This is a genomic window from Dietzia sp. UCD-THP, assembly GCF_000349585.1.
Lineage (GTDB): Bacteria > Actinomycetota > Actinomycetes > Mycobacteriales > Mycobacteriaceae > Dietzia > Dietzia natronolimnaea_A.
In genome coordinates this window covers 214,523-272,193 of the sequence record NZ_KB714650.1, presented here as the reverse complement: position 1 = coordinate 272,193, position 57,671 = coordinate 214,523, and the positions used below count along the sequence as shown (strand labels likewise).

55 protein-coding genes (2 of these 55 running past the window's edge) are annotated in these 57,671 nt (G+C 70.0%); 45 read left to right on the top strand and 10 right to left on the bottom strand.

All coding sequences use genetic code 11. The features are described 5' to 3' along the window. Window positions 1–201: the start of a lipopolysaccharide assembly LapA domain-containing protein gene (locus tag H483_RS38200; RefSeq protein ID WP_017836965.1), read on the bottom strand. 228 nt of this gene lie to the left of the window's left edge; only the first 201 of its 429 coding nucleotides appear in the window; the start codon lies at window positions 199–201; its stop codon lies beyond the left edge, outside the window. 86 nt (window positions 202–287) lie between these two features. Between H483_RS38200 and rlmN the strand changes: the two genes are divergently transcribed. Beyond that, window positions 288–1,397, top strand: coding sequence for a 23S rRNA (adenine(2503)-C(2))-methyltransferase RlmN (gene rlmN / locus H483_RS29785; RefSeq protein ID WP_031264888.1), 1,110 nt, complete (start codon window positions 288–290; stop codon window positions 1,395–1,397). A 117-nt stretch (window positions 1,398–1,514) separates the two neighbouring features. On the opposite strand, the gene H483_RS29780 is transcribed toward rlmN, so the two are convergent. Further along, a complete protein-coding gene (locus H483_RS29780; protein WP_017836963.1) occupies window positions 1,515–1,874 on the bottom strand; it encodes a DUF2631 domain-containing protein in 360 nt (119 codons plus the stop codon). 164 nt (window positions 1,875–2,038) lie between these two features. Between H483_RS29780 and dxr the strand changes: the two genes are divergently transcribed. The 5 genes from dxr (at window position 2,039) to map (ending at window position 7,491) form a co-directional block, all read left to right on the top strand. Continuing rightward, window positions 2,039–3,202 carry a 1-deoxy-D-xylulose-5-phosphate reductoisomerase gene (gene dxr / locus H483_RS29775; protein ID WP_042329858.1) on the top strand — a complete coding sequence of 388 codons (1,164 nt, stop codon included), beginning with the start codon at window positions 2,039–2,041 and terminating at the stop codon, window positions 3,200–3,202. A gap of 6 nt (window positions 3,203–3,208) precedes the next feature. Continuing rightward, the gene (locus tag H483_RS29770) at window positions 3,209–4,426 is read left to right on the top strand and encodes an RIP metalloprotease (RefSeq protein ID WP_017836961.1); all 1,218 of its coding nucleotides are present in this window, start codon (window positions 3,209–3,211) and stop codon (window positions 4,424–4,426) included. A 136-nt stretch (window positions 4,427–4,562) separates the two neighbouring features. Next, the gene (gene ispG / locus H483_RS29765) at window positions 4,563–5,711 is read left to right on the top strand and encodes a flavodoxin-dependent (E)-4-hydroxy-3-methylbut-2-enyl-diphosphate synthase (protein ID WP_193746879.1); all 1,149 of its coding nucleotides are present in this window, start codon (window positions 4,563–4,565) and stop codon (window positions 5,709–5,711) included. Window positions 5,712–5,714: 3 nt separating this feature from the next. Continuing rightward, window positions 5,715–6,569, top strand: coding sequence for a GNAT family N-acetyltransferase (locus H483_RS29760; protein WP_017836959.1), 855 nt, complete (start codon window positions 5,715–5,717; stop codon window positions 6,567–6,569). A 46-nt stretch (window positions 6,570–6,615) separates the two neighbouring features. Then, a complete protein-coding gene (map, locus tag H483_RS29755; RefSeq protein WP_017836958.1) occupies window positions 6,616–7,491 on the top strand; it encodes a type I methionyl aminopeptidase in 876 nt (291 codons plus the stop codon). Between the two features lie 31 nt (window positions 7,492–7,522). Here the strand turns inward: map and mtr are convergent, their stop codons facing one another. After that, entirely contained in the window at window positions 7,523–8,923 is a 1,401-nt protein-coding gene (gene mtr / locus H483_RS29750; protein WP_017836957.1) for a mycothione reductase, read from the bottom strand. A 5-nt stretch (window positions 8,924–8,928) separates the two neighbouring features. After that, window positions 8,929–9,966 carry an alpha/beta hydrolase gene (locus H483_RS29745; protein WP_238556294.1) on the bottom strand — a complete coding sequence of 346 codons (1,038 nt, stop codon included), beginning with the start codon at window positions 9,964–9,966 and terminating at the stop codon, window positions 8,929–8,931. A 132-nt stretch (window positions 9,967–10,098) separates the two neighbouring features. Between H483_RS29745 and mqo the strand changes: the two genes are divergently transcribed. Beyond that, window positions 10,099–11,595, top strand: a complete 1,497-nt coding sequence (mqo, locus tag H483_RS29740; protein ID WP_031264887.1) for a malate dehydrogenase (quinone) — start codon at window positions 10,099–10,101, stop codon at window positions 11,593–11,595. Between the two features lie 131 nt (window positions 11,596–11,726). Further along, a complete protein-coding gene (cobA, locus tag H483_RS29735) occupies window positions 11,727–12,953 on the top strand; it encodes a uroporphyrinogen-III C-methyltransferase (protein WP_017836954.1) in 1,227 nt (408 codons plus the stop codon). Between the two features lie 9 nt (window positions 12,954–12,962). On the opposite strand, the gene H483_RS29730 is transcribed toward cobA, so the two are convergent. Next, entirely contained in the window at window positions 12,963–13,712 is a 750-nt protein-coding gene (locus H483_RS29730) for a YaaA family protein (protein WP_017836953.1), read from the bottom strand. Between the two features lie 58 nt (window positions 13,713–13,770). Here H483_RS29730 and H483_RS29725 point away from each other — a divergent pair, with 58 nt between their 5' ends. Continuing rightward, window positions 13,771–15,522 (top strand): proline--tRNA ligase, encoded by a 1,752-nt coding sequence (locus tag H483_RS29725; protein ID WP_017836952.1) that lies wholly within the window; start codon window positions 13,771–13,773, stop codon window positions 15,520–15,522. A 46-nt stretch (window positions 15,523–15,568) separates the two neighbouring features. On the opposite strand, the gene H483_RS29720 is transcribed toward H483_RS29725, so the two are convergent. Next, window positions 15,569–15,973 carry a DUF4439 domain-containing protein gene (locus H483_RS29720; protein WP_017836951.1) on the bottom strand — a complete coding sequence of 135 codons (405 nt, stop codon included), beginning with the start codon at window positions 15,971–15,973 and terminating at the stop codon, window positions 15,569–15,571. Beyond that, window positions 15,970–16,479, bottom strand: coding sequence for a hypothetical protein (locus tag H483_RS0119665; protein ID WP_017836950.1), 510 nt, complete (start codon window positions 16,477–16,479; stop codon window positions 15,970–15,972). Before H483_RS0119665 ends, H483_RS29720 begins: the two co-directional genes overlap by 4 nt. Window positions 16,480–16,587: 108 nt before the next feature. Between H483_RS0119665 and rimP the strand changes: the two genes are divergently transcribed. The 22 genes from rimP to H483_RS29610 all read left to right on the top strand — a co-directional run bounded on the left by rimP (window position 16,588) and on the right by H483_RS29610 (window position 41,673). Next, on the top strand, window positions 16,588–17,133 hold the full coding sequence (rimP, locus tag H483_RS29715; RefSeq protein ID WP_017836949.1) for a ribosome maturation factor RimP: 546 nt from the start codon (window positions 16,588–16,590) through the stop codon (window positions 17,131–17,133). Beyond that, complete coding sequence (gene nusA, locus H483_RS29710) at window positions 17,130–18,116, top strand: transcription termination factor NusA (protein WP_017836948.1); 987 nt, start codon at window positions 17,130–17,132, stop codon at window positions 18,114–18,116. Before rimP ends, nusA begins: the two co-directional genes overlap by 4 nt. 118 nt (window positions 18,117–18,234) lie before the next feature. Continuing rightward, complete coding sequence (locus H483_RS29705) at window positions 18,235–18,558, top strand: YlxR family protein (protein ID WP_238556293.1); 324 nt, start codon at window positions 18,235–18,237, stop codon at window positions 18,556–18,558. A 166-nt stretch (window positions 18,559–18,724) separates the two neighbouring features. Beyond that, window positions 18,725–21,511 carry a translation initiation factor IF-2 gene (infB, locus tag H483_RS29700; RefSeq protein WP_031264885.1) on the top strand — a complete coding sequence of 929 codons (2,787 nt, stop codon included), beginning with the start codon at window positions 18,725–18,727 and terminating at the stop codon, window positions 21,509–21,511. Between the two features lie 112 nt (window positions 21,512–21,623). Then, entirely contained in the window at window positions 21,624–22,085 is a 462-nt protein-coding gene (gene rbfA, locus H483_RS29695; protein ID WP_017836945.1) for a 30S ribosome-binding factor RbfA, read from the top strand. Beyond that, the gene (locus tag H483_RS29690; RefSeq protein WP_017836944.1) at window positions 22,082–23,059 is read left to right on the top strand and encodes a bifunctional oligoribonuclease/PAP phosphatase NrnA; all 978 of its coding nucleotides are present in this window, start codon (window positions 22,082–22,084) and stop codon (window positions 23,057–23,059) included. Before rbfA ends, H483_RS29690 begins: the two co-directional genes overlap by 4 nt. After that, a complete protein-coding gene (locus H483_RS29685; protein ID WP_238556292.1) occupies window positions 23,043–24,473 on the top strand; it encodes an MATE family efflux transporter in 1,431 nt (476 codons plus the stop codon). Before H483_RS29690 ends, H483_RS29685 begins: the two co-directional genes overlap by 17 nt. Beyond that, complete coding sequence (locus H483_RS29680; RefSeq protein ID WP_017836942.1) at window positions 24,470–25,396, top strand: metallophosphoesterase; 927 nt, start codon at window positions 24,470–24,472, stop codon at window positions 25,394–25,396. Before H483_RS29685 ends, H483_RS29680 begins: the two co-directional genes overlap by 4 nt. Next, complete coding sequence (locus tag H483_RS29675; protein WP_017836941.1) at window positions 25,393–26,100, top strand: 4'-phosphopantetheinyl transferase; 708 nt, start codon at window positions 25,393–25,395, stop codon at window positions 26,098–26,100. Before H483_RS29680 ends, H483_RS29675 begins: the two co-directional genes overlap by 4 nt. Before the next feature lie 10 nt (window positions 26,101–26,110). Further along, window positions 26,111–27,022, top strand: a complete 912-nt coding sequence (truB, locus tag H483_RS29670; RefSeq protein WP_031264884.1) for a tRNA pseudouridine(55) synthase TruB — start codon at window positions 26,111–26,113, stop codon at window positions 27,020–27,022. Between the two features lie 23 nt (window positions 27,023–27,045). Further along, window positions 27,046–28,023, top strand: a complete 978-nt coding sequence (locus H483_RS29665) for a bifunctional riboflavin kinase/FAD synthetase (RefSeq protein WP_017836939.1) — start codon at window positions 27,046–27,048, stop codon at window positions 28,021–28,023. A 112-nt stretch (window positions 28,024–28,135) separates the two neighbouring features. Then, window positions 28,136–28,405, top strand: coding sequence for a 30S ribosomal protein S15 (rpsO, locus tag H483_RS29660; RefSeq protein WP_017836938.1), 270 nt, complete (start codon window positions 28,136–28,138; stop codon window positions 28,403–28,405). Between the two features lie 337 nt (window positions 28,406–28,742). Beyond that, window positions 28,743–31,010: a polyribonucleotide nucleotidyltransferase gene (locus H483_RS29655; RefSeq protein ID WP_017836937.1), complete on the top strand. Its 2,268-nt coding sequence runs from the start codon at window positions 28,743–28,745 to the stop codon at window positions 31,008–31,010. 98 nt (window positions 31,011–31,108) lie between these two features. Continuing rightward, a complete protein-coding gene (locus H483_RS29650; protein ID WP_017836936.1) occupies window positions 31,109–32,425 on the top strand; it encodes a pitrilysin family protein in 1,317 nt (438 codons plus the stop codon). Between the two features lie 75 nt (window positions 32,426–32,500). Next, a complete protein-coding gene (gene dapB / locus H483_RS29645) occupies window positions 32,501–33,250 on the top strand; it encodes a 4-hydroxy-tetrahydrodipicolinate reductase (protein WP_017836935.1) in 750 nt (249 codons plus the stop codon). A 7-nt stretch (window positions 33,251–33,257) separates the two neighbouring features. Beyond that, window positions 33,258–33,737, top strand: coding sequence for a hypothetical protein (locus H483_RS29640; RefSeq protein ID WP_017836934.1), 480 nt, complete (start codon window positions 33,258–33,260; stop codon window positions 33,735–33,737). Further along, the gene (locus tag H483_RS29635; RefSeq protein WP_017836933.1) at window positions 33,734–34,186 is read left to right on the top strand and encodes a flavodoxin family protein; all 453 of its coding nucleotides are present in this window, start codon (window positions 33,734–33,736) and stop codon (window positions 34,184–34,186) included. Before H483_RS29640 ends, H483_RS29635 begins: the two co-directional genes overlap by 4 nt. Window positions 34,187–34,221: 35 nt before the next feature. Further along, window positions 34,222–34,974 (top strand): FAD-dependent thymidylate synthase, encoded by a 753-nt coding sequence (gene thyX, locus H483_RS29630; RefSeq protein ID WP_017836932.1) that lies wholly within the window; start codon window positions 34,222–34,224, stop codon window positions 34,972–34,974. 58 nt (window positions 34,975–35,032) lie between these two features. Then, window positions 35,033–35,980: a 4-hydroxy-tetrahydrodipicolinate synthase gene (gene dapA, locus H483_RS29625; RefSeq protein WP_017836931.1), complete on the top strand. Its 948-nt coding sequence runs from the start codon at window positions 35,033–35,035 to the stop codon at window positions 35,978–35,980. Further along, window positions 35,977–38,160: a ribonuclease J gene (locus tag H483_RS29620; protein WP_017836930.1), complete on the top strand. Its 2,184-nt coding sequence runs from the start codon at window positions 35,977–35,979 to the stop codon at window positions 38,158–38,160. Before dapA ends, H483_RS29620 begins: the two co-directional genes overlap by 4 nt. A 5-nt stretch (window positions 38,161–38,165) precedes the next feature. Next, on the top strand, window positions 38,166–38,822 hold the full coding sequence (locus H483_RS29615) for a TIGR03085 family metal-binding protein (protein ID WP_017836929.1): 657 nt from the start codon (window positions 38,166–38,168) through the stop codon (window positions 38,820–38,822). Between the two features lie 313 nt (window positions 38,823–39,135). Continuing rightward, window positions 39,136–41,673 carry a DNA translocase FtsK gene (locus H483_RS29610; protein WP_017836928.1) on the top strand — a complete coding sequence of 846 codons (2,538 nt, stop codon included), beginning with the start codon at window positions 39,136–39,138 and terminating at the stop codon, window positions 41,671–41,673. A gap of 11 nt (window positions 41,674–41,684) precedes the next feature. Here the strand turns inward: H483_RS29610 and H483_RS29605 are convergent, their stop codons facing one another. After that, window positions 41,685–41,966, bottom strand: a complete 282-nt coding sequence (locus H483_RS29605) for a YciI family protein (protein ID WP_017836927.1) — start codon at window positions 41,964–41,966, stop codon at window positions 41,685–41,687. A 77-nt stretch (window positions 41,967–42,043) separates the two neighbouring features. Here H483_RS29605 and pgsA point away from each other — a divergent pair, with 77 nt between their 5' ends. From pgsA to H483_RS29560, 9 genes are all read left to right on the top strand, one after another. Continuing rightward, complete coding sequence (gene pgsA / locus H483_RS29600) at window positions 42,044–42,631, top strand: CDP-diacylglycerol--glycerol-3-phosphate 3-phosphatidyltransferase (protein WP_017836926.1); 588 nt, start codon at window positions 42,044–42,046, stop codon at window positions 42,629–42,631. Between the two features lie 12 nt (window positions 42,632–42,643). After that, window positions 42,644–43,399, top strand: coding sequence for a CinA family protein (locus tag H483_RS40585; RefSeq protein WP_371204358.1), 756 nt, complete (start codon window positions 42,644–42,646; stop codon window positions 43,397–43,399). Continuing rightward, window positions 43,281–43,574, top strand: a complete 294-nt coding sequence (locus H483_RS29590) for a helix-turn-helix domain-containing protein (RefSeq protein WP_371204355.1) — start codon at window positions 43,281–43,283, stop codon at window positions 43,572–43,574. Before H483_RS40585 ends, H483_RS29590 begins: the two co-directional genes overlap by 119 nt. A 97-nt stretch (window positions 43,575–43,671) precedes the next feature. After that, on the top strand, window positions 43,672–44,499 hold the full coding sequence (locus tag H483_RS29585) for a PspA/IM30 family protein (protein WP_017836923.1): 828 nt from the start codon (window positions 43,672–43,674) through the stop codon (window positions 44,497–44,499). Between the two features lie 70 nt (window positions 44,500–44,569). Further along, a complete protein-coding gene (locus H483_RS29580) occupies window positions 44,570–44,764 on the top strand; it encodes a DUF3046 domain-containing protein (protein ID WP_017836922.1) in 195 nt (64 codons plus the stop codon). Window positions 44,765–44,986: 222 nt separating this feature from the next. After that, entirely contained in the window at window positions 44,987–46,093 is a 1,107-nt protein-coding gene (gene recA / locus H483_RS29575) for a recombinase RecA (RefSeq protein WP_017836921.1), read from the top strand. Then, window positions 46,093–46,701: a regulatory protein RecX gene (locus tag H483_RS29570; RefSeq protein ID WP_017836920.1), complete on the top strand. Its 609-nt coding sequence runs from the start codon at window positions 46,093–46,095 to the stop codon at window positions 46,699–46,701. Before recA ends, H483_RS29570 begins: the two co-directional genes overlap by 1 nt. Before the next feature lie 14 nt (window positions 46,702–46,715). Then, the gene (gene miaB, locus H483_RS29565) at window positions 46,716–48,305 is read left to right on the top strand and encodes a tRNA (N6-isopentenyl adenosine(37)-C2)-methylthiotransferase MiaB (protein ID WP_371204353.1); all 1,590 of its coding nucleotides are present in this window, start codon (window positions 46,716–46,718) and stop codon (window positions 48,303–48,305) included. Continuing rightward, window positions 48,293–48,865: a hypothetical protein gene (locus tag H483_RS29560; RefSeq protein ID WP_017836918.1), complete on the top strand. Its 573-nt coding sequence runs from the start codon at window positions 48,293–48,295 to the stop codon at window positions 48,863–48,865. The genes miaB and H483_RS29560 overlap by 13 nt, the downstream gene beginning before the upstream one ends. Window positions 48,866–48,954: 89 nt before the next feature. On the opposite strand, the gene H483_RS29555 is transcribed toward H483_RS29560, so the two are convergent. After that, window positions 48,955–50,364, bottom strand: a complete 1,410-nt coding sequence (locus tag H483_RS29555) for a DUF349 domain-containing protein (protein WP_031264881.1) — start codon at window positions 50,362–50,364, stop codon at window positions 48,955–48,957. A 194-nt stretch (window positions 50,365–50,558) separates the two neighbouring features. Here H483_RS29555 and H483_RS29550 point away from each other — a divergent pair, with 194 nt between their 5' ends. The 3 genes from H483_RS29550 to H483_RS29540 are packed head-to-tail and all read left to right on the top strand — an operon-like array spanning window position 50,559 to window position 52,929. Continuing rightward, complete coding sequence (locus tag H483_RS29550) at window positions 50,559–51,227, top strand: hypothetical protein (protein ID WP_031264880.1); 669 nt, start codon at window positions 50,559–50,561, stop codon at window positions 51,225–51,227. Continuing rightward, a complete protein-coding gene (miaA, locus tag H483_RS29545) occupies window positions 51,224–52,186 on the top strand; it encodes a tRNA (adenosine(37)-N6)-dimethylallyltransferase MiaA (protein ID WP_238556291.1) in 963 nt (320 codons plus the stop codon). Before H483_RS29550 ends, miaA begins: the two co-directional genes overlap by 4 nt. Further along, window positions 52,183–52,929, top strand: coding sequence for an IclR family transcriptional regulator (locus H483_RS29540; protein ID WP_017836914.1), 747 nt, complete (start codon window positions 52,183–52,185; stop codon window positions 52,927–52,929). Before miaA ends, H483_RS29540 begins: the two co-directional genes overlap by 4 nt. A 105-nt stretch (window positions 52,930–53,034) precedes the next feature. On the opposite strand, the gene H483_RS29535 is transcribed toward H483_RS29540, so the two are convergent. Then, window positions 53,035–55,215, bottom strand: coding sequence for a malate synthase G (locus H483_RS29535; RefSeq protein WP_017836913.1), 2,181 nt, complete (start codon window positions 55,213–55,215; stop codon window positions 53,035–53,037). A gap of 120 nt (window positions 55,216–55,335) precedes the next feature. Between H483_RS29535 and dapF the strand changes: the two genes are divergently transcribed. Next, window positions 55,336–56,220 carry a diaminopimelate epimerase gene (dapF, locus tag H483_RS29530; RefSeq protein ID WP_031264878.1) on the top strand — a complete coding sequence of 295 codons (885 nt, stop codon included), beginning with the start codon at window positions 55,336–55,338 and terminating at the stop codon, window positions 56,218–56,220. A gap of 56 nt (window positions 56,221–56,276) precedes the next feature. After that, window positions 56,277–57,671, top strand: the 5' portion of a protein-coding gene (gene hflX / locus H483_RS29525; protein WP_017836911.1) for a GTPase HflX. Its footprint extends 54 nt past the window's final position; only the first 1,395 of its 1,449 coding nucleotides appear in the window; its start codon is at window positions 56,277–56,279; the stop codon falls past the right edge of the window.

Sequence of the window (57,671 nt, the reverse complement as noted above, 5' to 3'; positions counted from 1 at the left end):
CAGTCCCACCCAGGCTGACCCCAGCTTGCCGCCGTGGGTGTCCATGACGTCGTCATGGGTCCCGCGACCGCCGCGTGGTTCCTCTGCGGGGACCGTCGCAGGAGCCGAGGTGTGGGTGTCCTCGACCGGTGCGATCTCCCCCGCTCCGGCGGTGTGCTCGGTGTGCTGGGGATCAATTGGTTCGTGCGAACGCGTGGGCATGCCAGGACTCTATGCCCTCACCGGCGCCGACGGCATCCGCTGGCGGTGTGTCGTGCAGACCGGTTTCTGACACAATGGCACCCATCATGGTTGAGCCACTACCCCTCGTCTTCGACGCCCCCCGGCGGGGTCTTCCCCCTCGTCACTTCGCAGATCTCGACGCCGCGGGCCGGGCCGAGGCGATGGGCGAACTCGGGGTCCCCGCGTTCCGGGGCAAGCAGCTCGCCAACCAGTACTTCGGTCGCCTCGAGGCAGATCCGGGCGCGATGACGGATCTGCCGGCCGGTCTGCGCGAGCAGATCGGTTCGGAGCTGTTCCCGCGCCTGGCCTCCTCCGTCCGGCACATCGAGGCGGACGGGGGCACCACGCGCAAGACGCTGTGGAAACTCCACGACGGCTCACTGGTCGAGAGCGTCCTCATGCGTTACCCCGATCGCGCCACGCTGTGTATCTCGAGCCAGGCCGGGTGTGGAATGGCGTGCCCGTTCTGTGCAACTGGGCAGGCCGGCCTCCAGCGCAATCTCTCGGCCGCCGAGATCCTCGAACAGGTCAGGGAAGCGGCCCGGGCCATGCGGGACGGTGAGGTCCCCGGGGGGCCGGGCCGATTGTCCAACGTGGTGTTCATGGGGATGGGGGAGCCGCTGGCCAACTACAAGCGGGTTCTCACCGCGGTCCGGGGGATCGTCTCCCCGCCGCCATCCGGGTTCGGACTGTCCCAGCGGTCGGTCACGGTGTCGACCGTGGGAGTGGTGCCCGCCATCCACCGGCTCGCGGAGGAGGGGCTGCACGTCACCCTGGCGGTGTCCCTGCACACTCCCGACGACGACCTGCGCGACACCCTGGTCCCGGTCAACAACAGGTGGCCCGTCACCGAGGTCATGGACGCCGCGCGGCACTACGCCGACGCCACGGGTCGTCGCGTGTCGATCGAATACGCGCTCATCCGCGACGTCAACGACCAGACCTGGCGCGGGGAGATGTTGGGTCGGCTGCTCACCCAGCGGCTCGGGCCCATGGCTCATGTGAACCTGATCCCGCTCAACCCGACACCGGGCAGTGAGTGGGACGCCAGCCCGAAGCAGCAGCAGGACGCGTTCGTGGCGGCGGTTCGGCAGTCCGGGGTGTCCTGCACCGTCAGGGACACCCGGGGCCAGGAGATCGCGGCCGCCTGCGGCCAACTCGCCGCTGAGGAATGAACGCTGAGCAGTGCGAGCCCGGGGTGAGGGCCCGGGGGTGAGGCCAGCCGGCCCAGACCACAGACGAGGCCGCCGCCCGCGGACATCGCGGGCGGCGGCCTCGTCGTGCAGGTGCTCTCAGCGCTTGGCGGGAGCGGTCCCGACCGCGCCGGACGCCGCGGCGCCGACGACCGAGTAGTGATCGACGGGCACCTCGTACACCTTGGACTTCTTCAGGCTGTCGTCCTTCTTCGGGCGCAGCGAGTGGAACATCCAGGCGGCGAGGAAGAGGGCGATGGCGACCACCCAGATGTCCTCGACCCGGCCGATGTGGTTGCCGAAGAGCATGGCCAGGAGGAACAGCACGAAGAAGCCGCCCACGGCGAGGCCGACCTTCCTGCTGTGCTGGTGCCAGCCCCATTCAACGGAGGGCTCGTCCAGCGAGCTGATGCCCCCCACGACGATTTCCTTGCTGGTGTGGTGCCCGTCCGCGCTCATGCTCCCCGGTTCTCCTCACGGCTCGCTGGCAGCCCCGCGGGCCGCCGACATCGCGTCCAGTCTGGCACACGCCCGGTGCGGGACTGTGAGTAACCCGCCCGCATCTGGGCAGGACCGGACCACGCGATGCGGCGCCGGGGGCTCCGGACGTGGACAATGACGAGGTGACCACGCGCGTTCTCATCCTCGGAAGCACCGGTTCGATCGGTACCCAGGCACTGGAGGTGACCTCCGGGGCCGGTCCCGGCCGGTTCGACGTGGTGGGCCTGGCCGCGGGCGGCGGTCGGGTGGGGCTGCTCGGCGACCAGATCGCCGCCACGGGCGTCGGACACGTCGCCGTCTCCGATCCCGCCGGAGCCGCGCGTATCCGGGCGGAGTTCCCGGAGCTGACAGTCTTCGAGGGACCGGGGGCCGCGACCGAGCTGGTCGGGGCGGTGGAGGCGGACGTCGTGCTCAACGGCATCGACGGCTCGATCGGCCTCGGCCCCACCCTCGCGGCGCTGGGGACCGGCGCCCGTCTGGCGTTGGCCAACAAGGAGTCCCTCGTCGCCGGCGGTGCGCTGGTCACCGGCGCCGCTGCTCCGGGGCAGCTGGTGCCCGTTGACTCCGAGCACTCGGCCATGGCGCAGTGCCTGCGCTCGGGCACGGCGGACGAGGTCGCGGGACTGGTGCTCACCGCGTCGGGAGGTCCGTTCCGCGGCAGGACGCGCGCTCAGCTCGCGGACGTCACCGCTGCGCAGGCACTACAGCACCCCACCTGGGCGATGGGGCGGATGATCACGCTCAACTCGGCCACCCTGGTCAACAAGGCGCTCGAGCTCATCGAGGCGCATCTGCTGTTCGGGGTGCCCTACGACAGGATCGAGGTGACCGTCCACCCGCAGTCGGTGGTGCATTCGGCCGTGACCTTCGTCGACGGTGCCACGATCGCCAAGGCCTCTCCTCCTTCGATGAAGTTGCCCATCGCGCTGGCCCTCGGGTGGCCGGACCGGATCGCCGGTGCCACGACCCCCCTGGACTTCTCCGCCTCCCACACCTGGACGTTCGAGCCCGTGGACGATCAGACGTTCCCGGCGATCTCCGTGGCCCGCGGGGCGGGATCGGCGGGGGGGCTGCGGACGGCGGTGTTCAACGCCGCCAACGAGGAGGCCGCGCCGGCCTTCCTCGACGGCAGGATCGGCTTCACCGAGATCGTCGACGTGGTGGCGGAGACGGTCGGGGCGGCGGACGAGTGGTCGTCCGATCCGCGCGACCTCGACGACGTGACGGCGGCGGAATCCTGGGCGCGACGGCACGCCGCCGCCCTCGTCGCGGGTCGGGAGGGCTGAGCCGTGATGGTGCTCGGGATCGTGCTCTTCGCACTCGGGATCATGGTGTCGATCGTGCTCCACGAGTACGGGCACATGAGAGTGGCGCAGTGGTCGGGCATGAAGGTCCGTCGATTCTTCGTCGGTTTCGGGCCGACGCTGTGGTCGGTGCGGCGCGGCGGGATCGAGTACGGCCTCAAGGCGGTCCCGCTGGGCGGGTTCTGCGACATCGCCGGGATGACCGCGTATGACGAACTGGCCCCGGAGGACGAACCGAAGGCCATGTGGCGTCAGGCGTGGTGGAAGCGCGTGGCGGTCCTGCTGGCCGGCCCCTTCATGAACATCGTCCTGGCGATCGCGCTCTTCTACACGGTGGCCCTGGGGTGGGGTCTGGTCAACAGGGATGTCCAGCCGATCCCGACCGATCAGGTCGCGGCGGTGGTGGGTGACACCTGCGCGTCGGCGGACCGGTGTGGGGTCGGGCTCGGCCCCGCGGGCGAGGCGGGGATCCTGCCCGGCGACCGGATCACGTCAGTGGACGGACAGCCCGTGAACAGTTGGTCCGACCTGTCCGAGGTGGTCTCCGCGCGTCCCGGCCAGACCGTGCCGGTGACGGTGGACAGGGCGGGGGACACCCTGACGACGACGGCGAGCCTGACCACGTCCTCCGAGGCAGGCCAGGCGAGGGGTGCGCTGGGGGTGCGACTGTCCGAGGACGGCATCCCCGCGGAGATCCTCGACGATCCCGCCTATCAGTCGGTCCACACCTACGATGCGCTCGGAGCCGTCCCGGCGACCTTCGTCTTCACCGGGGAGATGATCGAGGCCACGATCGAGGGGCTCATCTCGTTCCCGTCCAAGATCCCGGCGGTGGCGGCGTCGATCTTCGGTGCCGAGCGGGCCGAGGACTCGCCCGTCTCGGTCGTGGGCGCGAGCCACATCGGCGGCCAGGCGGCAGAACAGGGAGCATGGTGGCTCTTCCTGCTCTTCCTCGCCGGGCTGAACCTGTTCCTCGGGGCGTTCAACCTGGTCCCGCTCACCCCGTTCGACGGTGGACACATCGCGGTGGTGTTCTACGAGAAGATCCGGGACGCACTGAGACGGCTCCGCGGCCTGGCGCCGGGCGGGCCGGCCGACTACGAGAAGCTCGCGCCGCTCACGATCGGCGTGTTCGTGCTGTTGATCGGCGTGTCCGCCATCGTCATCACCGCGGACTTCGTCAACCCCATACTGCTGACGGGATGAGCACGCGGACTCCGGTTCTCGCCCCCGCGCCCCGGAACGCGGATAATGGCGGACGCCGATCAGCGTGCACCCGGCTGTGACTCCTACGGAAGGCCCTGTTGTGAACGACTCCTCCTCCATCCCCGTCGGTCTGGGTATGCCAGACGGTCCGCCGCCGGTGCTCGCGCCGCGTCGCAGGACGCGTCAACTGGCCGTGGGCCCGGTCGGTGTGGGCAGCGATCATCCGGTGTCGGTCCAGTCCATGACCACCACCAAGACCCACGACGTCAACGCCACGCTTCAACAGATCGCCGAACTCACGGCGTCGGGCTGTGACATCGTCCGCGTGGCATGCCCCCGCCAGGAGGACGCCGACGCCCTGTCGACGATCGCCCGCAAGTCGCCGATCCCCGTCATCGCGGACATCCACTTCCAGCCCAAGTACATCTTCGCCGCGATCGACGCCGGATGTGCGGCGGTGCGGGTCAACCCGGGGAACATCAAGGAGTTCGACGGGCGGGTCGCGGAGGTCGCGAAAGCGGCCGGTGCGGCCGGCATACCCATCCGGATCGGGGTGAACGCGGGGTCCCTCGACCCACGACTGCTCGCCAAGTACGGCAAGGCCACCCCGGAGGCCCTCGTGGAATCCGCGCTGTGGGAGGCCTCTCTCTTCGAGGAGCACGGGTTCGGGGACATCAAGATCTCGGTCAAGCACAACGATCCCGTGATCATGGTGGAGGCCTACCGTCAGCTCGCGTCGAAGAGCGACTACCCACTCCACCTCGGGGTCACCGAGGCCGGGCCCGCGTTCCAGGGCACCATCAAGTCCGCTGTCGCGTTCGGGGCACTGCTGTCGGAGGGGATCGGCGACACCATCCGGGTCTCCCTCTCCGCGCCGCCGGTGGAGGAGATCAAGGTCGGTTCGCAGATCCTGCAGTCCCTGAACCTGCGTCCCCGCAAGCTCGAGATCGTCTCCTGTCCGTCGTGTGGGCGCGCCCAGGTGGACGTCTACAAGCTCGCCGACGAGGTCACCGCCGGACTCGAGGGGATGAGCGTCCCGCTGCGGGTCGCGGTCATGGGGTGCGTGGTCAACGGGCCCGGTGAGGCGCGTGAGGCGGATCTGGGTGTGGCCTCGGGTAACGGGAAGGGCCAGATCTTCGTCAAGGGCGAGGTCATCAAGACCGTCCCGGAGGCGATGATCGTCGAGACCCTCATCGAGGAGGCCATGCGGATCGCGGAGGAGATGGGCGAGCCCGTCGGGGAGGCCGCCGCCGGACAGGGCCCCCAGGTCAAGGTCACGCGATAGGCCATGACCGATACGGCCGCGCCCGCGGCAGCGACCGGCGGATGCCGCGGGGTGGGCCCAGGAGAGGCCCGCGCACTCCTCGCTGTCCTCGAGTCCGATCCGCTGGTGTCGTGTCCCGCGGCGGAGAAGTTCGCCACCTCCGGTGCGGTCCCCGGGCCGGAGGGCAGGTTCCTCACCCTGGGCGGCCCCGAGAGGTCGTTGGTGTTCGTGGGGAGCTCGGTCCTGCCCCTGCGCGGTGACGCACACGATCACCGCGCGCTCGGAGTCGCCGTGGCGGGCCTGGGTGTCGGTCCGATGTCCGTCCACGGGCGACGGGAGCAGGTCTCCGCACTGTGGGACGCCCTCGGCGTCTGCTGGGGTCCGCACAGGGACTACCGGGATGCGCAGCACCTGATGTCCCTGCGCCGCCCGGTGGACCGGGCCCTCGTGCTCGGCGGCGTCCGGGCCGCGACCCTGGTCGAGTTCGAGCCGGTCCTCGCCGCCGCGGCGGCGATGTACCGCGAGGAGCTGGGTTCCGATCCGTTCGCGGTGGGTTCGGGGATCCCGTTCCGGCGCCGGGTAGCGCGTTCCCTGGCCAGGGGTAGGACGTGGATCGGGGTCGACCGCGGCGAGGTGTTCTTCAAGGCCGACGTCGCGGCGGTCTCGTCGTGGTCGGCGCAGATCCAGGGGGTCTGGGTCCGACCCGAGCGCAGGGGAGCAGGGCTCGGAACCGGGGGTATCGCCGCGGTGTGTTCCGCCCTCCAGGCCCGCCGGCTGACCCCGTCGCTCGTCGTCAACGGATCAAACACCGCCGCCCGAGCGACCTACCGCCGGGTCGGGATGACCGACGCCGTCGACTACGCGACGGTCCTGCTGTGACCTCCCGGACCACTCCGGTCGCGCGAGCGGCCCTATCCTGGAGACCATGACCACCCCGACCCGCCAGCCCCTCGTCCCCGGTGAACCCACCCCGATCCGGACGGTGCCCGAGTCGATCCCACGGCCGGAGTACGTCTGGCGCGACCGCGTCGACGAGGCGAACGGTGAGCCGTGGGTGCAGACCCCTGAGGTGATCGAGTCGATGCGCACCGCGTGCACCATAGCGGCCGACGCCCTCGCCGTGGCGGGACGAGCGGTGGCGCCCGGCGTCACCACCGACGAGATCGACCGGATCGCCCACGAGTACATGTGCGATCACGGCGCCTACCCGTCGACCCTGGGGTACAAGGCCTTCCCCAAGTCCAGCTGCGTCTCCCTCAACGAGGTGATCTGCCACGGCATCCCGGACACCACGGTGATCATGGACGGTGACATCGTCAACATCGACGTCACCGCCTTCATCGACGGGGTGCACGGTGACACCAACGCCACGTTCCTGGCCGGCGACGTCTCGGAGGAGAACAGGCTGCTGGTCGAGCGGACCCGGGAGGCCATGGACCGGGGGATCAGGGCCATCCGGCCCGGCCGGGAGGTCAACGTGATCGGGCGCGTCATCGAGTCCTACGCACGTCGGTTCGACTACACGGTCGTCCGGGAGTTCACCGGGCACGGCGTGGGGCCCACGTTCCACAACGGCCTGGTGGTGCTCCACTACGACGACCCGTCGCGGACCGAGGTCCTCGAGCCCGGTATGACCCTGACCGTGGAGCCGATGATCTCCCTGGGTGGCCCCGGGTTCGACGTCTGGGACGACGACTGGACCGTCACCACGGCGGACAAGGCGTGGACCGCTCAGTTCGAACACACCGTGCTGGTCACGCAGGACGGCGTCGAGGTGCTGACGGTGCCGAGCGGGAGCTGACTCCCCGTGGTCCGGGGGCCCTGAGGTCGACTCAGAAGCCCCGGTCCGGGAAGTCCAGACCCAGCAGTGCGTTCTCGACCACCTCGGCCATCGCGGGGTGGATCCAGTACTGACGACGCGCGAGCTCGGGGACGGTGATCTCGAACTCCATGGCCTGGATGAGGATCTGGATGAGGGACGGCGCGTGGGCGCCCATGATGTGGGCGCCCACGAGTAGTCCGGTTGCCCGGTCAGCGATGAGCTTGCAGCAGCCGACCGAGTCCTCCATGGCCCAGCCGTACGCCACGTCGCCGTAGTCCTGGACCTTCACCGTGATGTCGAATCCCGCCTCCCGGGCCTCGGCCTCCGTCAGACCCACCGAGGCGATCTGCGGCCAGGTGAACACCGCCCAGGGGACGTGTCGGTGGTTCACGGGATGGAGGTCGTCCGGGTTTCGCAGGTTGTGCCCGACCACCCGCTGCTCGTGATTGGCCACGTGCTTGAGCTGGTACGGCGAACTCACGTCCCCGAGGGCCCACACGCCGTCGGCGGTGGTGCGGCCGTACTCGTCGACCCGGACCCGCTCGATGTCCATCTCCACACCGGCCGCCTCGAGTCCCAGGAGGTCGCCGTTGGGGATCCGGCCGGTCGCCACCAGGAGCGCGTCGCCGGAGCAGGTCGACCCGTCCTCGAAGGTGACCTCGACGCCGCGCCGGTCCGCGCCGGTCGCGGTCATCGTGGTGATCTGCTGTCCGAGCCGGACGTCCCACCTCCGTCGGGCCTGGTCGGTGAACCGCTCCGCCAGTTCCCGGTCCACGTGCTTGAGCAGGACGTCCGACCGGCCGATCACGGTCACCTCGACGCCGAGAGCCGAGAACACGTGCGCGAACTCGCACGCGATGAAGCCGGAGCCCTGGATCACCATCGACCTGGGAAGCTCGGGGATCCTCATGACATCGTCGCTGGTGTAGTAGTCGACACCGGCGTCGGTGACGATCCGGGGGATCAGGGGTCGGGCCCCCGCGGCGATCACCACGGAGTCGGCCGTGATGATCTCCCCGGTTCCCGTGTCGATGGTGCGCGGACCCACGAACCTCGCGTGACCGTCGTACACCGTGACGTTGTCGCACCGGTTCCGCCGGTAGTCCTCACCGCTCGAGGCGATGGGATCGATCCGACGATCGAACACCCGCGAGACGATGTCGGGCCACCGGACACCGTCGAGGGTGGAGTCGATCCCGTACGTGCTCGAGTGGGTGATCGAGACGGCGGTGTCCGCGGCGTAGACGAACATCTTCGTGGGGATACAGCCCACGTTGAGACACGTCCCGCCGAAGGTTCCCTTCTCGCAGATCGCCACGGACTTGTCCGCGAACGACTCGTCGATCAGCGAATTCCCGCTGCCGGTACCGATCACGACGAGGTCGAAGTGACGGGAGGGGGTCTGGGTCATTGTCGTCAGGACTCCTTGGTGTGGGGTGCGAGGGTCTGGTCCAACCAGTCGCCGAGGTGTCGGAAGACCACCTCGAGCACGTCCGCGCGGGAGAGGAACACGTCGTGTCGGGCGCCGTCGACGGGGATGTCCGTGACCCGGTGCGAGACCCGGTCGGCGAACCGCTCCATCGAGCGCACGTCCAGGATCAGGTCGGTGTCGACGTCGAGCACCCCGTCTCCGCGGTGGGTGCCCACTGAGGAGGCCGTGGACCGTAGCAGGAGGACCGGCAGCGGAAGATCGACCCCTGCCTGCAGGCGCTTCTGCGCGCGGCGGACGGCCGCGAGCCAGCCGGCCCGGACCCCCACCCCGCCCGGGGGTTTGAGCTCGGTGTCGAAGTGGAAGTCCCCGTCGTGGTCGATATGGGTGCTCACCACGTACCGGTCCGAGGTCTTCAGCGGGAGCCGATAATAGGGCCTGGCGGAACCGAGGGCACGGATGACCGGGTCCACCAGCCGGCGCGCGCGGTCGGGCATGTCGAGTTGGAACCAGGGAGAGTTCAGGACCAGCCCCACGACGGGATCGAGCGCGCCCCTGTCCCGGCGTCGGGCGAGCCACAACGGCACCACGAGCCCCCCGGTCGAGTGCGCGGCCACGAGGACCGGCAGGCCCGGGTGGTCGGCGGTGATCACGTCCAGCGCCTGGTCGAGTTCCTCGTCGTATCTCTCGAGGTCGGTGATGAAGTGCGGCGTCAGTCCGTCCCGCCTGGAGCGACCGCACTTGCGCAGGTCCACCCCATAGGTGGCGATCCCCCGGTCGGCGAGGAACTCGGCGAGGTGGGTGTGGAAGAAGTAGTCGGACAGTCCGTGGACCACCAGCAGCGCCGCGACAGGCTGATCCGGTGAGTCCTCGTGCCGGACCAGGGTGGCGGAGATGGGTCCCTCACCGTCCGGATCGGTCCCGAGCGGCAGCTCGAGTCGCCGGTAGGACGGCCCCAGCAGGTCCGGGATCCACCGCGCATCGGATCCGGTGGGGGCGACGGCATCGGGGGAGGGCGGAGACACGACGACCACCCTAGTCCGGTGTGCCGAGGGGGCGGCCCGGTGAGTAGTCTTGGGACCCGGTGGACGCGGGGTCCCAGGACGGGCCCGTGACGTGTCCGATTCGGGTCCACGACCAAATAGCGAGGGTAGCCGGTGACTTCAGACCAGGTGGCAAAGCACGGAACGACTGATGTGGCGCTCATCGGCGCGGGCACCATGAGCGCGACGCTCGGTGCTCTCCTGCGTCGCCTCCAGCCCGACTGGCAGATCGAGATCTTCGAGCGACTCGAGGGCCCCGCGCTGGAGTCGTCCGATGCGTGGAACAACGCCGGCACCGGTCACTCCGCGCTCTGCGAGCTCAACTACTCGCCCAAGACCGCCGACGGCGACGTGGACATCTCCAAGGCCGTCAGCGTCAACGAGAAGTTCCAGGTCTCCCGGCAGTTCTGGTCCTATGCCGTGGAGAACACGATCCTCGGTGACCCGACGGAGTGGATCCGCCCGGTCCCGCACATGAGTTTCGTCTCCGGCGAGGCCGGCCAGGCGTACCTGCAGAAGCGGTACGACAAGCTCGCGGGTCACCCCCTGTTCCCCGGGATGGGCCACACCACGGACTTCGGAGAGCTCGAACGTCGCGTCCCCCTCATGGCCAGGGGCCGTTCCCCGGAGCAACCCTTCGCCCTCAGCTATTTCGACAACGGCACCGATGTGAACTTCGGCGCCCTCACCCGGCAGTTCGTCAAGTATCTGACCAGGACCGGCACCGAGGTCCACTACCAGAACCAGGTCAAGGACCTCGAGCGCAACACCGACGGGACCTGGCGGCTGACCGTGGCCAACCGCCACACCGGGGACGAGCGCACGGTGGACGCGAAGTTCGTCTTCGTCGGTGCGGGCGGCGGGGCGCTGCACCTGCTGCAGAAGTCAGGGATCCCGGAGATCAAGGGCATCGGCGGGTTCCCCGTCGGTGGCCAGTGGCTCCGCTGCACCAATCCCGACCTCGTCGATCAGCACCAGGCCAAGGTCTACAGTCAGGCGTCGGTCGGTGCGCCTCCGATGTCGGTGCCGCACCTCGACACCCGCGTCATCGACGGCAAGAAGGGCCTGCTCTTCGGCCCGTTCGCCGGATGGACCCCGAAGTTCCTCAAGATGGGCAGTTGGCTGGACCTGCCCTCGAGCGTCCGGCCGGGCAATCTGTTGCCCATGGCCAACATCGGACTCACGGAGATGGGTCTGGTCAAGTACCTCATCACCGAGTTGGCCAAGAATCACGGCGCGCGCGTCGACGCGCTCCGCGACTTCGTCCCGTCCGCGCAGGACGGTGAGTGGGAGAAGGTCGTCGCCGGGCAGCGCGTCCAGGTGATCAAGCCCAACGGTCGCGGTGGCACCCTCGAGTTCGGGACCGCGGTGGTCAACGCGGCCGACGGATCGATCGCCGGTCTGCTGGGCGCGTCCCCCGGTGCCTCCACGGCGGTCGACGCGATGGTCGACGTGCTCCAGCGTTGCTTCCCGAGCCGGTTCGCCGACTGGAAGCCCGCGCTCGAGGAGATGATCCCGTCGCTCGGGCGCGACCTGGCCGCCGAACCGAGTCTGTTCGCCGAGCAGTTCGAGCGGTCGACCCGCACACTCAAGCTCGACCAGAAGGTCTGACGCCGGGCCGGACCCGCCACGAACGACCCCGCCATCCCCCGGTCGCCGCGCCATCGCGGCCGGGGGATCGCCTGTTCGGGCCCCCGGGGGCGAGGCGGTCCCGGCCACCGGTGGCCGATAGGATCGGCGGCATGATCCGGCCCGTGAACCCGTACCCCGTCGGCCTGGACCTCGAAGGCCGCCGAGTCGTGGTGATCGGCGGTGGATCGGTGGCCCAGCGGCGGATTCCCGTGCTCCTGGACTCCGGTGCCGTCGTCCACCTGGTAAGTCCTGAGATCACACCGACGCTGCAGGGGCTGGTCGACTCCGGGCGGATCCGCTGGGAGGCCCGCGAGTTCCGCTCGGGCGACCTCGACGGTGCCTGGTACGTGGTGGCGGCCACCAAGGACTCGCTGGTCAACGCGAGAGTCGCGGCGGAGGCGGAACAGGACCGCACCTTCTGCGTGCGGTCGGACGCGGTCCACTCCGGCACCGCGGTGACGCCTGCGGTCGTCCGCCGCGACGAGATGCTGGTCGCGGTGCTCACCGGCGACCGGGCGCGTACCGCAGAGGCCCGCGACGTCGTGGCCCGCGCGCTGGACGGCGCGAGCGCCGGGACGCCGGACGCCGAGGAGGAGCTGCGGGGCACGGTCGCGCTGGTCGGCGGTGGCCCGGGAGCAGACGACCTCATGACGGTGCGCGGCAGAAATCTGCTCTCGCGCGCCGACGTCGTGGTGGCCGACCGGCTCGCGCCCCAGCGGCCGCTGGGGGAGCTGCGTCCGAACGTGGAGATCGTCGACGCGGCCAAGATCCCGTACGGCAGGTCCATGGCCCAGGACGCCATCAACCAGGTGCTCGTGGACCGGGCGCGGGAGGGCAAGTTCGTCGTCCGGCTCAAGGGCGGCGACCCGTTCCTCTACGGGCGGGGATACGAGGAGGCACAGGCCTGCGCGGAGGCCGGGATCCCCTGCAGCGTCGTCCCCGGGGTGTCCAGCGCGCTCAGCGTCCCCGCTCTGGCGGGGATCCCCGTGAGCAACCGCGGCATGACCCATGAGGTCACCATCGTCTCGGGTCATCTACCGCCGGGCCACCCGGGCTCTCTGATCGACTGGGAGGCCCTGGCACGGATGCGGGGGACGCTGGTCATCCTCATGGGGGTCAAGAACTCCCCGGCCATCGCGGAGTCGCTCATGGCCGGTGGGCGGTCGGCGGACACGCCCGCCGCGATCATCGTGGACGGAAGCCTCGACGGTCAGATGACGCACCGGTGCACTCTCGGGACCATGGCGGACACCCTGGCCGGCCGTGACGTACGGCCACCGGCGATCGTCGTGGTCGGCGCGGTCGCCGGGCTCCCACAGTTCCTGACCCGGGCCTGAGGTGGCTCTCTAGGGGAGGGTCACCATCGTCAGGGTGGTGGCCGAGTCGTGCTCGAGGGTGTGCCCCGCGCGCCTGGCCACCCGCAGTAGCGCCGGTATGTCCGTCATCTCCGCGCGTGAGGTCGCGAGCGATCGGGCGAGGAGCCCCTTGTGGTGCTTGGAGAAGTGGGAGACCACCTTGCGGGTGCTGTCCGGATACTGGGTGACGACATCGACCGTGACGGCGCCCGGAACCGGCCCCAGCTGCTGGTAACCCCCTGACCGGAGATCGATCACGAGGTCGTCCGCCCACTCGGAGGTGGCGGCGGTGAGCGAGGGCTTCCACACGGAACGGAGCGTGCCGAGTCCGGGTAGTCGGGTCCCCGCGGAGAGTCGGTAGTGGGGGATGGGGTCGCCGGCGGCGAGCAGTCCGAACAGCGCCGACCCGATCCACAACCGCGATTCGGCGCGCGACCGGGTGGCCCGGGTGAAGGAGGACTGGTCCAGCGCGTCGTAGAGCACCCCGGTGTACCGGCTGAGCGCGGGCGCGGTGGGTGAGGACCACAGGTGCGCGTCGTGCGTCACCTCGGCGGCGAGCGAGTCGCCCAGGCCGAGGGTGGCTCGTGCGCCGTCCGGATCGTCGACGCACATCGCGACCAGGGCTCCGGCCACCGTTCGCCGGGTGTCGGTGAGCGCGGGGAGCGACAGTGCCGCCAGATCCAGGGGGGAGCCCGACCCGCCGACGGACTTGGTCTCGGAGGGCGAGAGGAGGATGCGCACCCGGCCGAGGCTACCGTCGCGCCGGAGGCGGGCCCCCGGGCGGCTAGGCTTGGCCACCGTGATCACGCGTCTGTCCCACCTCTTCCTGCGTACGCTCCGCGACGACCCGGCCGATGCCGAGGTCCTGAGCCACAAGCTGCTGGTCCGAGCCGGCTACGTCCGGCGCGTCGCGCCCGGCGTGTACTCGTGGCTCCCCCTCGGTCTGCGCACCCTCCGGCGGATCGAGCAGGTCGTACGAGAGGAGATGAACGCCTCCGGCGCCCAGGAGATCAGCCTGCCCGCGCTCCTGCCCCGCGAGCCCTACGAGGCGACGGGCCGGTGGACCGAGTACGGGCCGGCGCTGTTCCGTCTCAAAGACCGCAAGGGCAACGACATGCTTCTCGGCCCCACCCACGAGGAGTTGTTCACGCTCACGGTGCAGGGTGAGTACTCCTCGTACAAGGACCTGCCCGTCACCCTGTACCAGATCCAGTCCAAGTACCGGGACGAGGAGCGGCCCCGCGCGGGAATCCTCCGGGGGCGTGAGTTCACCATGAAGGACTCGTACTCCTTCGACGTGGACGACGCCGGTCTCGAGCGCTCGTACCAGGTGCACCGGGAGACCTACCAGCGCATCTTCGACCGCCTGGGAATCGAGTACGTGATCTGCGCCGCCACCTCGGGGGCGATGGGCGGTTCGGCGTCCGAGGAGTTCCTGGCGATCTCCCCGGCGGGTGAGGACACCTTCGTCAGGTCGACGGACGGGCGTTATGCGGCCAACGTCGAGGCCGTTGTGACCCCGGCTCCGCCCGCCCGCCCGCTCGAGGGGCTACCCGCCGCCGTCGTCCACGACACCCCGGGGACGCCGACGATCGCGTCCCTGGTCGACTGGGCCAACGGAGCGGGGCTCGGCCGCGAGGTGACCGCGGCGGACACGCTCAAGAACGTGATGCTCAAGGTCCGCGCCCCGGGTGCGGACTGGGAACTGATGGGCGTGGGCCTGCCCGGGGACCGCGAGGTCGACATGAAGCGCCTCGAGGCGGCGCTCGAACCCGCCGAGGTCGCGGTGCTGGACGAGGCCGACTTCACCGCCAACCCGTTCCTCGTCAAGGGGTACATCGGCCCCGGGGCCCTGGCCGCTAACGAGGTCCGGTACCTGGTGGACCCCAGGGTGGTCGAGGGGACCGCGTGGATCACCGGTGCGGATAAGCCCGGCAGGCACGTGGTGGACCTGGTCTGCGGCCGCGACTTCACCCCCGACGGCACGATCGAGGCCGCGGAGGTCAGGGAGGGTGACGAGGCACCCGACGGCCACGGCACGCTCACCCTCGCACGGGGGATCGAGATCGGCCACATCTTCCAACTCGGTCGCAAGTACACGGACGCCTTCGGATTCGACGTCCTCGGGGAGAACGGCAAGCCCGCGCGGGTGACGATGGGCTCGTACGGTATCGGGGTGTCCCGGCTGGTGGCCGTGCTGGCCGAGCAGTACGCGGACGAGAAGGGTCTGGTCTGGCCGGCCGCCGCGGCGCCGGCAGACGTCCACGTGGTGATCGCCAACAAGGACGAGGCGGCGATCAGCGGGGCCGCGACGCTCGTCGAGGCGTTCGACCGGGCCCGCCTCGAGGTGATCTTCGACGACCGCAAGGCCTCGCCGGGAGTGAAGTTCAAGGACGCCGAGCTGATCGGTGTCCCGTGGGTCGTCGTGGTGGGCCGTGGCTGGTCGGAGGGGACGGTCGAGCTCCGCGAACGCGCGACGGGAGAGGTCACCCAGGTCCCGGTGGACGGCGCCGCCGAGGAGATCGTCCGCCTCATCGGGGCCGGGCGCTAGCCGGTCGGGACCGGGAGCGCGACGGTCGGGGCCGGGCGCTGCCCGGTCAGGCCTGGGGCGGGAAGCCGGGTAGCGCCTCGAACGGGGCGCCCGGGACCAGCGTCCGCCACCGCTGGAGCTGGATCGACGCGGCCGTGAGGGCGTCGAGACAGAACCTCCGGATCTCCGGCGACCGCGCGGTGCCGATCTCCGTGCGCCACGCCTCGCAGCAATCGGACTCGAGACGGATGGCGAGGAGCACGGGCGAGGTCGGGGTGTCGGGGGTCGTCAGATAGCCGACCGGGGCGGCGGGGGCCCCGGGCCAGAGTTCCTCCGCGGCGTCCCGCCGGGCGCGGTGGGCGGCGAGTTCACGCAGGGCCGCGGCGCGGATGGAGCCGTCGGCAGCGGCCAGGACGAGGCCGTAGCCGTAGACGGCGGCGTCCTCGGCCGCCAGGCCGGGTGGAGTCGTCATGCCAGCACCACCTCGACCGCGGTGGTGCAGGCGGCGGACACCGAGGCCGCGAGTTCGGACCGGTATCCGCGGGAGTCCACGGCGACCTCGCCGGCGCGACGCGCGTCCTCGCGTAGACGCTCCCGGACCTCCCCGATGGGGGGACAGACCGCTGGTGCCCCGGCCCCGGGTACGTCCGCAGTGTCGATGGGCTCCGCTGTGTCGCCGGGCTCCACCTCGGCGGCGTCGATCTCAGAGGCCCCGATCTCGGCGTAGAGCCGCTCGGCGTGGATGCGGCGGGCATCGGAGATCCTGCGGAGCCGGGGGGCGTCGTCACCGTGCGAGGCGTCCGCGGCGGCGAGCTCCCGGGCGTCCCGGGCGGCGGCCACGGCCAACGCCAGCAGGGGATCCGGTTCGTTGTCGGCCGGGGGTAGGGCACACCCTCCGGCGAGCGCCATCCCGGTGACGACCGCGGTCACGGCGACGAAACGTCGGCGCGACACGGGGGCGGTGAAGGAATCGGGCACCCCGACATCCTGCCAGGGCCCGTCGGTAGCCGGGCCCGGGGGCGGTACAGTGATCCGGCCCGTCTGCAATTCGGATCGGCACCCACCAGCCGCGACGCCAGGAGCACAGTGATCGTCCCCGAGCCCGACAGGGCGCACATCCGCAGCGCGGTCGTCGACCGCGGACTCGAACTCGAGGAGATCCGGGAGGACTCCCGGGCGGCCGCCTGGCACGTCACCGTCGTCGTCGATGGCGACTCCGGTGTGACCCTGGACGATCTCGCGAGCCTGTCGACCGATCTCGATGCGGTCGCCGAGCAGTGGGGGGCACCCGACCGGGCGGTGACGTTCGAGGTGACGAGCCGCGGTGTGGACGCCCCTCTGGAGGCTCCCCGGCACTGGAGACGGGCTCGCGGACGCCAGGTCGACCTGACCTACGTCGAGGGTGTGGGCGGTCCGGCCCGTGGGCGGATCGGTGACCTCGACGAGGAGAACGGGATCGTCCGGCTGGTCTCGAGGTCGGGTCGTGGGATGCGTGTGGACTCGGTACCGTTGGACGGCGTGGCACGCGCTGTGATCCGGGTCGAGTTCCGTCCCGCTCCGGAGGACGAACTCGCCCTCCTGTCGGAGCCCGCGAACCCCGGACGTGGCGGGCGAGAAGGAGAAGACAGTTGAACATCGACATGGCGGCGCTGAACATGTTGTCCCAGGAGCGGGAGATCCCGTTGGACGACCTGGTGCGGACCCTCGAGAACGCCCTGCTCACCGCGTACAAGCGCACTGAGGATGCGCACCGCGTCGCGAGGATCCAACTCGACCGGAAGGCCGGGACCGTCACCGTGATGGCCGCCGAGGTCGACGAGGAGGGCAACCGGATCGGCGAGTTCGACGCCACGCCCTCCGATTTCGGCCGGGTGGCGGCGGCGACGGCCCGGCAGATCATCCTCCAACGCCTGCGGGAAGCCGAGACCGAGCGGATCTACGGCGACCTCGTGGCCCGCGAGGGCGAGGTGGTCAGCGGGGTCATCCAGTCGGACTCACGCGCGAACGCCCGAGGGATCGTCGTCGTGCACATCGGGCCCGAGAACGGAGGGACCGAGGGCACCATCGCGCCGGCCGAACAGGTTCCGGGCGAGACCTACGAGCACGGTGCGCGCATCAAGTGCCACGTGGTGGGGGTCCACAAGGGCCCGCACGGTGCCTCGGTGTCGCTGTCCCGTACCCACCCCGACCTCGTCCGTGGCCTGTTCGCCCTGGAGGTGCCCGAGATCGGCGACGGCTCGGTCCGCATCTCGGCGATCGCGCGCGAGGCCGGCCACCGGACCAAGATCGCGGTGGAGACCACCGTGTCGGGGCTCAACGCCAAGGGCGCGTGCATCGGGCCCAACGGCGCCCGCGTACGGGCGGTGATGGCGGAACTGAACGGCGAGAAGATCGACATCGTCGACTTCGACGAGGACCCGACGGTCTTCGTCGGCAACGCGCTGTCGCCTGCCAAGGTCATCTCCGTGACCGTGGCGGACGCCGAGACCAGGGCGGCGCGGGTCGTGGTCCCCGACTACCAGCTCTCGCTCGCGATCGGCAAGGAGGGCCAGAACGCTCGCCTGGCCCACCGCCTGACGCAGTGGCGGATCGACATCCACAGCGACGCGGAGTGACCTCCGGCGCGTGCGCGGTCCACGCGGTCGGGCGCGCCGTTAGTCTCGATGGTCAACGACCTGTAGACTCATCTGATGTCACAGTGACTTCACGTTCACCCACTCGCGTGGGGGAGCGGTGAGAAACCGAGGCGGCCTCATGCGGGTGCGACACGACCAGCAGCAGAGCGCGGCCGAGGTGCGGGGTCCGGTTCGGACCTGCGTCGGCTGTCGCCGTCGGGATTCAGATTCCCGGCTCCTGCGGATCGTCCTCGATCCACGGGCGGCGGCCCTCTCACCGGACCCCGGCCGGCGAGCGGTCGGACGGGGAGCCTGGGTGCACCGTGACCAGCGGTGCATCACGACAGCACTCGACCGCAAGGCCTTCACCAGGTCGCTGCGGATCACCGGGAACGTGTCCCACGACGCGATCTCGGAGGTGCTCGAGACGCTATCGTCGTGAGCACGAGACCACCCGTCGGCCGCATGGGCCGATCGGGGGAGCACATGAGAAGGAACGGACCAGACACGATGAGCACACCGTGAAGCTCCAGCGATGAACGTCCATCGAATGTAGACCGAGGTCGCGCGGCCAGCCCTGCCGTGGAGACCTCGCAGTGAGGAGAGCAGTGGCAGGCAAGCCCCGGGTACACGAACTGGCAAAAGAGTTCGGTATCACCAGTAAAGAACTTCTGACGAAACTCCGCGATCAGGGGGAGTTCGTCAAATCCGCATCCTCGACCCTCGAGGCGCCGGTCGTCCGTCGCCTCCGTGAGTCGCACGCACCGGCGGCCGGAGGATCCGACGCCGCGACCGCGACGCCCGGCACGGGTGGGTCGACCGCTCCCAAGCCCGGCGGGGCCTCCAAGCCCTCGCCGGGACCCCGTCCGGGTGCGGATCCCCGCAAGGCCGCTCCCAAGCCCGCGGCGGACCGGCCCACCCCCGGTGCCAGGCCCGCGGCCCCGGCTCCCAAGCCCGCGGCGGACCGGCCCACTCCCGGTGCCAGGCCCGCGGCACCGGTGCCCGGACCCGCCCCCGAGGCGCCGGCTGCCTCGCGTCCGGCACCCGGACCACGTCCGGCCGGACCGAAGCCGGGCCCCAAGGCCCCGCGCGTCGGAAACAACCCGTTCTCGAGCGGCACCACCCCGCCGCCGCGACCGCAGGGCGGTGCACGGCCGACCCCCGGCCAGGGCGGTCCCCGTCCGGGCGGCCAGCGTCCGGCTCCGGGGCAGGGCGGTCCCCGTCCGGCTCCCGGCCAGGGCGGTCCCCGTCCGGCGCAGCGTCCGGGCGCAGCGGGTCCGGGTGGTCCCCGTCCCAGCCCCGGCCAGATGCCCGGGCAGGTCGCACGTCCCGCCGCGGGCCGTGGCAGGCCGGGCGGCCCGGGCGGTCGTCCGGGTGGCGGAGGTTTCCGCCCCGGTGGCGGTGCCGGTGCCCCAGCAGCGGGAGGCGGCGGTTTCCGCGGTCGCCCCGGCGGCGGAGGCAACCGTGGCCGCAGCGGTGCGGCCGGTGCGTTCGGTCGGCCCGGAGGCGCGCCCCGCAGGGGACGCAAGTCCAAGCGGCAGAAGCGTCAGGAATACGACTCGATGCGGGCCCCCGAGGTCGGCGGCGTGCGGCTCCCCGACGGTCGTGGGCAGGTCCTGCGGCTGGCACAGGGTGCCTCGCTGAGCGATTTCGCGGACAAGATCGACGTCAACCCGTCACAGCTGGTCCAGGCGCTGTTCAACCTCGGCGAGATGGTCACTGCCACGCAGTCCGTCACGCCGGAGACCCTGCAGCTCCTCGGCGAGGAGATGGGCTTCAAGGTCCAGGTCGTAAGCCCCGAGGACGAGGACCGCGAGCTGCTCGACTCGTTCGATCTGTCCTTCGGTGAGGACGAGGGCGGCGAGGACGATCTCGAGATCCGTCCCGCGGTCGTCACCGTCATGGGTCACGTCGACCACGGCAAGACCCGCCTGCTCGACAGCATCCGGTCGGCGAAGGTCGGCGAGGGCGAGGCCGGTGGCATCACCCAGCACATCGGTGCGTACCAGGTCACAGTGCCGGTCGACGAGGTCGACCGGACGATCACCTTCATCGACACCCCGGGTCACGAGGCGTTCACCGCCATGCGCGCCCGGGGCGCCAAGTCGACGGACATCGCGATCATCGTGGTCGCGGCGGACGACGGTGTGATGCCGCAGACGGTCGAGGCGATCAACCACGCGCAGGCGGCCGACGTGCCGATCGTCGTGGCGGTCAACAAGATCGACAAGGAGGGCGCGCAGCCCGACAAGATCCGCGGCCAGATGACCGAGTACGGGCTCGTGCCGGAGGAGTACGGCGGCGACACGATGTTCGTCGACATCTCCGCCAAGCAGGGGCTCAACATCGACTCGCTGCTCGAGGCCGTCGTCCTCACGTCGGACGCGGCTCTGGACCTGCGGGCGAACCCGGACATGGACGCGCAGGGCGTGGCCATCGAGGCGCACCTCGACCGCGGACGCGGTCCGGTCGCCACGGTGCTCGTCCAGCGCGGCACCCTGCGGGTCGGCGACTCGATCGTCGCCGGCGACGCGTACGGCCGCGTCCGGCGGATGGTCGACGAGCACGGCGAGGACGTCGCCGAGGCGACTCCCTCGCGTCCGGTCCAGGTGATCGGTCTGACCAGCGTCTGCGGCGCGGGTGACACCCTGATGGTGGTCGACGAGGACCGCACCGCACGGCAGATCGCCGACAAGCGCAACGCGCGCAAGCGCAACGCGCTCGCCGCTCGGTCCCGCCGCCGGATCAGCCTCGAGGACCTGGACTCGCATCTCAAGGAGACGAGCCAGCTCAACCTCATCATCAAGGGCGACAACGCCGGTACGGTCGAGGCCCTCGAAGAGGCCCTCATGGGTATCGAGATCGACGACGAGGTGCAGTTGCGGGTCATCGACCGCGGTGTCGGTGCGGTCACCGAGACCAACGTCAACCTGGCTGCCGCATCCGACGCCGTCATCATCGGGTTCAACGTCCGCGCGGAGGGCAAGTCGACCGAGTTGGCGAACCGCGAGGGCGTCGACATCCGGTACTACTCGATCATCTACCAGGCGATCGACGAGATCGAGAGCGCGCTCAAGGGCATGCTCAAGCCGATCTACGAGGAGAAGAAGCTCGGGCAGGCGGAGATCCGCCAGTTGTTCCGTTCCTCCAAGCTCGGCAACATCGCGGGCTGCATGGTCCTCGACGGGATCATCCGCCGCAACGCCAAGGCCCGCCTCATCCGCGACGGCAAGGTCGTCGTCGAGGAGATGAGCGTGTCCTCGCTGCGCCGCGAGAAGGACGACGTGACCGAGGTCCGGGAGGGCTTCGAGTGTGGTCTCACCGTGACGTACTCCGACATCAAGATCGGTGACGTCATCGAGACCTACGAGCTCGTCGAGAAGCCGCGCGACTGACGTCGACGGCGACACCCCTGGGGGCAGGTTCCGTGGTCTGCGGGCCTGCCCCCACGGCATTCTGGGAATCGAACGGCCGCCCGGCGGCCGCATCACGTCAAGGAGGATCGCCATGGCCGGAAAGGGACGGGCCGGACGGCTCGGCAAGCGGATCGGGGAGATCGTCGCAACGGCGATCGAGCACGAGATCAAGGACCCGCGTCTGGAGTTCATCACCATCACGGACTCCCGGATCACCGCGGATCTTCGGGTGGCCACCCTCTACTACACGGTCCGGGGCGAGACGCTGGACGAGGACCCGGACCTCGAGGCCGCGGAGGACGCGCTGGCCACGGCCCGGGGTCGCCTCCGGACGATGGTCGGTAAGCAGACCGGGGTGAAGTTCACCCCCGAGTTGACCTTCGTCCTGGACTCCGTGCCGGACGCCGCGCGTCAGATGGAGGAGTTGCTCGCCCGGGCACGGGCGCAGGACGAGGAGGTCCGACGCGTGGCGCAGGGCGCACGTCCCGCCGGCGACGAGGACCCCTACCGCAGGGACGACGAGGTGGAACGGCCGGAGGACGACGACCGGTGATCACCCTGGTGGACGCGGCCGGCGCGGCGGGCGTCCTGGCCCGGCACCGCGAGGTGACCGTGCTGTGCCACGTCCGCCCCGACGCCGACGCCCTCGGCAGTTCCGCGGGTCTCGCCCGCGCTCTGCGCGCGGACGGCGTCGTTGTCCACCACTCGTTCGACCCCGGGGCCGTGCCGGACCCGCTCCGGGTCATTCCGGGCACGGACCGTGTGGTACCGATCGACGAGGTACCGGAACACGACGGCCTCGTGGTGGCACTGGACTGTGCCAGCCCGGATCGGGTGGGCGACTGGGATCGGCTGACCCGGTCGGCGTCCGAGGTGCTGGTGGTGGATCATCACCGTTCCAACCCCGGCTTCGGGACGCACCTGTTCCTGGATCCCGGGGCGGCCTCGACCGCGAGCATGGTCCTCGATGTACTCGATGCTGGTCGCTATCCGGTCGACCCCGAGTTGGCGACCAGCCTCTACGCGGGTCTCGTCACCGATACCGGGTCTTTCCGGTGGGGTGGCGCGGGGTCGCACGACACGGCCCGGAGACTACTCGCCGCGGGTGCGGAGTCCAGGGCGGTCGGTTTCGCGCTGCTCGACGCGCACTCCTTCCCCTGGCTCCGCGTGCTGGGGCAGCTCCTGAGCACGGCCCGACTCGACCCCGGCGCGGTCGGGGGACGAGGAGTGGTCTGGCTGACGGTACCGCACGAGGTCGTGGTGTCGGCGGACGAGGCCGACGTCGAGTCGCTCGTGTCCCACCTGCAGGGGGTGAGAGAGGCGCAGGTCGCGGTTCTCGTCAAGGAGATCCGGCCGGGAGAGTGCGCGGTATCACTCCGTTCCCGTCCCGGTGGCGGCGGCGACGGCATCGATGTCTCGGCCGTCGCCTCGGCGCTCGGCGGGGGAGGGCACCCTGCAGCGGCCGGTTGTACCGTACGCGGAGACATCGCACACGTCACGGCGAGGCTCAGTGAACTCCTCGTCTGACCCGGAGCCGCGGCCCACCGCTCCGGAGACGGGCGTGGGGGAGCTCGGCCGCCGGCTGTGGTCGATCGCGCTACCGGTCCTCCCGGTGCTGGCCGCCGAACCGATCTACCTGCTCGTCGACGGGATCGTCGTGGGCCGACAGGGCCCCGAGGACCTCGCCGCGCTGGGTGTCGGCGCCCTGGTGTTGCTAGTGCTCGGCACCCAGATGAACTTCCTCTCGTACGGGACGACAGCCCGGGCCGCCCGACTCCACGGAGCCGGACGGCGGTCGGACGCGGTGGCGGAAGGGGTCCAGGCCACCTGGATCGCGCTCTCGGTCGGTGTGGTCGTGGTGGCCGGCGTCCACGCGTTCCTCGGCCCGCTGACGCGTGTGCTCGCGGCCGACGCCGAGGTGGCTACCAGCGCCGCGGACTGGCTGAGGGTGGCGGTGTGGGGTATCCCGTGCATCCTGGTCGCGTCCGCCGGGCACGGGTGGATGCGGGGAGTCCAGCGTGTCAGGACGCCCCTCGCGCTGGTCGCGGTGGGGATAGGGGTCTCCACGATCGGCTGCGTGGTGCTCGTGCCCGGTCTGGGACCCGCGCCCGCGCTGGGTCTGGTGGGCAGTGCGTGGTCCAACCTGGCGGGGCAGCTGATCATGGCCGGTGGATTCCTCGGAGCCCTGGTGCTCGAGCACCGCGGGTTTCGGGAGCACAGCGGGTTTGAGGAACACAGTGGATCGCTGCGTCCGCGGTGGAGCGTGATAGTCGGGCAGCTCCGTCTGGGAGTGAACCTGGTCATCCGTACCGCGTCCTTCCAGGTGACCTTCGCCGTGGCCACCACGGCCGCCGCGGCGGCGGGCGTCGACTCACTCGCCGCACATCACCTCGCGCAGCAACTGTGGGCCCTGTACACCCTGGTACTCGACTCGGTGGCGATCGCGGCGCAGTCACTCGTCGGTGCCGCGTTGGGCGCCGGCCTGGCCTCCCAGGGCCGCGCCCTGGCCCGCGCGGTGGTCGTGTGGTCGGTGGGGCTCGGCGTCGGGCTCGCCGTGATCACGGTGCTCTTCCGGGACCCGATGTCGACCCTCCTGTCGGGAGACACGGAGGTCGCCGGCCGACTCGTCGTGGCGTTGACCGGCATGGCCCTCGTGGTGATCCCGGCCGCCCTGGTGTTCGGGCTCGACGGCGTCCTGCTGGGCGCGGGTGACGCCGCGTACCTGCGCACGAGCACCGTGATCGCGGCCCTGTGCGGCTTCCTCCCCGTGCTCCTGGCCACGAGACACTTCGGCTGGGGGCTCGTGGGCATCTGGTGGGGTATGGGCGTGTTCGTGGCGATGCGACTCATCGCGGTCGTCGCCCGGGTCCGCGGTGACCGCTGGCTGGTCCTGGGAGCACAGACTCCAGCCGGTCGACCGTCGGAGGAGGCCAGGGCATGACCCGTGACCCGAGCCTGCGCGCGGTGTCCGACCTGCACGTCGGCCACCGTGGCAACGCCGGCGTCCTCGACGACATCCAGCCGGCCCACCCGGGGGACTGGCTGATCGTGGCCGGAGACGTGGCGGAGAAAGCCGATCACGTGATCGGCGCACTGGAGCGTCTCGTGGACCGGTTCGAGCGAGTGATCTGGGTGCCGGGCAACCACGAGTTGTGGATCGGCTCCGACGACAACGGGATCAGCTCCACCACCAAGTACGACCGGCTGGTCTCCGCATGCCGCTCGATCGGGGTCGACACCCCCGAGGACCCCTACCCGCTGTGGACCGGCCCGGGGGGACCGGCGTGGGTCGTGCCGATGTTCCTGCTCTACGACTACTCATGGACCCGATCCCCCGGCCAGTCGCGGCAATCGGCTCTCAAGGGCGCCCGGGAACGACGGGTGGTGGCGTCGGACGAGTTCCTCATCGACCCGGCCCCGTACCCGGATGTCGCTGCCTGGTGTGCCGCTCGCCTGGTCGCCACGACGACCAGACTCGCGGCCCTGGACCCGGCGCACCCCACCGTGCTGGTGAACCACTGGCCACTGCTACGCGCCCCGACGGAGGTCCTGCGCCACCCGGATTTCGCGCTGTGGTGCGGCACCGGGCAGACCGCGGACTGGCACCGTCGATATCGGGCCTCGGCCTGTGTCTACGGACACCTGCACATCCCGCGCAGCACCGTCCACGACTCGGTGCGCTTCGAGGAGGTCTCGCTGGGATACCCGCGTGAGTGGGCGGCCCGTGGCCGACCCGATCCTCTGGCCCGCCAGGTCCTCCCGGTCCCGGCCCTCCGTCAGGTGCGGTGGATCCGGGGAGAGATGGGTATGCCGAGAATCGCGCGACCCGGTGAGACCGGACCCGACCTGGAGGAGGAACGGTGATCAGGGACCTGCTGCCCGACGACGTGGTGGCCGTCGCGTTCGACGAGCTCGGCATGACCGACGAGGCGGCGTTGGCCGCCATGTACCCGGTCGAGGCCGAGCAGATCGCCCGGGCCGTCGAGAGCCGGCGGATCGAGTTCGCCGCGGTCCGGGCCTGCGCGCGGGAGGCGATGAGCAGGCTGGGCGTTCCCCCCGGCCCGATCACGCGGGGCGGCAGAGGGATGCCTATCTGGCCCGCGGGGGTGGTGGGCACCCTGACCCACACCGGAGGCCTGCGGGCCGCGGCGGTGGGGCCGGTGGCCCGGATCCGCTCCCTCGGACTGGACGTCGAACCCCACGGGCCGCTGCCCGAGGGGGTCCTCGAGGCGATCTCGTTACCCGAGGAGGCCGCCTGGGTGACCGCGGCGCGGGAGGAGGAGGGGACGGTCCACTGGGACCGCCTGCTGTTCACGGCCAAGGAGGCGACCTACAAGACCTGGTATCCGCTCACCCGGAGATGGCTGGGATTCGCCGACGCACACATCACCCTGACGCCCACCCACGTCGGCGGCCGGTCCGCCTCGGGTGAGTTGCGGTCGAGGATCCTCGTCGACCCGCGCGCGGTCGACGGGGGACCCGACCTGGGGGAGTTCCACGGCCGGTGGGCGCTGCGGGACGGTCACATCGCCTCGGCGATCGTGCTTCGGCCGGGCGGTGGGGGATAGCGTGTCCGGCGTGACCCCGCGCAGACCCGACCCCCGCCCCGCTCCCGCCCCCGGACTCGTCGTGGTCGACAAACCGGGCGGCATGACCAGTCACGACGTGGTCGGGCGCCTGCGCCGGTACTTCGGCACCCGCAAGGTGGGGCACGCCGGAACACTCGACCCCATGGCCACCGGCGTCCTGGTGGTGGGGATAGAACGCGCCACCAAGCTCCTGGGGCTGCTCGCGCTGGAGACCAAGTCCTATCGGGCCACGATCCGACTCGGGGAATCCACCACCACCGACGACGCGGAGGGCGAGACCACGGCGCGGGTCGACGCCTCGGCGGTGACCGTCGAGGCGATCGACGCCGCGGTCGCGGCACTCACGGGAGAGATCGAGCAGGTGCCGTCCTCGGTGAGCGCGATCAAGGTGGCCGGCCGACGTGCCTACGACCGGGTCCGGGCGGGGGAGGACGTCCGGCTCGACGCGCGCACCGTGACGGTGTCGCGATTCGAGATCCTCGAGCGCATTCCTTCCGGAGCGGTGGTGGACCTCGTCGTCGTCGTCGACTGCTCCACCGGCACCTACATCCGCGCACTGGCCCGCGACCTCGGTGCCGCGCTCGGGGTGGGCGGGCATCTCACCGCACTGCGCCGGACGTGCGTCGGACCGTTCGGACTGGACGTCGCCCGCACGCTCGGGGAGCTCGAGGAGGAGCCGCGGTTGTCCCTGGACCTCGACACCGCCGCGTTGACCGCCTTCCCCCGCCGCGACGTCGACGCGGACGAGGCGGAAGGACTGCGACACGGGCGGTGGCTGGAGGCCAGGGGTGACGACGGGGTGGTCGCCGCAGTGGGTCCGGACGGACGGGTCGCCGCCCTGGTCTCCGAGTCCGGAAAGCGCGCCGCTCCGGTCGTCGTCATGCGACCGGCGGGCCTGTGACGCCCGGGCGTAAGGTGGTCGCCGTGCAGCTGTGGCGGACGTTCGACGAGATCGTGATCCCCGACGGCGGGACCTCCGTCGCACTCGGGGTGTTCGACGGACTCCACCGGGGCCACCGGAGCCTGGTGGACCACGCGGTGGCGGCCGGGCGCGAGTCGGGGGCGAGCCCGGTGTTGGTGACGTTCGATCCGCACCCGGTCGAGGTGATCCGACCCGGCACCCATCCCCTCGTCCTGACGCCGCTTCGCAGACGCGCCGAACTGGCCGGTGGTCTCGGTGTCGACGCGGTCTTCGCCCTGCCCTTCGACACCGACATGGCCTCGTGGGACCCCGAGGAGTTCGTCGACCGCGTTCTGGTCCGGGGGTTGCGCAGTCGCTCCATCACCGTGGGGAGCAACTTCTCCTTCGGTAGACGAGCCGCGGGAACACCGGAGACGCTGCGTGAGCTGGGCTCCGAGCGGGGGATCGACGTGCGCGTGATGGACCTGCTGGAACTCGGTGGGGAACCGGTCTCCTCCTCCCGGATACGTCGACTGCTCGCGGAGTCGGACGTGGCCGGCGCGGCGACGATCCTCGGTCGTCCCCACCGCGTGTCCGGCACCGTCGTGCACGGGGCCGGACGCGGAGGGCGCGACCTGGGGTACCCGACGGCGAACCTGGACCTGCCGGAGTACACGGCCGTACCCGTCGACGGCGTCTACGCCGGGTGGTTCACCCTTCTCGACGACCACGACGTCGACGGGACGATCCTCCCCGGCCGGCGCTATCCCGCTGCGATCTCCGTGGGCACCAATCCGACCTTCGGGGAGGCGGCGCGCAGTGTCGAGGCGTTCGTGCTCGACGAGTCGGCGGACCTCTACGGTCGGGTGGCCGCCGTCGACTTCGTGGACCACGTCCGCGACATGGAGAAGTTCTCCTCGGTCGATGACCTGCTGGTGGCGATGGACCGTGACGTCGCCAGGACCAGAGTCGTCCTCGACGTGGGGGCCGCGCGCCACTGACGCCGATTGGGGTGTCGGCTCCGGGCGCTGGTAACGTCTTCTCTCGGCCCTCCTGCGGTCCGCGGCGGCGGGGTCACTCATTTTCGCGGACTGGAACAACCAGGAGTCACCCATGGCGTTGAGCACCGAAGAGAAGAAGGCCGTCCTGGCCGAGTACGGGATCCACGAGACCGACACCGGTTCGCCCGAGGCCCAGGTCGCGCTGCTCACCAAGCGGATCAGCCAGCTGACCGAGCACCTCAAGACCCACCAGCACGACCACCACTCCCGTCGCGGCCTCCTCCTGATGGTGGGCCGTCGTCGTCGACTGCTCAAGTACATCGCGAAGGTCGACATCGCGCGCTACCGCTCGCTCATCGAGCGCCTCGGCCTGCGTCGCTGAGCGGACTCCGCCCGCACCGCCACCGTTCCCCGTCCTCGTCGAGGGCGGGGAACAGTGCTGTGTGGGGGCGGTGCCCGGAGTGTCAGCGATGACCCGGGGGAGTTGCCACTGGTAGCCTGATCACGGCCGGTGCGCGCGCACCGGGTGTCGACAGGTCCGATTGACGGTCCTCGGTAGTGGCTGCCGGAACCGCGGGTGCCCCGGGAGGGGGCGCCGGCTCCGGCCGCTTCGATCGAAGACCGGAATCGCCACCGGGACACCCTGACGCGTGATCCGGCGGGCCCGGCGGGGACGTCTCCGCCGTGAGGCCCCAGTCACCGACAGAACAGGACTACACATGCCAGAAATTACGGCCGTCGAGGTCGAAGACGGGGTCTTCGAGACCGTCGCGACCATCGACAACGGCGACTTCGGTCGCCGCGAGGTGCGATTCGAGACCGGGCGCCTTGCCAAGCAGGCCGCCGGGTCGGTCGTCGCGTACCTCGACGACGACACCATGCTGCTGTCCGCCACGACGGCGGGAAAGCATCCCAAGGAGCATTTCGACTTCTTCCCCCTGACGGTGGACGTCGAGGAGCGGATGTACGCCGCGGGGCGCATCCCGGGCTCGTTCTTCCGCCGTGAGGGCCGGCCCAGCACCGACGCCATCCTCACGTGTCGCCTCATCGACCGCCCGCTGCGGCCCACCTTCGCGGACGGCGTCCGCAACGAGGTCCAGGTCGTCGTGACCGTCATGAGCCTCGACCCCAAGGACCTCTACGACGTCGTGGCGATCAACGCCGCCTCGGCCTCCACGCAGCTGTCCGGCCTCCCGTTCTCGGGGCCGGTCGGTGGCGTGCGGATCGCCCTCATCCCCACCGCCGCCCGTCCCGAGGGGCAGTGGGTCGCTTTCCCGACCGTCGAACAGCTCTCCGAGGCGGTCTTCGACATGGTCGTCGCCGGCCGTGTCGTGGGCTCCGGTGACAATGCCGACGTCGCCATCATGATGGTCGAGGCCGAGGCCACCGAGACCGTCATCGAGAAGATCGCGGGAGGCGCGCAGGCGCCCACCGAGGACGTGGTGGCGCAGGGTCTCGAGGCGGCCAAGCCGTTCATCTCCGAGCTGTGTGCCGCCCAGCAGGCGCTGGCCACCGCGGCACCCGCCGAGGCCCGTGAGTTCCCCCTCTTCCCGCCCTACCAGGAGGATGCGCTCGCCGCGGTCTCCGAGGTGGCCGAGGCCAAGCTCGGCGAGATCATGTCGATCGCCGACAAGCAGGAGCGCGACGGCGCGACCGATCAGCTCAAGGCCGAGGTCCTGGCGTCGCTGGAGGAGAAGTTCTCCGGGCGTGTCGGGGAGCTGGGTGCCGCGTTCAAGTCGCTCACCAAGAAGATCGTGCGGAAGCGGATCCTCACCGACCACTTCCGTATCGACGGCCGCGGCGTCAGGGACATCCGCGCGCTGTCCGCCGAGGTCGAGGTCATCCCGCGGGCCCATGGTTCCGCCCTGTTCGAGCGCGGTGAGACGCAGATCCTCGGCGTCACCACACTGGACATGGTCAAGATGGCCCAGCAGATCGACTCGCTCGGTCCGGAGACCAGCAAGCGCTACATGCACCACTACAACTTCCCGCCGTACTCCACCGGTGAGACCGGCCGGGTGGGCTCTCCCAAGCGACGCGAGATCGGCCACGGAGCCCTCGCGGAGCGTGCGCTCGTGCCGGTGCTACCCAGCGTCGAGGAGTTCCCGTACGCCATCCGCCAGGTCTCCGAGGCGTTGAGCTCCAACGGTTCCACCTCGATGGGCTCCGTCTGCGCCTCCACCCTGTCCCTGCTCAACGCCGGTGTCCCGCTGCGGGCGCCGGTGGCGGGCATCGCGATGGGCCTGGTCTCCGACGAGGTCGACGGCGAGACCCGCTACGTCGCCCTGACCGACATCCTCGGTGCCGAGGACGCGTTCGGGGACATGGACTTCAAGGTCGCCGGCACGGGCATGTTCGTCACCGCTCTACAGCTCGACACCAAGCTCGACGGCATCCCGTCCGAGGTCCTTGCCGGCGCGCTCACCCAGGCCCGCGAGGCCCGCCTGACCATCCTCGACGTGATGGCCGAGGCGATCGACGAGCCCGACGAGCTGAGCCCGTTCGCTCCCCGCATCATCGCGATCAAGGTCCCGGTCGACAAGATCGGCGAGGTGATCGGGCCCAAGGGCAAGATGATCAATTCGATCACCGAGGAGACCGGTGCGTCCGTCTCGATCGAGGACGACGGCACCGTCTACATCGGTGCCACCGACGGGGAGTCGGCCCAGGCCGCGATCGACAAGATCAACGCCATTGCCAACCCGCAGCTGCCCAAGGTCGGCGAGCGGTTCCTCGGAACCGTCGTCAAGACCGCCCCGTTCGGCGCCTTTCTGTCGCTGCTGCCGGGTCGCGACGGCCTGGTGCACATCTCGAAGCTCGGCCAGGGCAAGCGCGTCGGCAAGGTCGAGGACGTCGTGAACGTCGGCGACAAGATGCAGGTCGAGATCGCGGACATCGACAACCGCGGCAAGATCAGCCTCGTGCCCGTGGGCGACGAGTCCGCCGCGTCCGAGGCATCCTCCGACGCCGAGGGCGACGACAACTGATCCACCGCCGGGGTCGGCTCGCGCGCCCCGGCACCTAGCGAGGCACGTACCCCGGGTCCCGGGGTGCGTGCCTCGCATCGCTGGAAGGGAGAGCCACCGTGGACCCCACGATCAGGGTGGACAGGTCGATCCCCGGGCTGCGTGTCGTCACCGAGGACCTCCCGTGGTGCCACACGGCGGCGGTCGGGGTGTGGATCGCGGCGGGATCCGCGAACGAGGCGCCAGGGGAGCACGGCGCCGCGCACTTTCTCGAACACGTCCTGTTCAAGCGGACGGCCACGACATCGGGCCGGGAGCTCTCCGAGCGGATCGATCTCCTCGGGGGCGACCTCAACGCCTACACCGGCCGTGAGCACACCTGCTATCACGTGCACGTCCCGGCCGAGGGCCTGGGGACGGCGGTCGACGTGCTGGTCGACGTGGTGGCGAACGGGTCCTGCGCGGCGGACGACGTGGAGATCGAGCGGGACGTGGTGCTCGACGAGCTCGCGGGCCGGGCCGACGACCCTGAAGATCTCGCCTGTGAGCTGGTCACGGAGGCAGTCCTCGGTGACGACCCGTTGGCCCGCCCGATCATCGGTACCGAGGAGTCGGTGGCGGCACTGGACGCCGACACCCTGCAGTCCTTCCACCGGAGGGTTCTCCGCGCAGGTGATGTCGTGGTGGCCGCGGCGGGTCGCGTCGACCACGAGGAACTGGTCCGGCGCATCGCCGACGGACCGCTGGCCGCCGTGATCGCCGACGGGTCCGACGGCGCGGCATCCGCACGGCCTGACCCGCCCTCCGGCCCGGCGACCGGGCACGAGGGGTGGGCGCCGACGTCGGTTCTCGTGGGGGAGGACGACGACTCCGAACAGGTCCTCCTGGCGCTGGCCAGGCGAACCCCGTCGCGTGATCACCGGGACCGCGCGTCGGCGCAGGTGGCAACTGCCGTGCTCGGCGGCGGGCTGAGCTCCAGACTGTTCCAGCGGGTCCGCGAGGAGCTCGGGCTGGCCTACACGGTGTACGCGTCGATGGATCAGTTCCGCACCACCGGCCTCGTGTCGGTCGTCGCCGGCAGCCCGGTCGGTCGGGTGGACGCCCTGGGCGATGCTCTGGCCGAGGTCGTGTCCGGGATGGTCCGACGCCCCCCGTCCGTCGACGAGGTCGACCGGGCGATCGGGCACCTCACCGGGTCGATCAGGCTGGGGTTGGACGATCCGTTGTCGCGGATGACGCGGATCGGCCGCCACCTGTTGGACCGCGACGCGGTGGTGACCGTCGCCGACTCGCTGTCCCGCCTGCGCGCCGTGCGCCGCGACGACGTCGCAGACTACTGGACGGGCGAGATCGCGCCGTGGTGTCTGGCGGCCGTGGGTCCGGGCATGCCCGGCGCCGACGGTGCGGCTGGTCTCCTGGCCCGGGTGGGCGGATAGGCTGGTGGACGGTTCGCCTGATGGGCGGCTCGTCTGGCGGGCGGCTCGGCGACCGGTGAGGAGACTGGGGAGACGATGACGGTGACGAAGGTCGGAGTGCTCGGTGCACGCGGCAAGGTGGGCACGGCGATATGTGAGGCGGTCCGCGCGGCGGAAGACCTTGAACTCGTCGCCGAGGTGGACCACGGTGACCCGCTGGGGATGCTCACCGACGCCGGAGCGGAGGTTGTCGTCGACTTCACCCACCCCGACGTGGTGATGGACAACCTCGAGTTCTGCATCACGCACGGCATCCACGCGGTGGTCGGCACGACCGGATTCACCGACGAACGTCTGGAGACCCTGCGGGGGTTGCTCTCGTCCCATGCCGAGACCGGGGTCCTCGTGGCACCCAACTTCGCCATAGGAGCGATCCTCATGATGCGTTTCGCCGTCCAGGCCGCCAGGTACTTCCCCTCGGCCGAGATCGTGGAACTCCATCACCCGAACAAGGCCGATGCCCCGTCGGGAACGGCACACCGCACCGCCGAGATGATGGCCACCGCCCGCACCGCAGCCGGGATGGGCCCCTGCCCGGACGCCACCTCCACCGAGCTGGAGGGGGCGCGGGGCGCCGACGTCGGTGGGGTGAGGGTGCACTCGGTCCGCGTGACCGGCCTGGTCGCGCACCAGGAGGTGATCCTGGGGACCCAGGGAGAGACCCTGACGATCCGTCACGATTCCCTCGACCGCTCCTCCTTCGCGCCCGGTGTCCTCCTGGGCGTGCGCTCGATCTCGCGTGCGCCCGGGCTCACCGTGGGGCTCGACTCCTTCATGGATCTGTAGGCCGACCGTGGACAGAGTCGTCAAGCCCCTGGTCATGGCCCTCACGGCGGCCGGTCTGGTGGTGGCGTTCGCTTACCTGGTGTACCTCGGATGGTCCATGATCAGCCGATCCGAGTACCTCGCCATGCGTGGGTTCGGAGTCGGGATCATCCTGCTGACCGCCGTCGGAGCATGGGCGACGTGGGCGATCCTGCGGAACGGGTTCGAACTCCAGAAGATCTCCGCCGCCGCCGCCGCGGAGGGGATAGAGCTCGACGTCTCCACCCTGGACCACCGTCCCTCCGGCCGTCTCGAGCACGCCGCGGCGGACGAGCTGTTCGACCGGGTCAGTGCCGAGTACCAGGCGACCCCGGACGACTGGCGCGCCAACTATCGCCTGGCCCGGGCGTACGACCACGCGGGCGACCGCGCCCGCGCCCGGGAGATCATGCGCGTGGCCATCACCCTGCGCGAGGCGGACACCTCCGGTGCCCGGGATCAGCGATGAGCACCGTTCTCCTGGTGCACCACGCACCGTCCCCGAGGCTCCGCCGCATCCTGGAAGCCCTGGAGCGCGGGCTCGCGCATCCCGAACTCGAGGGCGTCGAGGTGGAGTCGGTACCCGCTCTGGCCACGACCGACGACCACGTACTCCGGGCGGACGGATACGTCCTGCTCACCCCGGCCAACTTCGGCTACATGTCCGGTGCGCTCAAGCACTTCTTCGACCGCACCTACTACACGTGCGAGGGCGCCGTGGCCGGTCGGCCCTTCGCACTGTGCGTGCACGGGGACGACGACACCTCGGGGGCCGTCACCTCGGTCGAGCGGATCACCACCGGGTGGGATCTGCGACCGGTGGCGCCGGCCCTGCATCTGACCGGCGAGCCCGGCGGCGAGGATCTCGACGCCGCGTCCGAGATCGCCGCGACGGTGGCCGCACACCTTCTCGGCTGACCCGCCGGGCGACACGACACCACGAGGAGTCCACCATGTCCGAGCTCGTCCGGCGGCAGGTCCGCATGGTCGCGCACACCGCGTTCACGCCACCCGACGAGATCGGGTGGGAGACGGACGCCGACGGCGGATCCGCACTGGCCGAGTTCGCGGGCCGGGCCTGTTATCAGAGCTGGGACAAGCCCAATCCGCGCACGGCGTCGAACGCCGGTTACCTGAGGCACATTCTCGAGGTGGGGCACCTCTCGGTGTTCGAGCACGCGAGTGTGACGTTCTACATCACCGGCATCTCCAGATCGTGCACCCACGAACTCATCAGGCACCGCCACTTCTCCTACAGTCAGCTGTCGCAGCGGTTCGTCCCGGAGCACGATTCGAAGGTGGTGCCCCCGCCGGCGATCGCGGACGATCCGGAACTGGTGGAGATCTTCCGCCGGGCGACCGACGCGTCCCGGGAGGCGTACGCCGAGATGCTCTCCAAGCTCGAGGAGAGATTCGCCGACGTTCCCAACCCGATGTTGCGGCACAAGCAGGCGCGACAGGCCGCGCGTTCGGTGCTGCCCAACGCGACCGAGACCCGGATCGTGGTCACCGGCAACTACCGCTCGTGGCGCCACTTCATCGGGATGCGGGCGACCGAGCACGCGGACACCGAGATCCGTGGGCTGGCCATCGACGTCCTGCGGCAACTACGGGAGGCCGCGCCGGCGGTGTTCGCGGACTTCGAGATCACCTCGCTCGAGGACGGTTCGGAGATCGCGGTGAGTCCCTACGTCCTGGAGGGCTGAACCGGAACGCCGGGTCGGAATCGGGACTTCCCGTGGTCTGAGGGTAGTCTGGGAGGCCATGACACACGTGACCACAGGGGGCCCGACGTCGGCGGACGGTCGACAGGCACTCTCCCCACCCGGGCGCCCCACGCCGTTCGGCACGGTGCTCACGGCGATGGTCACCCCGTTCGGGTCCGACGGCTACGTCGACCTGAGCGCGGTCGCGTGTGTCGCACAGCACCTCGTGGACTCCGGGTGCGACGGTCTCGTCGTCTCCGGGACCACGGGAGAGTCACCCACCACCACGGACGCGGAGAAGATCGCGGTTCTCGAGGCCGTTCTGGCCGCGGTGGGGGACAGGGCGTTCGTGGTCGCCGGGGTCGGAACGTACGACACCGCGCATTCCGTGCATCTCGCGCGGCAGGCGGCGTCAGTCGGTGCCCACGGCATGCTCGTGGTGACGCCGTACTACTCCAAACCCACCCAGGCCGGCCTCGACGCCCATTTCCGGGCGGTCGCCGACGCCACCGATCGACCGGTGATGCTCTACGACATCCCGCCGAGATCGGTGGTCCCGATACAGGCGGATACGCTCATCGGACTGTCGTCCCACCCGAACATCGTCGCCGTCAAGGACGCCAAGGGTGACTTCCATGACGCGGCCACCGTGATGTCCCACTGTGACCTCGTCTACTACTCGGGAGACGATCAGCTCAACCTCCCGTGGTTGGCCGTGGGAGCGAGCGGTTTCGTCAGCGTGATCGGCCACGTGGCCGCCGCGCATCTTGTCGAACTGCGCCGTGCGTTCCTCGCGGGCGACATCGAGACCGCGCGTCACATCAACCTCGGACTCCTCCCGCTCTTCGACGCCCAACGGGCACTCGGTGGCGTGTCGATGTCCAAAGCAGCACTAGAACTTCTCGGGATCCCGGCCGGAGTGCCGCGACTCCCGCAGTTACCACCGACCACCGAGCAACAGGACGCGTTGGCGTCGCTGTTGCACAGAGCAGGAGTCACCAGATGACAGAAGAACCGACCACCAACCGGGGACGCGGCCGCACACGGCGCGCCGCCGGCCGCCCCACCGGCGAACCCGCCCCCGCGACCGCCGTGCAGTTCACCGAGCCCACGGCCACCTCGACCGCGCCGTCCACGAGTGGCGCCGACGACCGCCCGACGCAGGACCAGAACCGTCAGGGGCAGGGGAAGCAGAGCAAGTCCCAGCAGAGCGGCTCCCAGAAGAGCAGGGGACAGCAGGGCAAGGGACAGCAGGACCAGAAGCAGCAGGACCAGAAGCAGGATTCGCCCAAGGGCGGTTCGCGCGGTCGCGGGCGTGGGTCCTCGACCGGTGGGAACCAGGGCGGCGGCAACCAGTCCGGTGGGAACCAGGGCGGCGGCAACCAGTCCGGAAGTCAGGGTCGTGGCCGCGGAGGCCGGGGCCGGGGGCGCGGCAACGGCAACACCTCCACGGCCGAGTTCGGCGGGGTCAAGACCATGCAGGGCGGCGACATGACCGTGCGTCTGCCCAGCCCGCCCAAGCCCCGCAAGGGAGCGCTGCGGATGGTGGCCCTCGGTGGTGTGACCGAGATCGGCCGCAACATGATGACCTTCGAGTACGACTCGAAGCTGCTCATCGTCGACTGTGGCGTGTTGTTCCCGAGCTCGACCGAGCCGGGAGTGGACCTGATCCTCCCCGATTTCGGGCACATCGAGGACCGCCTCGACCAGGTCGAGGCCCTCGTGTTGACCCACGCCCACGAGGACCACATCGGGGCGATCCCGTTCCTGCTCAAGCTCCGACCGGACATCCCGGTCCTGGGGTCCCGCTTCACGCTCGCGCTGGTCGCGGCCAAGTGCCGTGAGCACCGCATCAAGCCCGTCTTCCGCGAGGTCGACGAGTCCAGCGTGAGCACCCTCGGCAAGTTCGAGGTGCGCTACTTCGACGTCAACCACTCGATCCCGGAGTGCCTCGGCCTGGTCATCCGCGCCGGTGGCCAGTCGGTGATGATGACGGGCGACATCAAGCTGGACCAGCTGCCGACGGACAAGCGCCCCACCGACCTGCCCAAGATGGGCAGGTTCGGTGACGAGGGCATCGACCTCCTGCTGATGGACTCGACCAACGCGACCACTCCGGGGGTCAGTCGGTCGGAGTCGGAGATCGGTCCCGCTCTCCAGCGGCTCATCTCGGATGCCCGTCAGCTCGTAGTGGTGGCGTGCTTCGCCTCCAACGTCTACCGCGTCCAGTCGGTCATCGAGGCGGCTGCCGCGAGCGGACGCAAGGTCGCCCTCACCGGTCGGTCGATGATCCGGAACATGGAGATCGCGCTCGAGATGGGGCTGCTCTCCGATCCCGAGAACGTAATCGTGGACATGGATACGGCGGCGAAGCTCCCGTCCGAGAAGGTCGTCGTGATGACCACCGGCACGCAGGGCGAGTCGATGGCGGGACTGTCCCGGATGGCGCGCCGTGAGCACCGCCAGATCAACCTCTCCGAGGGCGACACCGTGATCTTCTCCTCGTCCATCGTCCCGGGCAACGAGGAGCCCGTCTTCGGTGTCCAGAACAGCCTGTCCCAGATGGGCGTGAACGTGGTCACCAGCCGCGACGCGAACGTCCACGTGTCGGGTCACGGCGACGCGGGGGAGTTGCTCTTCGTCTACAACGCCGTGCGACCCAAGAACGCGATGCCGGTTCACGGCGAGTGGCGCCACCTGCGTGCCAACAAGGCACTGGCGATCGCCACCGGGGTACCGGAGGAGAACGTGGTGCTGGCCCAGAACGGCGTCGTGGTGGAGTTGGTGGACGGTAAGGCCTCGGTGGTCGGCCAGGTCCAGGTGGGCAATCTCTACGTCGACGGCCTGTCGACCGGCGACATCGGTGACACCGTCCTGGCTGACCGCACCGCGCTCGCCGAGGACGGCTTCATCGTCGCGACCGTGGTGGTGGATCCCCGCACCGGGCGGCCGGTGAGCAAGCCCCAGATCATCGGGAAGGGTTTCACCGACGAGCCGGGGGCTCTGGACCCTGTGGTCGAACTCGTCGAGAACGCATTGTGGGACCTGGCGGGCGAGGGTGAGACCGATCCCTACCGCCTAGCGCAGTCGGTGCGCCGCACGGTCGGTTCCTGGGTGTCCGAGAAGTGGCGCCGCAAGCCGATGATCGTGCCCACCGTCATCACCTCGGTGGCGGCGGAGGACTGAGCCCGGTGGACTCCGACCGGCGGACGCTGGCGCAACGGGAGCGAGGCGCTCTCGTCGAGACGATGCGTGCCGCCGGTCCGGAGGCGCCGACACTGTGCGACGGGTGGACGACCCGGGACCTCGCCGCGCACCTGGTGGTGAGAGAGGCGCGCCCCGACGTCGCCGCGGGGATCGTCCTGCCGGTGCTCGCCTCGCGCATGGAGGATCTGCGCCTCCGGGAGACCGAGACCCCGTGGGACGAACTGCTGGAGAAGATCGCCGCGGGTGCCCCGTGGTACTCACCGCTCCGCTACGCGGACCGTGTGGCCAACGCGGCGGAGTACCTCGTGCACCACGAGGACGTCCGGAGGGCCGACGGGCAGTGGACGGCGCGGGAGTTCGGCATCGAGGACCTCGATCGCATCTGGGCGCTCGGGACAACCGTGGCGAAGACGTTCCTGCGACGGGTGACCGCGCGCGTCGATCTGCGGACCCCTCCGGGGATGAGCCTGAGCAAGCCCGGTGCGGTGTCCACCGGGGCCGCGCTCGCCCCACTCGTCAGCGTGACGGCCGCCCCCGTGGAGCTCCTCCTGTGGGCGTTCGGCCGGGGTGCGGTCGACGTGGACATCTCCGGTTCGCAACAGGGGATCGCCGCGCTGGAGGCGGTGCCGAGGGGCATCTGACCCACCGTCCCCCCGTGTGGCTGCTGTTACCAATGGGGTGCGAGAAGATAGAGTGACCCCCATGGCACCCAGCTCGAACACGCGATCCACCCGTGCCCCCGGTGGACGGCGCCCGGCTTCGAAGTCCGGCGGACAGCGAACCACCGCGTCCACCTCGTCGTCGTCCCGCGGGGGTGGTTCCCGGCGCGGTGCCGTCGTCTCCACACCGAAGACCGGTAGCCGCTCACGGTCCCGCGCGGCCACCCCCGCCCCGGAACGGACGTCCGGGGCGTTCGGGGCGGTCGGGCGCGGCCTGAGGGGTGGATGGGCCGGGATGGCGAAGGGCCTCGGTCACGGCGTCCGCGGTCTGCGGGGTGACGCCGACGAGGACCGTGTGGCACCGCCCCACAGGCGGGACGGGCTCGGCCTGACCCTGCTCGGTATCGCGATCGTGTTCGCCGGAGCGGTGTGGTTCGGCGCGGCCGGTCCGGTCGGGGAGTGGGTCGACACGGGCATCCGGACGGTCGTCGGAACCCCCGGCGCGCTCCTGCCGCTGGTCCTCGGCGTCTGGGGTGTCCTCGTGATGGCCCGGGAGCCACGGCCCGACGTCCAGTCCAGATGGGTGGTGGGGACCACCGTGACCACCCTCGGTGTGCTGGGTCTGTGGCACCTGGGATCGGGTTCACCCGCGGACCCGGAGGGTGTCCGTGGTGGAGCCGGCGTCCTGGGCAGGATCGTCGGGGGCACGCTCGAGGCGGGCCTGTCCGTCTTCGTCGCCGTCCCACTGTTGGTGCTGCTCGTGGCGTTCGGCGTCCTGGTGCTGGTGGGTCGACCGGCCAGGGAGATCCCAGGAGTCGTGCGCGGGTTCTTCGGCTGGGACGGAAGCGGGGACATCGTCGATCACGAGAACCCGGAAATCGACTGGGACGGCCCCGACCCCGACGCCACGTCCGCGTACCCGATCTCCGAGAACGGGATCCCGGACGACCGCGAACGTCCCGCACCACGACGTCCGGCGCGCCGCAGGGTGGCCGCGTGGTCGGATACGCCGAGCACCGGGGAGACGGTCGAGATGCCGGCGGCCGCCGGTGCGGCAGAGGGTGCCGGCGCAGCAGGCGAGTCGGTCGCCGAGGACGACGAGTCTCCGGGGGCCGTACCCCGGCGCCGGCCCCGGAAATCGGACGCTCGCACCGCCGTACTGCCCTCGACCGACCCCGACGTCGTCGCCGGAGCAGCCGACACAGCGGTGGTGCCGCAGACCAACTCCCCGTCCACCCACACCGCGGCGGACAGCGACGTCGACAGGCTCGATTCTCAGAAGCAGTTGCTGAGCGGTGTCGAGTACACCCTCCCGCCCGTGAGCCTGCTCACCGCGGGAGACCCGCCCAAGGAACGCAGCGAATCCAACGACCAGATGATCGAGGCCATCCAGGGCGTCCTCGAACAGTTCAAGATCGACGCCGCGGTCACCGGCTTCACGCGCGGGCCGACGGTCACGCGGTACGAGGTCGAGCTGGGCCCCGGTGTGAAGGTGGAGAAGATCACCGCCTTGCACCGGAACATCGCCTATGCGGTGGCCACCGACAACGTCCGGCTCCTCGCCCCCATTCCGGGCAAGTCCGCCGTGGGTATCGAGGTCCCCAACCTCGATCGCGAGCTCGTCAGACTCGCCGACGTGCTCACCGATCCCAAGACCGCCACCAAGCACAACCCGATGCTCATCGGGCTGGGCAAGGACATCGAGGGCGATTTCGTCACCGCCGACCTGGCCAAGATGCCGCACCTGCTGGTGGCGGGTTCGACGGGCTCGGGAAAGTCCAGTTTCGTCAACTCGATGCTCGTGTCGTTGCTCACCCGGGCCACCCCGGACGAGGTGCGGCTGATCCTCGTGGACCCCAAGATGGTCGAACTGACCCCTTACGAGGGAATCCCGCACCTGATCACACCCATCATCACCCAGCCCAAGAAGGCGGCAGCGGCGCTCGCGTGGCTCGTCGAGGAGATGGAGCAGCGCTATCAGGACATGAAGTCGACCCGGGTGCGCCACATCACCGACTTCAACGATCGCGTGAAATCGGGCGCCATCACCACCCCGCCCGGCAGCGAGCGCGTCTACCGCCCGTACCCGTACATCGTCGCCGTCGTGGACGAGCTCGCCGATCTCATGATGACCGCGCCGCGGGACATCGAGGACGCGATCGTGCGGATCACGCAGAAAGCCCGTGCCGCCGGCATCCACCTCGTACTGGCCACCCAGCGTCCGTCGGTCGACGTGGTGACGGGTCTGATCAAGACGAACGTGCCGTCGCGCCTGGCCTTCGCGACCTCCTCGCTCACCGACTCCCGGGTCATCCTGGACCAGGCGGGGGCCGAGAAGCTGATCGGTATGGGAGACGGGCTGTTCATCCCCATGGGTGCGTCCCGGCCGATCCGCATGCAGGGCGCCTTCATCACCGACGAGGAGATCCACGAGGTCGTCGACTACGCCAAGAACCAGGCGGAACCCGACTACGACGACACCGTCACCGCCGCCAAGGAGGAGTCCACGAAGGAGATCGACGGGGACATCGGAGACGACCTGGACGACCTGCTCGCCGCCGTCGAACTCGTGGTCTCCAGCCAGTTCGGGTCCACCTCGATGCTCCAGCGCAAACTCCGCGTCGGATTCGCCAAGGCCGGGCGCCTCATGGACCTGATGGAGTCCCGCGACATCGTCGGCCCCTCGGAGGGCTCCAAGGCCCGTGACGTCCTGGTCAAGCCGGAGGAGTTGGCGTCGGTCATCTGGATGATCAAGGGGGGCACACCTCCCGACGAGGACGCCGGCGATGTGGGGGCCGCGAGCGAGACCCTCGACGAGGCGCCGGTGGGCTGAACCGGCGAGGGTCAGGCCAGCGCACCATAGACGGGCATCCACCCCCGGACTGTGACGTCGGATACCAACCCACGCAGACAGTGGGGGTCCTCGGCGACCAGTGTCCGGGCGGCGCCGGCCTCGGAGGCTTCCACGACGAGAAGAGCCCCGGAGCCGTCGGTATACGGTCCCACGGTTCGGATCGTCCCCGCCTCGACCTGGGCGGACAGCCACTCGCGGTGCGCGGGCTTGTTGGCCTCCCGGTCCTCCGTCTGCGCTGGTTCGTACCGGTAGCTGACTGCGAAGAGCGGCATCGGTGATGTCCTTCCCGATCATGGTGAGAGCGTTTTCGGATCCAGGGTATTGGCCCGGGTCTCGCTAAGGTGTGGGGGTGACACTTCCCTTCACCGACGACGGCCGCCCCGGTGCCGAGGTCCCCCTGCTCAACATCGCCAACGTGCTCACCGTCCTGCGGATCCTGCTGGTCCCGGTGTTCGTGGCTCTGTTCTTCGTCTCCGACGCCCAGGATCCGTGGTGGCGGGTTGGCGCGTTCGTGGTCTTCGCTCTCGCGATGGCGACCGACTACGTGGACGGGTACCTCGCCCGGCGACTGGGCCTGGTCACCGACTTCGGCAAGATCGCCGACCCGATCGCGGACAAGGCCCTCATGGCCGCGGCCATGATCTCGCTGTCCCTGGTCGACGAGTTGTTCTGGTGGGTGACGATCGTGATCCTCGTCCGAGAGGTGGGGATCACCCTCTGGCGACTGTTCGGTGTGGACCACGTGGTGGCGGCCAGCAAGGGTGGGAAGCTCAAGACCGTCACCCAGACCCTGGGGGTGGGGATGTTGATCCTGCCGCTGCCGTACTGGTTCTGGCCGGTCGAGTGGGCGGTGATCGGCGTGGCGCTGGTGCTGACCGTTTACACGGGTCTCGACTACCTGGTCAAGGCGCGTCAGGCCGCGCGGGCCGGGAGCTGAGGGGCCGGACCCGTGTCCGACACGACATCCCCCGTGCTCAGCGGGGCAGAGCCCGGTCCCGATCCCTCAGCCGCGGCCGCGGTGGCCGCGCTCGCCGGCCGAGGGTGGACGCTGGCGACCGCGGAGTCGCTGACCGCGGGGCTGCTCGCGGCCACGGTGGCCGGGGTCCCGGGCGCGAGCGCGGTCCTGCGGGGCGGCCTGGTGGTCTACGCCACGGACCTCAAACACGACCTCGCCGGGGTTCCCGAGGACGTGCTCCAGAGGCACGGGTCGGTGTCGGGGGAGGCGGCTCGCGCCCTCGCTGCGGGCGCGGCCCGCCGGTGCGGGGCCGACGTCGGGGTGGGGCTGACCGGCGTAGCGGGGCCCGACCGGCAGGAGGGGCGTCCGGTAGGGACCGTCTACCTGGGGTTCTGTGCACCGGGAGTCGCTCCGTGGTCGATGGAGCTGGCACTGCGAGGGGGCCGCGACGCGATCCGCCGGGCCGCCTGTCAAGCGGCCCTCGACCGGCTGGTGGGGATCGTCGGCCACCGCGGGAACGAATCGGGTGGATGGGGCGTTGTACCCCGTGATGCCGACCATCCAGATGACCACGCTGCCCCACCCGGACCACCGGAGTGGCCCCCCGCTGCTCCGGGAGACCCTCGGGACGGTGCTCCGCGGGCTGAGGGGCGAGACCGGACGGACCCTGAGGGACGTCGCCGACGCGGCCCGGGTGAGCCCCGGGTACCTCTCCGAGATCGAGCGCGGACGCAAAGAGGCCTCGAGTGAGCTCCTCGCGTCGATCTCGGGTGCGCTCGACGTGTCCCTCGGCGAGATCCTGATCAGGGCCGCCTTCGAGGTCTCACCCCCGGGCACCGTCTCGCCCCACTGCACTGACTCATCCAAAGGCACCGACTCATCCCCTGGCTCCGTGTCGCCGCGGGAGCCGGTACTCGCGGCCTGAGCACAGCCGCGGCAACGCCCGGTGGTCGCCCCCCGGCGTAGTTCGGTACCGTGGTGAAGACCCGTCGTCCGAATCGGCAGAAGGACACTACGCAGCGATGGCCAATCCGTTCACCAAGGCATGGCGCTACCTGATGGCGTTGTTCGATTCGAAGATCGACGAGAATGCTGACCCCAAGGTCCAGATCCAGCAGGCGATCTCGGACGCACAGCGGCAGCACCAGCAGCTGTCCCAGCAGGCGGCCGCCGTGATCGGCAACCAGCGGCAGCTCGAGATGAAGCTCAACCGACAGCTGGCCGACATCGAGAAGCTGCAGGGCTCCACGCGGCAGGCGCTCCAGATGTCCGAGCAGGCCCGCCAGAACGGCGACGCCCAGAAGGCGACGGAGTACGAGAACGCCGCGGAAGCGTTCGCCGCCCAGCTCGTCACCGCCGAGCAGAACGTCGAGGACCTCAAGGGCCTGCACGACCAGTCGCTCCAGGCCGCGGCCCAGGCCAAGAAGGCCGTGGAGCAGAATGCGATGGTCCTCCAGCAGAAGGTGGCCGAGCGGACCAAGCTGCTCAGCCAGCTGGAGCAGGCCAAGATGCAGGAGCAGGTCAGCGCGTCGCTGCAGTCGATGTCCGAGGTCTCCTCCGGTGGCAACACCCCGAACCTCGACCAGGTGCGGGACAAGATCGAGCGACGGTACGCCAACGCCCTCGGATCGGCCGAGCTCGCCCAGAACTCCGTTCAGGGCCGGATGCTCGAGGTCGAGCAGGCGTCCACGCAGATGGCCGGGCACAGCCGTCTCGAGCAGATCCGCGCGTCGATGAAGGCGGAGGGTGGCCAGCTCGGGCAGGGCACCGGTTCGGCGTCCCAGCTTCCTCAGGGGCAGCCCCAGGCCGCGACGCCGCCGGAACAGCAGGCGCAGACGGAACAGCAGTGAATCGTCCGAGGACGGGCCGCTGGCGAGCACGCCGGCGGCCCGTCCTCGTCCGTCGTGAAAGGGTGGGCACGTGACTCTGACCGAGTTCAGGGCCCGGACAGTCGAGGCCTTCGGGAGTTTTCGAGCCGATCATCTCGTACGGTCCCACCACCTCGGGGCGTTCGACGGACGCACGGCGGAGGAGGCCATCGACGCGGGCGCCCCGGTCAAGCAGGTCTGGATGGCCCTGTGCGCGGAGTTCGAGGTTCCCGACTCGTTACGTTGACACCCGGGCGGCGTGTCGTTGCCCCTCGAACACGCGTTCGCCTATAGTCGGGCCATGTGATGACGGGAGGGCCCGTCCACAGGGCGCCGTCCCTCCACAGTGAAGGGGTGCCGGGCTCGCGCGAGGCATTCGTGTCGTACCCGACCCGTAGCGTCCGCGAGAGAGCAGACCACACAGACCATCCGGCACGACACCGGTGGTCGAGCACGAACGGAGAACATCATGGCCCCCAAGAACACCGCCAAGTCGGGAACCCGGACCGGCGTCGCCCCGAATCGCGAGCAGGCACTGGAGCTGGCGCTCGCCCAGATCGACAAGGCCTATGGCAAGGGGTCGGTCATGAGGCTCGGGGACGACACCCGCCCGCCGGTCCAGGTGATCCCCACCGGCGCCCTGTCACTCGACGTCGCACTCGGGGTCGGCGGGTTTCCCCGCGGGCGTGTCGTGGAGGTCTACGGTCCGGAGTCGTCGGGTAAGACCACGGTCGCACTGCACGCCGTGGCCAACGCGCAGGCTGCCGGCGGTATCGCCGCGTTCATCGACGCGGAGCACGCGCTGGATCCCGAGTACGCCCGCAAGCTCGGCGTGGACACGGACAACCTCATCGTCTCCCAGCCGGACACCGGCGAGCAGGCGCTCGAGATCGCGGACATGCTGGTCCGGTCGGGGTCCATCGACATCCTGGTCGTCGACTCCGTCGCGGCGCTGGTGCCGCGGGCCGAGATCGAGGGCGAGATGGGCGACAGCCACGTGGGTCTCCAGGCGCGGTTGATGAGCCAGGCTCTCCGGAAGATGACAGGTGCGTTGCACAACACCAACACCACCGCCATCTTCATCAACCAGCTGCGCGAGAAGATCGGGGTGATGTTCGGCTCGCCCGAGACCACCACCGGCGGTAAAGCACTCAAGTTCTACGCCTCGGTCCGCCTGGACGTGCGCAGGATCGAGACTCTGAAGGACGGCGCGGACGCGGTGGGTAACCGCACCAAGGTCAAGGTGGTCAAGAACAAGATCGCCCCGCCGTTCAAGATCGCGGAGTTCGACATCCTCTACGGAGAAGGAATCAGCCGTGAGGGATCGCTGATCGACATGGGCGTGGAGAACGGGTTCGTCAAGAAGTCGGGTTCCTGGTTCACCTACGGTGCCGACCAGCTGGGGCAGGGCAAGGAGAATGCCCGCCGGTATCTGAAGGAGAACCCCTCGGTTCGCGACGAGATCGAGCGGAAGATTCTCGACAAGCTCAACATCGGGGCTGGTGCGGAGCTCGCGGAGATCGAGGCGGAGGCGGATGAGGACGCACCGATCGACGTGGTGCCTGTCGAGTTCTGATGAGTGTCCAGGGCCCGGACCCCCACGAACGGGGGCGGCGGATCACGTCGGAGCAGTTACGCACGGCGGTCGCCGCGGTGGAGGCGAGGTCGTCGGGGAGCTCGGATCTGCCGCCTTTGGCTCCCGAGGCCCACGACGCGGCGACTGCGGCCCTCCGTCTCCTGCGCCACCGTCCCCGTAGCGAGCACGAGCTCCGGGAGAGGCTTCTGGGTAAGGACCACACACCGGACGCGGTGGACGAAGCGTTGGGCAGGGTTCGAGTCTGGGGCCTTCTCGACGACGCCGACTTCGCGTCGGAGTGGGTCAGAGGCCGCCGGCGCCGACGCGGACGCTCGCGTGGCGCCCTCGAGCGGGAGCTCCGCGAGAAGGGTGTCGCCGAGGTCCACATCGCCGGGGCGGTGTCCGACATCGACGAGTCCGACGAGCACGAACACGCCACCGAGTTGGTGCGGGCGCGGCTCGCGCGCCGGACGGCCGCCTCCCGCCGCGACGCCGACCTCCAGGGGGAGCGGCGCAGGTTGGTGGCGTTCCTCGGACGACGGGGTTATCCCACGGGGTTGGCGATGACGGTGGTCGATGCCGAGTTGGCGGCCCAGGTGTCGCCCTGAGTACCCTGGCCTGCGTGGATACTCTCGTGACCGACCAGCAGACGACAGCCGGAGACGCCGGTGTCGAGCGTGTCGAGCGTGTGGAGGGGCGCACCTACCAGGTGCGGACCTTCGGATGCCAGATGAACGTCCACGACTCGGAGCGGCTCTCGGGTGTGCTCGACGAAGCGGGATACGTCCCGTTCGAGGGAGAGGCGGATCCCGCACGGGGCGCGCTGCCGGACCTCGTCGTGTTCAACACCTGCGCCGTCCGTGAGAACGCCGACAACCGCCTCTACGGCACGCTCGGCCATCTGCGCCCGTGGAAAGACGCCAACCCGCGAATGCAGATCGCGGTCGGGGGTTGCCTCGCGCAGAAGGACAAAGACGTCGTGGTCTCGCGGGCGCCGTGGGTCGACGTCGTCTTCGGCACCCACAACCTCGGTCACCTCCCCACCCTGCTCCAGCGGTCGCGCCACAACGAACGTGCCGAGGTGGAGATAGCCGACTCGCTCCAACACTTCCCGTCAGCCCTCCCCGCCACGCGCGAGTCCGCCTACGCCGGCTGGGTCTCCGTGTCGGTCGGCTGCAACAACACCTGCACGTTCTGCATCGTCCCCTCCCTCCGCGGCAAGGAGGTGGACCGGCGTCCCGGCGAGGTACTCGCAGAGTTGCGGGCACTGGCGGACGAGGGTGTCCTGGAGGTCACCCTTCTGGGCCAGAACGTCAACGCCTACGGGCGCTCGTTCCACGACCCTTCCGAGCCGTCCGACAGGGGAGCCTTCGCGAAGTTGCTGCGCGCTGCCGGTCGGGTCGAGGGAATCGAGCGGATCCGGTTTACCTCGCCCCATCCGGCGGAGTTCACCGACGACGTCATCGAGGCGATGGCCGACACCCCCGCCGTGTGCCCGCAGCTGCACATGCCCCTGCAATCGGGCTCGGATCGTGTCCTCCGGGCGATGCGACGTTCGTACAGGTCGGAGCGCTTCCTCGGCATCCTGGACAGGGTGCGTGCCGCGATGCCGCACGCGGCCATCACCACGGACATCATCGTCGGGTTTCCCGGTGAGACCGAGGAGGACTTCCAGGCCACTCTCGACGTCGTCGAGAAAGCCCGGTTCACCAGCGCTTTCACGTTTCAGTACTCGCCGCGACCGGGGACGCCGGCGGCGACGATGGACGACCAGATCCCCAAGTCCGTCGTGCAGGAGCGCTACGAGAGACTGATCGCGCTGCAGGAGCGGATCACCCTCGAGGAGAACGAGAAGCAGGTCGGTCGTGAGGTCGAGTTGCTCGTCACGGCGGACGAAGGGCGGAAGGACGCCGCCACCGCCCGGATGACCGGACGGGCCCGCGACGGCCGCCTGGTGCATTTCGCCCCGGTGGGGGAGCACGCCGGGCGGATCCGGCCCGGCGACGTGGTCACCACCCGTGTCACCTCGGCTGCACCACACCACCTGCTCGCTGACGACGGAGTACTGACCGTTCGGGCGACTAGGGCGGGCGACAGGCATGAAGCCGGTGAGAAGCCGGAGACGCCACCGATCGGGGTGGGGCTCGGACTGCCCACCCTGCGGAGAGCCGCCGACACCCCCGACACCACCCCGAAGGGATGCCCCACGTGAACACCGCTGACCGCCCCGACCCGATCGAAGGGATCCTGGAGTCCAGCACCGTGAACTCGGAGCTCCGGCAGAAGGACAGGGTCCTGGGCCACACTCTCGTCATCGGCAAGGCCTATCTGGCGTCGGCTCTCCTGATCGTGCTGCTCGCGGCCGCACTGGTGTTGCCCCACAGTGACGGGGTGCGTGGCCTCGACGTGTTGTTCTTCACCGAGGCGGCCCGGGCCCAGGAGACGTCGCTGCCGTCCCACGTGTTCGTCCTGCTCTATTCGGTCGGTGCCATCCTGTTCGGCGCGGTCATGATCATCACCCAGAAGTGGTGGGCGGCGGGCGTCGCGTGGGGTGCGAGTTGTGTGGCCGCCGTCTACGGGATGCTCGCGATCTGGCTGCGTCAGTCCGGACGAGGGCCCGACCCCGACTTCCGGGACTTCGGCGCCCCCGGGATCGGGATGTACGTCAGCGTCATTCTGGTGCTCCTGCTGGTGATGACACTGGCCGGGGTGCTGTGGGCGCGAACGCCGGAGCAACGAGAGCTCGAGGACTCGCTCCGCCACCGCGAGTGAATCGGGGCCCCACCGTGCAGGGGTTCCGCCCACCTCTCCCGCCCACCTCCCCCGCCCCAGAGGCCGGGCTCGCCTGACGACCGTCGTGGTCAGCGGGTGTCGACCGCGTTCTCGGCGGCCTCGGCCCACTCCCTCCACTGCAACGCCTGCGCGCGGGCCTTCTCCGCGTCCTTGGACCTGCCCGCGGCCTCGGCCTTCGCCGCCTGCTCCTCGAAATCGTCCACGCGCACCCAGAACTGGGCGGCGCGGGCCTTGGCCTCGGGGTCGGTCCGTCGCCATTCCGCGTCCGCCGCATCGGACACGGACTTCTCCAGTGCCCGGATCCGTCCCTCGAGGTCTCCCATCCGCTCCCGGGGGACCTTGCCGATCTCCTCCCAGCGGGTCTGGAGCTCCCGCAGGGCCGTGCGCGCTGCGGTGAGGTCCTTCTGAGGGTCGATCCGACCCGCGTAGGCGGCGAGCAGCGCCTCCTTCGCGTTCGCGTTGCCCGCGAACTCGGCGTCCCTCTCGGCGGCCGCGGCGTGGCGGGCGTCGAAGAACGTGTCCTGTGCCGCCTTGAACCGCTTCCACAGCGCGTCATCGGCCTCGCGCGGGGCGCGGCCGGCGGCCTTCCACTCGTCCATGAGCCGTCTGAAGGCGGTCGCCGTGTCGTTCCAGTCGGTCGAGCCCGAGATCGCCTCGGCGCGCTCGACCAGCTCCTCCTTGACCCGCTTCACCGATGCCCGAGTGCGGTCGAGTTCCGCGAAGTGCGAACCCCGGCGTCGATTGAACGCCTCGCGCGCCTTGGAGAAGCGCTTCCACAGGGCGTCGTCGGTCTTGCGATCGATACCACGGATGGTCTTCCACTCGTCGAGGATCTCCCGTAGGCGATCGCCGGCGGCCTTCCACTGGGTGGACGACTGCCCGATCTCCTCGGCCTCGACGGCCAGCGCCTCCTTGCGTGCGATCGAGGTCGCGCGCTCCTCGTCCTTACGGTGGCGCGCCTCGGCCTCCACGTCGCCGGACCGTTCGATCACTGTCGCGAGCCGGGCCGCGAGGGCGTCGAGATCGCCCACCGCGGCCGCGGTGGGGAGCTGTTCGGCGAGCGTCTCGGCGGACGCGCGCGTCTTGCGTGCGTCCTGCGGGTGAGACTCGAGACGGGCCTCGAGGAGCGTGACCTCGGCTACCAGGTCGTCGTACCTGAGGCCGAAATGTGCCAGACCCTCTTCGGGAGCTCCGGCCTGCCAGGATCCCACCTGCCGCTCGCCATCGGAGGTCCTCACGAACACCGCGCCGGAGTCGTCGACCCGTCCCCACTCGGATGGATCCGACGCCCGGATGACCCTGGTGTCTGGGGTCGCCGACGCCCTCGGGGCAACTTTGCGGGCGAGGGCGGCGGGGGAGGGCGCACCGGGACGTGGGCCCGGCGTCGGCGTGGGGCCCGGGGTGCGGCCCGGGTTGGGGGTCGGTGCGGCCGCTCCGGGGTTCGCCACGCCAGGGCTGGTCGGTGACTGGTCGCTCATCTGCTCCTCATCTCGTCCCGCCGCGTGACACGGCACCATCGCCGGAAAATTCCACCGGTCGTCGCCTCGCCGGCCCTGTGCGGGACGGCATCCCCCTAGTGTGTACCAAGCTCCGCCCGGGTGCCGGGGTATCTTCCGCGAGTCCGGCAGAGTCCTGAGTCCGGGCTCCGGTGGTGGTCAGTAAGGTTCTCGGTGTGAGCACCTCTGTCGTAGTGGTACCCGGAGCGCCGGTCCTGGTGCCCGAGCTGTCAGGGGGAGCGGCCGCGGAGTCGGCCGAGCAGGTCGACGCGGTGGTGGCGATGCTCCGGGCTGCCGGGAGCGGCGTCGACAGTGTGCTGGTGTGGGGAGCGGATACCGCGGGCCGCACGATCGGTGACGTGAGTTCGTCCCTGGCGCGATGGGGTGCGGCGGCGCCGGTCGGGCGCCCCGGGGCACCGGAGGCTGATCATGAGGAGGTCCCCGACGCCGCGCTGATCGCCTGGTGGCTGCTCGACCGCGCCGGGATCGACCTGCCCCGGTCCTTCGTGGCAGTCACCGGTGCCGGGCGACTGCCACGGTGCGCGAGCCCGAGCACCCTCGTCGTCGTCGTGGCCGACGGCCCCGCCTCACTCTCCCCCCGCGCGCCCGTCCCCGAGGACCCGCGCGGCGTCGCCCTCGACGCCGACCTGACCGGGTGGCTACGGAACGGCGGTCCGCTCCCGGATCCCGGGGAGGCGGTGGCGCAGTCAGTGGGGTGGTGGAGCAGGCCGGCGTGGCTCGAGCTCTCCGGGCTGGTCGGGGAACGGGCGGCGGTGGAGTCGATCTCGTGGGCCCCCTTCGGGGTGGGATACCACGGTGCTCGATGGTCGGGGGACCACGAGTGAGCGGCCCAGTGCCGGTCGCCGTGGTGGGACCGACCGGGACCGGGAAGTCCGAGCTCGCCCTCGATCTCGCGGAGCGGCTGGGCGGGGAGGTGATCAACTGCGATGCCATGCAGCAGTACCGGGGCATGGACATCGGCACGGCCAAGCTCCCGCTGGCCCTGCGGCGCGGGATCCCGCACCACAGGCTCGACGTGCTCGACGTGACACAGACCGCGAGCGTCGCCGACTTCCGTCGCGAGGCCGAACGCGAGGTCGCCGAGATCCGGCGACGCGGGCGAGTGCCGATCCTGTGCGGGGGGTCGATGATGTACATCCAGGCACTGGTCGACGACTGGGCCATCCCGGACACCGACCCGCAGGTCCGGGCGTCTTACGAACGGCGCCTCGAGGAGATCGGGGTACAGGCGTTGCACGCCGAGCTCGCCCGCGTGGACCCCGAGGCCGCGCAGACCATCCTGCCCACCGATCCCCGCCGGACGGTGCGGGCACTGGAGGTGATCGAACTGACCGGGAAGCCGTTCTCCGCCTCCAGGCCGACGATCGGTGACCCCCGCTGGGGTACACGCCTGCTGGGCCTGCGCTGCGGGCTCGCAGAACTCGATGAACGGCTGGAGGCGCGTACCGGGCGGATGTTCGATGACGGACTGGTCGCGGAGGTGCGGGGGCTCGTCGGACTAGGACTGCTCGAGGGCGTGACGGCCCGTCGGGCGATCGGGTATGCGCAGGTACTCGACGAGATGGACGATGACCTGGCGATCGACGAGGGGGCAATGGCCCGTGCCCGCGAACGCACGGTGATCGGCACCCGCCGGTACGTCCGCAGGCAGCGGTCCTGGTTCGGGCGTGATCACCGCATCAGGTGGATCGACACCGACACCCGCCCGGTCGACGGGGCGCCCGCCGGTGGCCGGACGCCCCTGGACGCCGCGCTCGAGATTCTGGACGGGGTGCAGCGGTGAGCTCCTCGAACGGCAATCGGGGCCGCGTCCAGTCGGTGGACCGGGCGTTCGCCCTGCTCGACTCGCTGGCCCGCCGAGGCGGTCGCGCCTCTCTCGGCGAGTTGTGCGCCGATACCGGCCTGGCCGCGGCGACCGTCCACCGACTCTGCGGGACCCTCGCCGAGACGGGTCACCTCCGTCGGGACACGCGCCGCGACTATCTCCTCGGCCCCCGGCTACAGCGGATCGGTGAGGTGGCGGGCCGGGCGACGTGGTCGTGGGCGACACCGGTCCTCGAGGCCGTGGTCGAGGGGACCGGCGAGACCGCCAACCTCGCCGTTCGCGACGGGGACGGCGTGGTGTATCTCGCCCAGGTCCCGTCACCGCACTCGATGCGGATGTTCACCGAGGTGGGACGCCGGGTGCACGTGCACTGCACGGCGGTAGGCAAGGCGTTGGCCGCCCTGGACCACGACGACGAGGTCCGCGCGATGCTGGCCAGGACCGGTATGCCCGGGTACACGGACTCCACGATCGTCGAGCCGGACCTGCTCATCGAGGAACTCGAGCGCATCCGCCGGGAGGGATTCGCCACCGACGAGTCGGAACAGGAAGAGGGGGTCCGCTGCGTCGCGATCACGGTGGGGGTCGGCGATGCCGCGGTCGCGGTGTCCGCGTCGGGTCCCGAGGCGCGATTCACCGAGGAGCGCCGCGACGCCGCGGTGGACGTCCTGAGGGCCGCTGTGGCCCATCTGCACCCCTGATCGGCCGGCCAGACCGCCTGATCGGCCGGACAGACCGACCGCCTGCGGGACCCGCTATCCGGGGGTGCGGACAGCGGGTCCCGCGGGGTGCGTGGTCGGAACCGATTACAGCCCGTTGGCCGCCTTGAACTCGCGACGGCGGCGATGCAGGATCGGCTCGGTGTACCCCGACGGCTGGCGGGTTCCCTCGAGGATGAGTTCGCGGGCCGCCTGCCACGCGATCGAGGACTCGACGTCCGGTGCCATGTTCCGGTACGCCTCGTCACCGGCGTTCTGCCCGTCGACGATCTCCGCCATCCGTCGGAGCGAGTCCTCGACGTCGTCGGCCGTGATGACGTCATGGCGGATCCAGTTGGCCAGCATCTGCGAGGAGATCCGCAGGGTGGCGCGGTCCTCCATGAGGTTGACGTCGTGGATGTCCGGGACCTTGGAGACACCGATTCCCTGCTCGACCCACCGGACCACGTACCCGAGGATGGTCTGACACGAGTTGTCGACCTCCTCCTTCTTCTCGGCGTCCGACCAGTCGGTGTCCGGTGCGAGCGGCACGGTGAGGATGTCGTCGACACTCGCGCGGGCGCCGCCGGCGAGCAGTTCCTCCTGGCGGGTCATCACGTTGACCCGGTGGTAGTGGGTGGCGTGCAGCGTGGCGCCGGTCGGGGAGGGGACCCATGCGGTGTTCGCGCCGGCGCGGGGCTGTCCGATCTTCTCGGCGAGCATCTCCGCCATGAGGTCGGTCTTGGCCCACATGCCCTTGCCGATCTGCGCTCGGCCGCGGAGTCCGCACGCGAGACCGGTGTCGACGTTGAAGTCCTCGTAGGCGGTCATCCACCGGGCGGACTTCATCTCACCCTTGCGGATCATCGGCCCGGCCTCCATGGAGGTGTGGATCTCGTCGCCCGTCCGGTCGAGGAACCCGGTGTTGATAAAGACGACGCGTTCCGTCGCCTCGGCGATGCAGGCCGCGAGATTGACCGAGGTGCGGCGCTCCTCGTCCATGATCCCCACCTTGAGGGTGTTCGCCGGCAGGCCGAGGAGCTGCTCGACCCTGCTGAACAGCTCGGTGGTGAACGCGACCTCCTCGGGCCCGTGCTGCTTGGGCTTGACGATGTAGATCGAACCGTGCCGGCTGTTGCCGCGCTCATTGCCCTCGGCGATACCGTGCATCCCCGCCAGCGAGGTGATCACAGCGTCCAGGATCCCCTCCGGGAGCTCATCGCCGTTCGCGTCGAGAACCGCCGGGTTGGTCATCAGGTGGCCGACGTTGCGCACGAAGAGCATGGAGCGGCCGTGGAGCCGGACCTCGCCCGCGCCGTCGGGAGCGGTGAAGACCCGGTCGTCGTTCAGGACGCGGGTGAAGGTCTTGTCGCCCTTCGTGATCTCCTCAGACAGGTCACCCTTCATGAGACCCAACCAGTTGCGGTACCCCTGGGTCTTGTCCCGGGCGTCGACGGCGGCGACGGAGTCCTCGAAGTCCATGATGGTGGAGACGGCGGACTCCAGGACGACGTCCTTGACGCCCGCGTCGTCCGTGGAACCAATCGGGGAGTCCGGATCGATCTGGATCTCGATGTGCAGCCCGTTGTTGCAGAGCAGGACGGACGACGGGGAGGAGGCCTGGCCGAGGTACCCCACGAACTTCTCCGGAGCCTTCAGGCCGGTGGTCGATCCGTCGGCCACGGTCACCTGGAGACTGCCGTCGACGACGGCGTACCCGGTGGACCCCACATGGCTGCCCGACGCCAACGGAGCGGCGTCGTCGAGGAATCCGCGGGCCCAGGCGATGACCTTGTCGCCGCGGACCTTGTTGTACGACGAGCCCTGCTCCGCCCCGTCCGACTCCGGGATCGCGTCGGTCCCGTAGAGCGCGTCGTAGAGCGATCCCCACCGGGCGTTGCCGGCGTTGATCGCGAAGCGGGCGTTCATGACCGGGACGACGAGCTGCGGTCCGGCGACGGTCGCGATCTCCGCGTCGACGTTCTCCGTGGTGACGGAAACGGAATCCGGCTCGGGCACCAGGTATCCGATGTCCCGCAGGAACTGCGTGTAGGCGCCCTGCTCGATCGGAGCCGGGTTCTCGTGATGCCAGGCGTCGATCTTGGACTGCAACGCGTCGCGAGTCTCGAGCAGTTCACGGTTGCGGGGGGCCAGATCCGTGAAGATCTCGGAGACACCCGCCCAGAACGCGTCGGGATCGACCCCGGTGCCGGGGATCGCCTCGGTGTTGACGAAGTCGTAGAGGACCTCGTCGACCTGGATACCGCCGACTGTGATGCGTTCGGACATCGATGCTCTCCTCACATAGGGACCGTTCCTCCTCGTCGACTCTAGTGCTCGCACGCCCTGTGATCATCCGGCTTTTCCGCAGGGTGGAACGGGGTGGCGGGGTCGCTAGACTCGGGAGCCATGACCTCCACGCCTGTGACCGAATCGCCCGAGGGCCTGATGTTCCTCAAGGGTCACGGAACTCTCAATGACTTCGTGATCCTGCCCGATGACCGCGCGGACGTGGAACTCCACGACGACCTGGTGAGGGCGCTGTGCAACAGGCGGGGCGGGATCGGCGCGGACGGCGTACTCCGGATCGCCACGGCCGGTGCCCTGGTCGACCGGGGTGTCCTTGCCGCGCTGCCGGACGGCGTCGGTGCCGCGGACTGGTTCATGGACTACCGGAATGCGGACGGGTCGATCGCCGAGATGTGCGGCAACGGGGTGAGGGTGTTCGCCCACGCCCTCGTCTCGACCGGCCGTGCCGGGGTCGGCCGGATCGCCGTCGGGACCCGCTCCGGTCCTCGACCCGCCGACATCCTTCACCACGACGGCACCCACGCCGTGGTCCGTGTCGACATGGGTGAGCCCGTACTCCTCGGGGTCTCCTCGGCGGAACTCTCCGGACGCGTGTACGCGGGCCTCGCGGTGGACATGGGCAACCCCCACCTCGCGTGCGTGGTCCCGGGGTTGGGGCCAGCGGAGTTGCGCGACCTGCCGGTGCACGAGGCGCCGGTGTACGACACCGGGTTCTTCAGCGAGGGTGTCAACGTGGAGATCGCCACCCCGCTGGTGGACGGACGGGTCTTCATGCGCGTCCACGAGCGAGGATCGGGGGAGACGATGTCCTGCGGCACCGGCATCGTCGCCACCGCCGTCGCGGCTCTGGCCGACGCAGGAGAGGCCACGGGCGAGGTCCTGGTGTCCGTGCCGGGGGGCGAGGTCGGGGTGGCCCTGACTGATTCCGGTTCCACTCTCACCGGACCGTCCGAGCTCGTCGCGCACGGGTGGTACACGCATTGACGCCCGGCTCCACTCGCGGAGGCGTCGTGACCGTTTCTGTGAGATGATGCAGGTGAATGACTATCGATGACGCCGCCCCTGACCGGGCTACACGAGACCATGACCCTTCGGTCGGAGACTTCCAGCTCGAGGAGCGCTCGTCGCTGCGCCGAGTCGTCGGTCTGTCGACCGAGCTCCAGGATGTCAACGACGCCGAGTACCGCAAGCTCCGTCTGGAGCGCGTCGTCCTGGTCGGGGTCTGGACCGAAGGCACGTCAGCGCAGGCCGAGGCCGCCATGGCCGAGCTGGCCCAGCTCGCCGAGACCGCGGGCTCCGAGGTCTGCGATGCGCTGATCCAGCGCCGCGACAAGCCGGACCCCGCCACCTACATCGGTTCCGGTAAGGCCAAGACCCTCAAGGATGTCATCGTCGCGACGGGCGCGGACACGGTGATCTGCGACGGTGAACTGACACCCGGTCAGCTCATCGCCCTCGAGAAGGTGGTCAACGTCAAGGTGATCGACCGCACCGCCTTGATCCTCGACATCTTCGCCCAGCATGCGACCAGTCGTGAGGGCAAGGCCCAGGTCTCTCTCGCGCAGATGGAGTACATGCTCCCGCGGCTGCGCGGCTGGGGCGAGGCGCTCTCCCGGCAGGCCGGCGGCAGGGCGGGGAGCAACGGTGGCGTCGGGCTCCGTGGTCCCGGTGAGACGAAGATCGAGACCGACCGCCGTCGGATCAGGGAGCGCACCGCCAGACTCCGCCGGGAGATCAAGGGGATGAAGCAGGCCCGCGACACCAAGCGGCACCGACGACGCGCCACCCCGGTTCCGTCGATCGCCATCGCCGGGTACACCAACGCCGGCAAGTCGAGTCTGCTCAACCGACTGACCGGCGCGGGAGTACTGGTCCAGAACGCGCTGTTCGCGACCCTGGACCCGACGACTCGGCGCGCCGAGCTCCCCGATGGGCGTGTGGTGGTCTTCACCGACACCGTCGGATTCGTCCGACACCTCCCTACCCAGCTCGTCGAGGCGTTCCGGTCGACGTTGGAAGAGGTCGTTGATTCCGAGCTCCTCCTGCACGTGGTGGACGGATCGGACACCTTCCCGTTACGCCAGATCGAGGCTGTCCGGACAGTCATCAACGACGTCGTGGAGGAGCAGCACGCCCAGAGACCGCGCGAACTGGTGGTGATCAACAAGATCGATGCGGCCGACCCCGTCGTCCTTACGGAATTGCACCACGCGCTACCGGACGCGGTGTTCGTGTCGGCGGCGACGGGCCAGGGTTTCGATGAACTCCTCGAGCGGATCATGGAGGTGGTCGCCTCGGGGGACACCCGGGTCACGCTCGAGATCCCCTTCACGAGGGGCGACGTGGTCGCCCGCGTCCACGCGGAGGGCGCCGTGATCGCCGAGGATCACACGACGTACGGTACCCGGATAGAGGTTCGGCTTCCCGCCTCAGTG

Coding starts and splice junctions, on each gene's coding strand:
- rlmN (WP_031264888.1), top strand. CDS start 288: ATGGTTGAGCCACTACCCCTCGTCTTCGACGCCCCCCGGCGGGGTCTT.
- H483_RS29780 (WP_017836963.1), bottom strand. CDS start 1,874: ATGAGCGCGGACGGGCACCACACCAGCAAGGAAATCGTCGTGGGGGGC.
- H483_RS29770 (WP_017836961.1), top strand. CDS start 3,209: ATGGTGCTCGGGATCGTGCTCTTCGCACTCGGGATCATGGTGTCGATC.
- ispG (WP_193746879.1), top strand. CDS start 4,563: ATGCCAGACGGTCCGCCGCCGGTGCTCGCGCCGCGTCGCAGGACGCGT.
- H483_RS29760 (WP_017836959.1), top strand. CDS start 5,715: ATGACCGATACGGCCGCGCCCGCGGCAGCGACCGGCGGATGCCGCGGG.
- map (WP_017836958.1), top strand. CDS start 6,616: ATGACCACCCCGACCCGCCAGCCCCTCGTCCCCGGTGAACCCACCCCG.
- mtr (WP_017836957.1), bottom strand. CDS start 8,923: ATGACCCAGACCCCCTCCCGTCACTTCGACCTCGTCGTGATCGGTACC.
- cobA (WP_017836954.1), top strand. CDS start 11,727: ATGATCCGGCCCGTGAACCCGTACCCCGTCGGCCTGGACCTCGAAGGC.
- H483_RS29720 (WP_017836951.1), bottom strand. CDS start 15,973: ATGACGACTCCACCCGGCCTGGCGGCCGAGGACGCCGCCGTCTACGGC.
- rbfA (WP_017836945.1), top strand. CDS start 21,624: ATGGCCGGAAAGGGACGGGCCGGACGGCTCGGCAAGCGGATCGGGGAG.
- H483_RS29680 (WP_017836942.1), top strand. CDS start 24,470: ATGACCCGTGACCCGAGCCTGCGCGCGGTGTCCGACCTGCACGTCGGC.
- rpsO (WP_017836938.1), top strand. CDS start 28,136: ATGGCGTTGAGCACCGAAGAGAAGAAGGCCGTCCTGGCCGAGTACGGG.
- H483_RS29655 (WP_017836937.1), top strand. CDS start 28,743: ATGCCAGAAATTACGGCCGTCGAGGTCGAAGACGGGGTCTTCGAGACC.
- dapB (WP_017836935.1), top strand. CDS start 32,501: ATGACGGTGACGAAGGTCGGAGTGCTCGGTGCACGCGGCAAGGTGGGC.
- H483_RS29635 (WP_017836933.1), top strand. CDS start 33,734: ATGAGCACCGTTCTCCTGGTGCACCACGCACCGTCCCCGAGGCTCCGC.
- thyX (WP_017836932.1), top strand. CDS start 34,222: ATGTCCGAGCTCGTCCGGCGGCAGGTCCGCATGGTCGCGCACACCGCG.
- dapA (WP_017836931.1), top strand. CDS start 35,033: ATGACACACGTGACCACAGGGGGCCCGACGTCGGCGGACGGTCGACAG.
- H483_RS29620 (WP_017836930.1), top strand. CDS start 35,977: ATGACAGAAGAACCGACCACCAACCGGGGACGCGGCCGCACACGGCGC.
- H483_RS29610 (WP_017836928.1), top strand. CDS start 39,136: ATGGCGAAGGGCCTCGGTCACGGCGTCCGCGGTCTGCGGGGTGACGCC.
- H483_RS29605 (WP_017836927.1), bottom strand. CDS start 41,966: ATGCCGCTCTTCGCAGTCAGCTACCGGTACGAACCAGCGCAGACGGAG.
- H483_RS29585 (WP_017836923.1), top strand. CDS start 43,672: ATGGCCAATCCGTTCACCAAGGCATGGCGCTACCTGATGGCGTTGTTC.
- recA (WP_017836921.1), top strand. CDS start 44,987: ATGGCCCCCAAGAACACCGCCAAGTCGGGAACCCGGACCGGCGTCGCC.
- H483_RS29570 (WP_017836920.1), top strand. CDS start 46,093: ATGAGTGTCCAGGGCCCGGACCCCCACGAACGGGGGCGGCGGATCACG.
- H483_RS29560 (WP_017836918.1), top strand. CDS start 48,293: ATGCCCCACGTGAACACCGCTGACCGCCCCGACCCGATCGAAGGGATC.
- H483_RS29555 (WP_031264881.1), bottom strand. CDS start 50,364: ATGAGCGACCAGTCACCGACCAGCCCTGGCGTGGCGAACCCCGGAGCG.
- H483_RS29535 (WP_017836913.1), bottom strand. CDS start 55,215: ATGTCCGAACGCATCACAGTCGGCGGTATCCAGGTCGACGAGGTCCTC.
- dapF (WP_031264878.1), top strand. CDS start 55,336: ATGACCTCCACGCCTGTGACCGAATCGCCCGAGGGCCTGATGTTCCTC.